The sequence below is a fragment of the Phaeobacter sp. CAU 1743 genome, assembly GCF_039839315.1.
GTDB classification, from domain to species: domain Bacteria; phylum Pseudomonadota; class Alphaproteobacteria; order Rhodobacterales; family Rhodobacteraceae; genus Phycobacter; species Phycobacter gallaeciensis_A.
Map to the genome: position 1 here is coordinate 1 of NZ_JBDOQR010000025.1, position 54394 is coordinate 54394.

Here is a 54394-nt window from a genome sequence, read left to right on the forward strand (position 1 = left end):
ATGCGATCCTGAAGTTCTTTCGGGAGACCCTGCCCAACCAGTGGGAAACCTTCCGAAACCAAGTGTCAGATAGCTTCAGGGTCGTCACTCACGAAAAATTTCGGGTTTTGGCGTAAGCACGGTATAAGGGAAACCGGACCGGAGAATCTGCGTAGGCGACCCATGGAACTGACGGATAAGAAAATCACCATTGTGGGCGCTGGTATTGGCGGTCTTGCGGCGGCGGTCGCCCTGCGCCGCAAGGGTGCGCGGGTCACGGTTCTGGAGCAGGCCGAGGCGATTTCCGAAGTGGGCGCCGGGTTGCAGATCACCCCGAACGGTCTGGCGGTGCTGCAGGCGCTGGACCTGGCCGAGGATCTGGCCTGGACTGCCCCGCGGGCCCGCGCTGTGGTGCTGCGCAGCCATGCCAAAGGGGCTGAGGTTCTGCGCCTCGATCTGGAGCAATACGCGGCGGATCTGCGATACTATTTTGTGCATCGGTCGGATCTGATCGGCCTTTTGGCGGATGCCGCCCGGCAAGAGGGCGTGAAGGTACGCCTATTGCAAAAGGTCGAACGGGTCGAGCCGGGTCCGGAGCCGATGGTGCATCTGGCCAATGGGGCGGGCTGTGGCGGTGATCTGGTGATCGGCGCAGACGGGCTACATTCGCGGGTGCGCGCGGCGCTCAACGCCCCGCGGCAGCCGTTCTTCACCGGACAGGTCGCCTGGCGCGCCATCGTGCCGAACCATATCGGCCTGACGGCTGAGGCGCAGGTCTTCATGGGGCCGGGCCGCCATCTGGTGGCCTATCCGCTGCGGGACGGCTCCATCGTCAACCTTGTCGCCGCGCAGGAGCGGCGCGGCTGGGCCGAGGAAGGCTGGAACCTCAAGGACGACCCGGACAATCTGCGCCGCGCCTTTACCGGATTTGGCGGCGATGCAAAGGATCTCCTGGACGCGGTCGAGGATGTGGCGCTCTGGGGGCTGTTCCGGCACCCGGTGGCAGAGCATTGGTATGGCGACTCCATGGCGCTGTTGGGCGATGCCGCCCATCCGACGCTGCCCTTTATGGCGCAGGGGGCCAATCTGGCGCTTGAGGATGCCTGGACGCTCTGCGCCGCGCTGGAAGAGGCCCCTGACATGCAAACCGGGTTGGCGCTTTATCAGAACCGTCGCCGCGCCCGCGCGGAGAAAGTGGTGGCCGCCGCCACCGGCAATGCCTGGAAATATCACCTGCGCCCGCCGTTTAACTGGCCTGCGCATCAGGTGCTGAAACTGGCTGGACGGCTGGCGCCGCAGATGATGGTGGGACAGTTCGACTGGATCTACCGCCACGATGTGACTGCGCCGCAGCCGGGCTGATCCGGCTGGGCTGAGGCGCCGCGCCGCGGCCTCAGATGTCGAGTTCGACCCAGACGGGCACGTGATCCGACGGCTTTTCCCGCCCGCGCACATCCTTGTCGATCTGGCAATCCGTCAGCAGATCCGCCGCCTGCGGGGTCAGCAGGAAATGGTCGATGCGGATCCCGTCGTTGCGGTTCCAGGCGCCTGCCTGGTAATCCCAGAAGGAATAATAGCCCGGCCCCTGTTGACGGGCGCGGAAGGCCTCGGTAAAGCCGAGGTTGACGATCCGCTGGAAGGCGGCGCGGCTTTCGGGGCGGTGCAGGGCATCCTCGGCCCAGGCCTCGGGGCGTTTGGCATCCTCGGGCTGGGGGATGATGTTGTAATCCCCGGCCATCAGTGCGGGCATCTCATCGGCCAGAAGATCCTTGGCGCGATTGCGCAGCCGCTCCATCCACGCGAGTTTATAGGCGTATTTGCCGCCGGGCACCGGGCTGCCATCGTCGGTCAGCTCCACCGGGTTGCCGTTGGGCAGGTAAAGCCCACAGATGCGGATCGCCTGTTTGCCGACCACGGTGGCCTCGATCCAGCGCGCCTGCTCGTCACTGTCATCGCCGGGCAATCCGCGGCTGACATCTTCGAGCGGCAGTTTTGACAGGATCGCCACTCCGTTGAAGCTTTTCTGACCATGGGTTTCGACGTTGTAACCGCGTTCTTCGAAAATCTCGCGCGGGAAGGCCTCGTCGACCGATTTGATTTCCTGCAGCAGAACAACATCCGGCTGTGCTTCATCGAGCCAGTCGGGCAGGGCATTGGCGCGGGCTTTGATGCCGTTGATGTTGAACGTGGCGATTTTCATGTCGGATCTCCAGGCGCGCCCGGCGACCGCAGGGGTGCGGGCGGGGCATTTGGGGTTGCCGATCTATCGCCCAAACAGGGGGCCAGAGCAAGGGCTGGCCACGGAGGGGCGAATCACTTATGCGGGCTGGCGCTGACGGGTGAAAGGCTCGTTTTGCGACTTTGCATGTATCCACCTAGGGTTGTTGTTTTTGGTCTTGCAGGACTGCCTTTGTGGATAAGGATTAGTATAAGGTGTGTATGGTTTTAAATACCTGTAATTAAACGGTAATTTGGATTTGAAAGTTAAAGTGTCTGCCGCGGAAAAAGCAACCTGAAATTGCAGATTCCGGTTTGGGAATTGCCAGCTCCGTGCCAGCGTTTTGGTGGCGATAATGCCCAACACTCGGAGGTTTCCATGACTGCTTTGCTCAAGAAAAATGACGTTCAATCTGCCGCTACTTCATCCGCTGAGGCTGCCGCTGCCAGCCTGTTTGGCGGCGAAGCTGTCGAGATGTTTTCGTCCGGATCGGCGCCCTCTGCGGACCTGATGACAGGCGGCGGTGCGGAGATGTTCAGCTCCGGTTCCGCGCCGTGTGCCGCGGATAGTTTTGGCGGTGAGGCGGTTTCGCTGTTCAGCTCGGGCTCTGCACCGGTTGCGGATGGCAGCCAGTCCAGCGGCGCGCTGACCGGTCTTTTTTCCTCGGGCTCGGCGCCGCAGGCCCGGGCGCGCACCGATCAGGGGGATGTCACCGGCCTGTTTTCCTCGGGCAGCTGAGGCAGGTGCCCCTATAAAAACCGCACCATAAACAGGGGCGATGATCATGACCTGATCATCTAAAAGCGGGGGCACCGCCGATCCGATCCGGGGGTGCCCGCAATACTGATCCTTCTACTGCCCACCACCCACTGCACAGCGCACAAAAGGAGCTCGCCTCCATGGCACAGGTTCTTGCCTTTCCGACAGATCGTATCCGGCCCCCGGGGGGCAATGTGGCTGTGCTAAGCGATACCTTTGCGCGGCAACGGCGCAGCCGGGAGAATGTGTTCTGGCTGAAGGAAAACGCCGAGTTGCTGAATATTCTCGAATGCACGGGGGCAGAGGTGCCGGTCGTGGCACTTGCACCTTTCGAGGCGTTTTACGACACAGCAGAGCGGCGGTTGAGTTTCTTCCGGCAATACTACCGCTTCATCCTGTCCATCTGTCTTGACCTGGAGGATCTGGGAGTGGATGGCGGCAAGGGTGAAGAGATGGCTGCCTGGGTTGAGGGCAGCGATCTGGTGGGCGCCGAATTGTCCGACCTGCAACGGGCCGAGGCACGGCGGCTGCTGGCGCGCCGGGGGATCATGCTGGACTTGCCGGGGCTGGATCAGCGTCTGCATGATTTCATCGAAAACTCGCAGACCTTTGCGCTGCCGAACAAAAAGGCGGGATATGAGCTCACCCATATCGTGTTCTACCTGTCCGAATACGGTCGCAGGGATCCGGGGCTGAGCCAGGCAGCGCTGCGCAGTCTGGAGTACGCCGGGGTGGTGTCATTTCTCGATCAGGATGCGGATCTGCTTGCCGAGATCTGCATCGCGCTGCGCTATGCCGGGGGAGAGGTGTCTATGATCTGGGAGGACTGGCTGACCGCGCAAACCGATGGTTTCGCCGCAATACCGCAGGGCTTTACCGGCGGGGGCGATGACTATCACTGCTATTTTGTCTGCAACTGGCTACGCGCCCTGACTGGCGGGAAGGCCTTTGACCACCGTCTGCCGCAGGGCGCGACGCACCTGAAGGCGCCTGAGGGCGCCGGGGTTCTGCGCAGCCTGTCCATGGCTCTGTATGAGGCAGACGTGGCGCGCGGCGGGGACTGGGCGTTGGCACGGGACAGGCTGGCGTCAGGGTTGGATCCGGCGCAGCGAAACGTACTGGCGCAAGCCGAAAACAGCTGCGCCTGCTTCGGGCAGTTCTTCGAAGGCTTCCTGCGCAGCGGCCATGCGGGGCGGGCGTGATGGGATTGCCCTTTGCCCTGACCGGCGCGATGTTCGCTGTCCTTTATACCGGGTTCATCGCCTCGGCCGATGGCATTACCAAGCTGTTGGCGGGCGGCTATGCCCCGGCGCAGCTTTATGCTCTGTCCGGGGCGGTTGTGGCGGGGCTTTGCGCCGCGACCACCTTCATCCGCGGCGGCGCCCGGTCGCTACCGGACGGGCTGCGCACGGACTGCCGCTGGGCCATGGCGCTGCGGTCCGCGGCCACGGTGGCGGCGGCCTTGTGTTTCTTCTATGCCTTCCGTCTGCTGCCCTTTGCCGAGGTGTTCATCTTTATCGGGCTGATGCCGCTTCTGGCCGGGCTGATGTCGGCGCCGGTCCTGCGCGAGCCGGTGCGCCCCGGTGCCTGGCTGGCACTGGCGGCGGGTTTCGGTGGGGTGATCTGCGTCTTTCCGGGCGGTCTTTCCAGCCTGACCGCAGGCCACGCGGTGGCGCTGGGGGCCTCAGCGCTGGGGACGCTGTCAATCACCCTGTCACGCTATATCGGGCGGCATGAGCAGAACGTGCTGGCGCAGGTATTCTATCCCAATCTGGTGCTCAGCCTTGTCATGCTGCCGGTGCTGCCCTTTGTCTGGCTGCCGATGCCAATGGCGGATGTGGTCTGGGCGCTGAGCTATGCCGGGCTGTTGTTCGGGGCGCGCTGGCTGCTGGTGGCGGCGTTGCGGCGGTTGCCATCCTATGCGGTGACGCCGCTGATGAACCTGCAATTCGTCTGGATGGTGCTGATTGGCGCCCTTGGGTTTGGCGAGCTACCGGGGCAGGGCACCTGGATGGGCGCCGCAGTGATTGCTGCCTCGGGCATCTATCTGGTCTGGGATCAACTGGCCCCGCGGCAGGCTGTCTGGGGCAGGGCGGTGATCACTGCGCGGCAGCGGGTCCGCCATAGTGCAGCTGCCGCGATGCGCTCCGATCCGTAATTCGGTCGTTGCCTGCCGGTATGTCCGTCGATTAAAACCGGTCTGTTGCTCTCCGGGCGCTGACGTACGCCATCTGGCGCCCGGATGAGAAGACTTACATCGAGAAGGAGGTGCCGCAGCCGCAGCTGGAGGTGGCATTCGGGTTCTCGATGGTGAAACGCGCGCCGATCAGCTCTTCGGTGAAATCGATGACCGCGTTTTCCAGAAACGGCAGCGAAACCGCATCCACCACAACCTTTTCACCGCCGCCTTCGAGCACCAGATCCTCGGGCGTCGGGGTGTCGAGGCCGATCTCATACTGGAAACCGGAACAACCGCCCCCTTCGACGGCGACCCGCAAAGCCTGACCCTGACCGGCGGCGCCGATCTCGGCGAGGCGCGCAAAGGCGCGTTCTGTGACTTTTGGGGGCAATTGCATATATTTTCTCCCAAATATGTGGTGCCGCGTGCTAACCCATATATAGAAAGTCCTGGGCGGGCGACAAGATTTGCGAAGGATAAAGATCAGAAATGAATGCGCCTTTTGCGACGATGCCAAATCGGAGCCGTGGCCGGTTGGTCGCCGAGGAAGAAAGCTACTTCCGCTCTCCCTTTCAACGGGACCGTGACCGCATCATCCACGCCAGCGCCTTTCGCAGGCTCAAGCACAAGACGCAGGTCTTTGTCGAACACGAAGGTGACAACTACCGCACCCGGCTGACCCATTCGATCGAGGTCGGGCAGGTGGCGCGGACGATTGCCGGGGCGCTGGGGCTCAATCAGGAACTGACTGAGGCGGTCGCGCTGGCGCATGATCTGGGGCACACGCCCTTTGGCCATACGGGCGAGGATGCGCTGCATGCGCTGATGGCGCCCTATGGCGGTTTTGATCATAATGCACAGGCAATCCGCATCGTTACCAGCCTTGAACGCCACTATGCCAATTTCGACGGGCTGAACCTGACCTGGGAAACGCTGGAGGCCATCGCAAAGCATAATGGCCCGGTCACTGGCCCGCTGCCCTGGGCGCTGGCCGAATTCAACGACACCATGGATCTGGAGCTCAGCACCCACGCCAGCGCCGAAGCGCAGGTGGCGGCACTGGCCGATGATATCGCCTATAACAATCACGATTTGCACGACGGGTTGCGGGCAGAGTTGTTTAGCGATGTGGAAATCGCCGATCTGCCCATCGTCGGGTCGGCCTATAGCGAGGTGGACCTGCGCTATCCTGGGCTTGAGCTGAACCGGCGCCGACACGAGGCGCTGCGGCGGGTCTTTGGCGTGATGGTCGAGGATGTAATCGCGACCTCTCGCGGCCTGTTGCAGGAGGCCGGGGTGCAAAGCGTCGAAGATGTGCGCGCGCTGGGCGCGCCGGTAGTGGCCTTTTCCGACGGGTTGTGGAGGGATCTGAAGGAGATCCGTGCGTTCCTGTTCCAGCGCATGTACCGGGCGCCGAAGGTCATGAAGAAACGCGCCGAGGTGGCGCAGGTGGTCGAAGCGTTGTTTCCCTACTTTCTGGCCAACCCCTATCAGATGCCGGAGCGCTGGCACGCCGAGATCCGCGCTGCGGACAGCCAGACCGTTCTTGCGCGTCTGGTGTCGGATTACATTGCGGGCATGACGGACCGATTTGCGCTGCAGGAACATGAGCGGCTGATCCTGGGGAAACCTGCGGCCTAGCGCAGTGGACTGGCGCGCATGAGGGCCATTCGGGCGTTGCGGACCAGTTTGCGCTGCCCATTGGGGCATGACAGGCCTTGTGGCGGTCTCTGATGGTTGACCCCTGACGCAGGCGTGGGTATCCGCTAGATCAAACCAATAGGACGCCCGATATGAACCTCTTCAACGATATCCGCTCGCTTGTGATCGACAGCCTGAACGCGTTGACCGCCGACGGCACGCTGCCCGAGGGGCTTTCTTTCGACAACGTGGCGGTGGAGCCGCCCCGCGATCCGGCGCATGGGGATATGGCGACCAATGCAGCCATGGTGCTGGCGAAACCGGCCAAGAAAAAGCCGCGCGATATTGCCGAGGCACTGGCGGCACATCTGGCGCAGGATGATCGGATCACCTCTGCCGAAGTGGCCGGTCCGGGCTTTTTGAACCTGCGTCTTGCACCGTCCGTCTGGCAGGGTGTTCTGGGTTCCGTTCTGGCGGATGGCACGGCCTATGGGAAATCCGAGCTGGGGCAGGGCAAACGGGTCAACGTGGAATATGTCTCCGCCAACCCGACCGGCCCGCTGCATGTGGGGCACACGCGCGGCGCGGTCTTCGGCGACGCGCTGGCCTCGCTGCTGGCCTACGCGGGTTATGACGTCACCCGCGAATATTATATCAACGATGGCGGCGGTCAGGTCGATGTGCTCGCCCGTTCCGTCTACCTGCGCTATCTTGAGGCGCACGGCCAGGAGGTCGCATTCGAGGATGGAACCTATCCCGGCGATTACCTGATCGAGGTCGGCCAGGCGCTGAAGGATAAGGTAGGCGATGCCTATGTCGGCAAAGGCGAAGACGTCTGGCTGCAGGAAGTGCGCAATTTCGCTACCGACGCGATGATGGATCTGATCCGCGAGGATCTGAAGCTGCTCGGCATCGAAATGGATGTCTTCTTCTCCGAAAAATCGCTTTATGGCACCGGCAAGATCGAATCCGCGCTGGAAAGTCTTGATGCCAAGGGACTCATCTACCAAGGCGTGCTGGAGCCGCCGAAAGGCAAGAAGCCGGAAGACTGGGAGCCGCGTGAGCAGACCCTGTTCAAATCCACCGAACACGGCGATGACGTGGATCGTCCGGTGAAGAAATCTGATGGCGCCTGGACCTATTTCGCCCCCGATATCGCCTATCACTATGACAAGGTGGAGCGTGGCTTTGACGAGCTGATCGACATCTTTGGTGCCGATCACGGCGGCTATGTGAAGCGCATGAAGGCCGCTGTGTCGGCCCTGTCCGATGGTAAGGTGCCGCTGGATATCAAGCTGTGCCAATTGGTGAAGCTGTTCAAGGACGGTCAGGAATTCAAGATGTCCAAACGGGCAGGGACATTTGTTACCCTGCGCGACGTGGTCGAGGCCGTGGGTCCGGATGTGACCCGTTTCATGCTGCTTACCCGCAAGAACGATCAGGGCTTTGACTTTGATCTCGACAAGGCGCTGGAGCAGTCCAAAGACAACCCGGTCTTTTACGTGCAATACGCCAATGCGCGGATCTGCTCGACCTTGCGCAAGGCGGAAGAGGCGGGAATCGCTTCTGATGATGCGGCCCTAGCCGATGCGGATCTGTCGCTGCTGGCCGCTCCGGCGCAGCTGTCGGTGGCCCGCAAGCTGGCGGAATGGCCGCGCCTGGTGGAAATTGCTGCCCGCAGCAACGAGCCGCACCGCGTAGCCTTCTACCTCTACGATCTGGCTTCGGATCTGCACGGCCTGTACCATCTCGGCAAAAGCGACAAAAGTTTACGATTTGTTAACGAGAGCAGCCAATCGGCAACACATGCCAATTTGGCACTTGCACGGGCCGTTTCCATTGTCATTTCCGCTGGTCTTGGTATTCTTGGCGTGACCCCGGCGGAAGAGATGCGATAAAAATACGCACAGACCGCCGGAACGAGGCAGTTCAAGAGACCCGAAAATGCGGCGCAGGTGATGTGGCGCATGAAACGGGCAGTGAGGCGGATAATGGCGTATTTTACGCAGGCGGGCACGCGCCCGGCCTATGACCAGAGCGGAGTCGCAGGTGGCGATTCTGCCGGTGGTGTTCAGTATCAGCGACAGCAGCAGTTCGGTGCCTATGACCCGTCGGTCCAGCCGCAGGCACAGCAGAGTTTTGTTCCACCCCAAGCCACTGCAGCCCCTGCCGCGTCCTATGCACCGCAGGGTTTTGGTGGCTTTGATCCGGCGCAGGCCGATGGGACCGGCTATGAGGCGGATGCCTATATGGCCGATGATTACGGCTACGCCGAGGATGCTGCGCCTGCCGGGCGGGCAGGATTTGGCCGGATGGCCGGAATGCTCGGTGCGGTCGCTTCGCTGGCGCTGGTCGTCGGGATCGGCGTCTGGGGCTACAAGCTGGTGATGCGCGATGTCAGCGGCGTGCCTGTGGTGCGCGCGGTCGAAGGGCCGATGCGCGTGCAGCCGGAAAACCCCGGCGGCCGTCCGGCAGACCATCAGGGGCTGGCAGTGAACGCCGTGGCCGCAACCGGCACTGCCGAGGATCCAGCAGAGCGTCTGGTGCTGGCGCCGCAACCCATTGAGCTGACCGAGGACGACCGGCCGATGTCGGAACTGGCGCAGCAGGCCGAACAGAACCGCGCCGACCGCGAGGCGCCCGCAGTTTCGGATCAGTCTCTGGCCGCCTATCAAAGCGGTGACATCAACGCCCTAGTGGCTGAACTTACCGATGGGGTAACGCCTCTTGGTGCAGAGACATCGGATGCAGCGCCGGAGCAGGTTTCCAATGCCTCTGTCGCGGCCCCCGAGATCGTACAGCCGCAGCCCCTGAAACCGGTTGAAATCGCCGCTGTTTCCTCCGCGCCGCAACCTTCTGCCGCGCTGCTAAAAGCGCCGGGCGTCAAGGTTTCGCTGCGCCCGAACCTGCGGCCTGCGCGGTTCACCCCCGCAGCTGCCCCGGCCGCAACTCCCAGCTCTGCTGTCGCGATCGAGGTTTCTGCCGACAGCCTGCCCGCTGGTACGCGCCTGGCGCAGCTTGGCGCTTATGAAAGTGCTGAGGTCGCCCGCTCCGAATGGGACCGGATCTATGCGCAGTTCGACGACTACCTTGCCGACAAGAAACGGGTGATCCAGCGCGCCGAAAGCGGTGGCCGCACCTTCTACCGTCTGCGGGCCATGGGCTTTGACGGGCTGTCCGATGCCCGCCGGTTCTGCTCTGCACTGGTGGCAGGCAATGCCGACTGCATCCCCGTGACCACCCGATGACAGGATTTGGCGCGACCATTCTGGATGCAGAGGGGCTGCGCCTCACCCAGAATGAAAAGGCCCTGTTCCGCGATGCGGATCCTTTTGGCTTTATCCTGTTTGCCCGCAATATCAGCTCTGCAGATCAGGTCCGTGCCCTCTGCGGAGAGCTTCGCGACTCCGTGGGCCGCGATTGCCTGATCACCATCGATCAGGAAGGTGGCCGGGTGCAGCGCCTGCGCCCGCCACTGGGGCGCGACTGGCTGCCGCCGATGGAACACGCGGTTCAGGCTGGTGACGGCGCCGAACGGGCCATGTATCTGCGCTATCGCCTGATTGCGCATGAGTTGCACGCGCTTGGCATCGACAGCAACTGCGCCCCGATTGCAGATATCGCCTCTGCCGACACTCACCCGTTTCTGCGCAATCGCTGCTATGGCGAGGCTTTGCCGGATGTGACCGCACTGGCTCGCGCGGTGGCCGAGGCGCATCTTGATGGCGGCGTGGTGCCGGTTCTGAAACATATTCCCGGCCATGGCCGTGCGGTGGCGGACAGCCACCTGGACCTGCCGCATGTGGCTGCATCAGCCGCCGATCTGGAAGCAACGGATTTCGCGGCTTTCCGGGCGCTGAATGACCTGCCCATGGCAATGACCGCACATATCGTCTTTGACGCGCTTGATCCGCGCCCGGCGACCCTGTCGCCCCCGGTGATGGAGCGGATCCGCAAGCACATCGGTTTTGACGGGCTGATCATGACCGACGATATCTCGATGAAGGCCCTGCAGGGCGCACCGGCAGATATCGCCCGACAATCCCGGGCGGCGGGCTGCGATATCGTTCTGCTGTGCAATGCCGATCTTGCCGTGCGTACGCAGGTGGCAGAGGCTGCCGGAACCCTGGATGAGGTGGGGCAAAACCGCGCCCTGCGGGCCATCGCGGCGCGCAAAACCCCCGCTGCGCTTGACATAGAGGCTGCCGAGGCCGAACTTGCTGCCCTGATGGGCGGAAAGGTTTATGTCTGAAGAGTCACTTTTTCCGGAAGAAGTTCAGCCCTCGGTCGAGGATCGGCTGGCGGCTGAGGAGCTGATTGTCGATGTCGACGGCTATGAGGGGCCGCTCGACCTGTTGTTGACGCTGTCGCGCACCCAGAAGGTGGATCTGCGGCGTATTTCGGTTCTGGAGCTTGCCCGGCAATATCTTAGTTTCGTGGAGCGTGCCAAGGAGCTGCGGATCGAACTGGCCGCTGATTATCTGGTGATGGCGGCCTGGCTGGCCTTCCTGAAATCGCGGCTGTTGCTCCCCCCCGACCCCGAAGAAGAAGGCCCCTCGGGGGAGGAACTGGCGGCGCATCTGGCGTTCCAGCTGGAGCGGCTTCAGGCCATGCGCGATGCGGCGGCGCGGCTGATGGGGCGGGACCAGCTGGGGCGGGATTTCTTTGCCCGTGGGCAAAGCGAAACGGTCGAACGTATCCGCACCGTGACCTATAGCGCCAACCTTCTCGACCTGATGCAGGGCTATGCCAGGATCCGCACCCGCGACGATTTTCGCCCCTTTGTGATGGACCGGGATTCGGTCTTCACCATGGAGGAGGCGTTGGAGCGGATGCGCGGTCTCATTGGTTTTACCGGCAGCTGGACCGATATGCTGAGCTACCTGCCGGATGGCTGGCACAGTGATCCCGTGAAACGGCGCTCTGCCACGGCGGCGACCTTTGCCGCCTCCCTGCAGCTGGTCAAGGAAGGCCAGCTGGAAATCCGCCAGAACGAGACCTTTGCGCCGATCCAGTTGCGCCACCTGAACGGGAACACCTGATGGAAGATTTCAGCAACCAGGAGCCGGAAAAGGCGCAGCAGGAGTCGGACAGCCTGTTCGATGCCCCGCCCATGGCCGAGCAGGAGCGCATGGTCGAGGCGGTGCTGTTCGCCAGTACCGAGCCTGTCACCCTCCGTGATCTGGAGGCCCGCATGCCGCATGGCTGCAACCCGGGCGAGGCGCTGGAATACCTGCGCAAACGCTACGAGGGGCGCGGTGTCAGGGTGGTGCGCGTCGGCGATGCCTGGGCAATCCGCACGGCGCCGGACCTTGGCTTCCTGATGCAGAAGGAAATCGTCGAGACCCGCAAGCTGAGCCGCGCTGCGATCGAAACCCTGGCTATCATCGCCTATCATCAGCCGGTGACGCGGGCCGAGATCGAAGAGATCCGCGGCGTATCGGTGTCCCGTGGCACCATTGATCAGCTTTTGGAAATGGAGTGGATCCGCCTTGGTCGCCGCCGCATGACGCCGGGCCGCCCGGTAACATTCGTGGTGACACCGGTGTTCCTGGATCACTTCGGTCTGGAAAGCGCCCGCGACCTGCCGGGGTTGAAGGAACTGCGCTCTGCTGGGCTGCTGGAAAGCCGCCCGCCGCCGGGCAGCTTCCCGACGGGGCAGGGCGGTGACGGCGGGGACGAGGATCCCGAGGAGCAGCCAGAGCTGTTCGAAAGCTGACGATTTCGTGTGCGGGGGCAGCCTGCCAATAAATCGTCCCATTCCGATGTCACAATGGCATGTGAACGGAACCGGAGCCTAATGATGAACGTCGAATCCATTCTCAACATGATCATGCGCCGCCTTGTCGGGCGGGCCGTCAACTCTGGCGTGGATGCGGGGCTCAACGCGCTGTCGGGGCGCAGTGGAAAACGCGGGCGGGGCGGGCAGGCGGAAAACCGACCCGAGACACCGGCAGAGGCGGAAGAACGCGCTGAACGCGAAAGGATCCGCGAGATGCGGCAGGAGCGGCGTGCGCGGCGCGCCCAGCGGGACAACCGCTGAGCTTTTCCGCCTGGGGGCGCTTCCGGCGTCAGCTAGATTGCGGCTGTTTGAAGTGCTTGGACAGTTTCAGTCCCTGTCCCTGATAGTTGGAGGCTATGCCCGCGCCATATAGCTGCTGCGGCACCTCAGCCATACGTTCATAGACCAATCGACCGACGACTTGCCCGTGTTCCAGCACGAAAGGCGCTTCGTGGCAGCGCACCTCAAGCACGCCACGCGATCCTGCTCCGCCGACTGAAGCGTGACCGAAGCCGGGATCGAAAAAGCCCGCGTAATGCACCCGGAATTCCCCGACCATGGCCAGATAGGGCGCCATTTCGGCGGCATAGGCGGGCGGGATATGCACGGCCTCGCGGCTGACAAGGATGTAAAAGGCGCCGGGATCCAGAATGATGCGGCCCTTGGTGGTGCGCACCTCTTCCCAGTAATCCTGCGGATCGTATTCGCCGATCCGGTCCAGATCGATCACCCCGGTATGCGGTTTGGCCCGGTAGCCCACTAGATCGGTACCTGGCAGTTGCAGGTCCACGGAAAAGCCCAAGCCATCCTCGATCACCGCCTCGCCATCCACCAGCGGGCTTTCTGCGTGCAGCGCGCTTAGTTCCTGATCGCTCAGCACCGCCTGACCGGTGCGGAAGCGGATCTGATTGAGCCGCATGCCGGGGCGCACCAGCACGGAGAAGGAACGCGGGCATATCTCGGCATACAGCGGCCCGGTGTAACCCGGCTTGATGCGGTCGAACTCCTCGCCGCCATCGGTGATGGTGCGCGTGAGCAGGTCCAGCCGCCCGGTTGAGCTTTTGGCATTGGCCACGGCGGAGACGTCATGCGGCAGGGCCAAACCTTCGAGGAGCGGCACCACGTAGACGCAGCCCTTTTCCAGAACAGCGCCGCCATCCAGATCAATGCGGTGCATTTCAAATTCAGAGAGGCGATCAGCGACCGTGTTGCCGTGTCCAGAGAGGAAGGAGGCGCGCACGCGGTAGGCCACGTGACCCAGCCGGAGGTCCAGACTTGCAGGCTGGATTTGCCCGTCGATCAAAGGCTCGGACAGGGTGATCTCGCCCTGCTGCAGCATGGTTTCCAGTGTCTGGCTGGGTAAAACGCCTGTCATTGTCTTTCTCCCGTCTGGCCGGGCATCCGCCCGGTCGGGCTGCTGTTCAAGACGACCCAGATGATGGTCCCGATCTGTAACCCCAGGCTACACATACACAAAACGCCTGGGTGCGCAAACACCCAGGCGTTTTGTATGGTCGGGCTAGCAGGACTCGAACCTGCGACCTTCCGTCCCCCAGACGGACGCGCTACCAGGCTGCGCCATAGCCCGTTGAAGCGCTTTCTACCGTTTTTCCCGGCGGGGGCAAGAGGCATTGCCAAGTTTTTCCGCTGCTTTGGAAAATTAATGTGCTTCCAGCCATTGGCGCAGCTCGGCGGCGCATTCGGCAACTTCGGCGCGCACTTCGGGCCGCAGTTCCGTTGTCTGCGACAACAGGGCCAGAACACCGGGACGCAGGCTGACCTGGGCGGCCAGATTTTCGTCGGGCACGGAAATGATTCGCGGCTTGGATTCCTCCATCGGGAGATCCCCGGTCGGGGGGAAACCTGCTTCGGGCGCATCGGTTGCAGCGTCCTGCTCCGCATTGTCCGGCAGGCCCGGAGGGGCAAATCCTTCCCGCGGTGCATCTGCATCCATGGCATCCTGCAGGGCTGCATCTGCGTCGGATTCGGCCAGTTCCTCGGCCAGTTCCTCGTCCAGTTGCTCTGAGAGTTCCTCAGGCAGGATGGCTTCGACAGGGGCTTGCTCGGATGCGGGGTCAGGCTCGTCTTGCTCCGTAGCCATAACCTCAGTCGGCGCTTCCTCGGCCATCGGGTCGGCGTGGGCGTCGCCCAGCTCGGCGGGCTCGCTCTCACCCAAGGGCGTGGGAGCGTCGAGGTGGCTGGTGAGCGGCACAGCAGGGTCAATCGGCGCGGTTGGCGGCACGGTCTCGTCCGGTGCGAAGCCGACCTCGAAGGCAGGCTCCGCCTGATCTTCGGTTGGCACAAGCGCTTCTGCATCCGGATTCGGCGCCGACTGGACCTCGCTGTCGGTGTCATCCGTGGTACTGTCCGCTTCTCCTGCGAAGGGGGCTGGTTCGGCTGTTGCCTCCGGCGCGGCGGTTTCCTCGATCACCGGGTCTGCCTCGCATTCCGGGGCAGGGGCGTCGTGGCCGCCAAGGTCCATCATGATCTGTGCAGGTTCCGGCTCTGTGGAGACGGGCTGCACCTCGTCGAAAGGCAGGCTTTCTTCGCCGCTCAGGTCGTCTTGTGGCGGGGGAAGTTCTTCCGACAGGTCAGAGGCAATAGGTTGATCCGCCGATGTGTCGGGCTCCGCATTGGTGGCCTCGGACAGGGTATCGTCGGCCTCCGCCTGCACCAGTGGCGACTCATCCTGATCCAGTTCCGAGATGGTCTCTGGAATGCTCTCAGCTTGCGATGCACTGGGCACGGCGCCCGCCTGGCTTTCGTCAGCGACCTCTGCAAAGGGATCAAATTGTTCCTGTTCGAAAAACGGCAGATGGCTGGCGGGGCGCGGCGAGTCTTCTTCCGCTCCTGCGCTTTCACCCGCGATCTCGGGGGCGCCCTCGACGCTGGCCCCAGGCGTTGCGCCAGCGCCGGGATGCGCTGCGGCAGAATCTGTGGCTGCATTGCTCTGGGCGAACCCACCGCCGGATCCGGTTCCGTCCGGTTCTCCGGGGGAGGCCGTATCAAGGCTATGGGACATCTCGGAGACATGGGTAATGCCAAGGTCGCGCAGAATTGCCTGAACTTCCTTTATGGACATGCCATCGTCATGCAGCAGCTTGCGAATGCCACCTAGGAGCAGCATGTCCGCAGGGCGATAGTATCTGCGCCCACCGGCTCGCTTGACCGGTTTTACCTGGGTGAATTTGCTTTCCCAGAAGCGCAGGACATGCGCTTGCACCCCCAGCCATTCCGCCACTTCGCTGATGGTGCGGAAGGCGTCTGGTGATTTGGACATGGGTATTGATTCCGTTGGTTCTGGACCGGTCGGGGCAGCCGTCTTCAGCTGCGGTTGCCGTCAGCGACTCTGTCTTTCATCAGATGGGAGGGCCGGAAGGTCAGCACACGGCGTGGCTGAATCGGAACCTCTTCACCGGTTTTGGGATTGCGCCCCACACGTGCCGTCTTGTCCCGGACGCTAAAGGTGCCGAAAGAAGAGATTTTCACCTGTTCCCCGCGGACAAGGGCGTCTGACATGTGCTGCAGCATGCTTTCAACCAGTTGCGCGCTTTCATTGCGGGAGAGGCCAACCTCGCGGAAAACGGCCTCGCTCAGATCCATTCGCGTCAGAGTTTTTTCGCTCATACCAGTCCCCGTTGTTTGCTCAAGCATAGGGGCTGGGGAATTTCACTGTCAATATCAATGAATTGCGCGCTGCGAGATTGCGCTGGCCCGTGCTACCAGCGCAGCACGACCGCGCCCCAGGCCAATCCGCCGCCGATCGCCTCGGTGACGATCAGGTCGCCGGGCTTGATCTGGCCGCGTTCCTTGCCGACCGACAGGGCCAGTGGAATCGACGCAGCAGAGGTGTTGCCGTGGTCCTGAACGGTCACCACAACGTTATCGAGGCTGAGGCCCATCTTCTTGGCGGTGCCCTGAATGATGCGGATATTGGCCTGATGCGGCACGATCCAGTCCACGTCTTCGGCGCCAAGGCCCGCGCGTTCCAGAGCTGTGGTTGCGGTCTTGGCCAGTTTCTCCACGGCATGGCGGAAAACCTGGTTGCCCTGCATGCGCAGATGGCCGGTCGATTGGGTGGAAACACCGCCGTCTACATAAAGCAGATCCTTGTAGCGCCCGTCAGAATTCAGATCGGTGGCCAGAATCCCGCGGTCATCGCTGGTGCCCGCGCCGGTCTGTGCCTCCAGAATCAGCGCGCCGGCGCCATCACCGAAGAGCACGCAGGTCGACCGGTCGGTCCAGTCCATGATGCGTGAGAAGGTTTCGGCGCCAATCACCATAACCCGGTCAGCCTGACCGGAGGCGATCAATGCGTTTGCGTTGCAGAGCGCATAGACGAAGCCGGCGCAGACCGCCTGCACGTCAAAGGCAAAGCCGCGGGTCATTTCCAGCTGTGCCTGCACCATGGTGGCCGCCGAAGGGAAGGTCAGGTCGGCGGTCGAGGTGGCCACGATGATCGCGTCGATATCGTCAGCCACAAGACCGGCATCGGAGAGCGCGGCCTTGGCCGCTGCGGTTGCCATCGAGGAGGTGGTTTCGCCCTCTTCGGCGAAATGGCGGCGTTCAATCCCGGAGCGGGAGCGAATCCATTCGTCCGTGGTGTCCAGGGTGGCTTCGAATTCCGCGTTTTCGACCACGCGTTTAGGGAGATAATGGCCGGTGCCTACAACTACTGCACGTCGCGTCATTCTGTGACTGCCTTCTTGGTCTTATTTTGTTGAGATCCGGTCGTCGTCGTCGGAGCCTGCGGCATCTTGGGTAAGCTCCACGGCGGATGCAACCCGCGCGGCCAGTTTTTCGGCAAAACCCTGCTCGGCCAGACGGAAGGCCAGTTTTACTGCGGCCGATACTCCGGTGGCATCGGCGCCGCCGTGGGATTTTACCACGGTGCCGTTTAGGCCCAGAAACACGCCGCCATTGGCGCGCCGCGGATCGATCCGTTTTGCCAGCCGCGACAGAGAGGTATAGGCCAGCAGCGCCGCGATCTTGGACAGGAAGGAATATTCAAAGGCCTCGCGCAAGGCCGAGCGGACCAGGCTGGCGGTGCCTTCACCGGTCTTGATCGCGACATTTCCGGTAAAGCCGTCGGTGACGATGACATCTGCCATATTGCCGGGGATATCGCTGCCTTCGACAAAGCCGACAAATTCATAATCGGCGATTCCGGCATTTTCAGCGATTAGCGCGTGGGCTTCTTTCAGCTCGGCGCGGCCTTTGTGTTCCTCGGTGCCGACGTTGAGCAGGCCAACGCGCGGGCGGGCGATATCCATGGAATTACGAGTATAGGAGGTGCCCATCAGCGCGTATTGCAGCAGATCCTGCGCGTCGGCGCGCACATCGGCGCCCACATCCAGCATCACGTTGAACCCCTGCGGGTTGCGTGATGGCCAGAGAATCGCAATCGCGGGGCGGTTGACGCCCGGCACCTTGCGCAGGCGCAGCATACTGAGCGCCATCAGCGCGCCGGTATTGCCGCAAGAGACGACCCCGGCGGCTTCGCCGTTCTTCACGGCGTCCAATGCGGACCACATCGAGGTGCCCTTGCCATTGCGCATGACCTGGCTGGGCTTGTCGTCCATGGTGACAACGCTGTCGACATGACGAATAACGACGCGATCCGCCAGGATGCGCCGTTTGGCAACCAAGGGTGCCAATTCGTCTTCGGGGCCATGTAGAATGAATCCGATATTCGGGTTCTTCTCGGCGGATTTCGCGATACCGGCCACCACTACGGCAGGGCCGGCATCTCCGCCCATGGCATCGACAGAAATCACAATTTTACCAGTCTGCGCTTTGGATTGATCGGGTTTGCCCGTCATAGGTAAAGCCTGCCTGGCGTTATGTGATCAAAGGAGGGCTTACGCCGCGTCCTCATCCATGTCGATTTCGTCGTTCGCTGCAACGATTTCTTTATCGTCGTAGTGGCCGCAGGACGGGCACACGTGGTGCGGACGCTTCAGTTCGCCGCAGCTGGAGCATTCGTTCGGGTTTGCAGCAACCAGGGCATCGTGCGCGCGACGGTTGTTGCGGCGCGATTTGGATACTTTGTTCTGTTGGACGGCCATGTCTCAACCTTTGTCTGCTTGGCGCCTTGGGGCCATCCCCGCCGCGCGATTTCATTGTTTTGTCGTGATCGGTGTGACGTGCGTGTAGGCCGCAGCCTCTCCGATGTCCAACCAAAAATTCCGATGAGCGCGCGAAAATACTGCGAATCCTCTGCGGCGCAAGCGGTTTTTTAGGGCAGGCGGGGCGTCAGTACCAGCAGGAAGTTCACCATACGGTATTTTTCCGCCTCATTTACCGTCAGTCGTCGCCTTTCAACTGTTCCTTGAGAGCCGAAAGGGCGGCAAAGGGGCGGGTGTCTTCGTCGCGCATGGGTTTAACACCCGGTTCAGCGAACACTGCTTCGCCCAGTTCCTGACCTTCTTTGCGCGGGTAAGCGGGAATCGCCAGGGTCAGTGCCTCAATCATTACTTCATAGGGATCGATGCTGCTGCCCAGCGGTTCGATGGTTTCATCCTCGGTCATTTCTGCTTCGGCGTCTTCCGGCTCCTCGTAGGATGCCATGTACTGTCGCCGCACTTTCTGGTCGATCCGGGTGGTGACCGGATCCAGCGTGACCACGCAGTCCTGCACCACCGTGGCGCCCAGGGTGGCGGTCAGCACCCAGTCCCGGCGCCCGCTGGCGCGGATCTCGCCTTCGAACCGCAGCTTGCGCAGGCTGTTGACCTCCAGATCCCGCGCCAAGTCAGCCAGGGCTTCGGCATCGGGGCGGATATCAAAGGGCGTCGGGGCGTTCTGCGGCAGATCCGCGACCCGGAAAGCAGTGCTGTCAGCCATTTTGCAAACTTTCGTTTCTTGAACCAGAAGGCTGCATTAGGTAATCGGGATGGGCGGCGTAATCAAGCCGGGGTCGCGGCAGTCTTTCGGGGGGCATCATGGGTGCACAGTCAATCAAGCTGAAATCAGCGGCAAAGCTGGCGGCGACACTGCTGCTGTGCGGATCCTTGACCGCCTGCGCGGCCAGCTATCGCAAGCACGGCTATGTGCCATCCGAGGAAGATCTGGCAGAAGTGGTCGTCGGCGTGGACAGCCGAGACTCGGTTGCGGAGAGCATCGGTATTCCGTCGTCTTCCGGCGTGCTGAACGAAAGCGGCTACTACTATGTGTCCACCCGGATGCGCCATTATGGCGCTGCAGAGCCCAAACCGGTGTCCCGCGAACTGGTTGCGGTCAACTTTGACACGCGCGGCGTCGTTAGCGGCATCCAGCGTTTCGGGCTTGAGGATGGCCGGGTGATCCCGCTGCAGCGCCGGGTCACATCCTCCAGCATCGAAGATAAGACCTTCCTGCGTCAGTTGATCGGCAACCTGGGCAACTTCTCCCCGGATGCAATCCTCGACCAGTAAGCAGGTATGGCCATGGGCTGCGGTATCTGTCGTGCGGTTGTGATCAGGGGATGCTAGTCTGACTGCGCCCTATGGAAACGCGGGTGGGGTGCCGGATGAGAGGTCTGGCGGCCACATGGGGGATCGGCAATGGCGCAGTCTGCAACGCTCCTGACGGAAACACTCCTCAGCAAAGGCCGTTATCTGGCCCGGTTCGCAGGGACAGATGCGGATCTTCACGCGGCGCAAGAGTTGCGCAGCCAATGCTTTGGTACTGTGAAGCCGGATCGTGATCCCTATGATTCCCGCTGCCGCCACATACTGATCGAAGAGCGGGACACCAGGGCACTGATTGGGTGTTTCCGGATGCTGACGCTGAAGAGCGGTCAGGACATTCCCCAAAGCTATGCCGCCCAATACTATGACCTGTCCCGGCTCAGTTCCTATGAGGGGCGCATGGCCGAGGTCGGGCGGTTCTGCATTCGGGAAGGCGCCGCGGATGCCGACATCCTGCGCATCGCCTGGGGGGCGATCACCGCCCTGGTGGATGCCGAAGATATCCGGATGCTGTTCGGGTGCAGTTCCTTCGCAGGTACGGAAGCTGCGCCCTATCTCGACACTTTTGCCCTCTTGAGGCAGCGCCATCTGGCGCCCGGCATGTGGCAGCCTGTGATCAAGGCGCCGCAGGTGGTGCGGTTTGACAGCCTCCCAGCGCGCGTGCCCGACCAGAAGGTGGCCCTGCGCCATATGCCGCCTTTGTTGCGGACCTATCTGTTGATGGGAGGCTGGGTCAGCGATCACGCGGTGGTGGATGAGGGCCTCAATACGCTGCATGTCTTTACCGGCGTCGATGTCGGTGCAATCCCGGAGACGCGCAAACGCCTGCTGCGCGCTGTAGCAGCCCCGGTGTAGCCGATTTCCACGGCTCCCAGCCGTGGTCGGCGTTGACGGCGCGCGCGGGCCGGTTTAGCTGGCTTTCATGGCACGAATTCCTCTTTTGCAGATGTCCGGCATATCGCTCACCTTTGGTGGCGATCCGGTGTTTTCCGATCTCGACCTCGTGGTGCAACCCGGTGACCGGGTTGCCCTTGTGGGCCGCAACGGCTCGGGTAAATCCACCCTGATGAAGGTGATGGCGGGTCTCGTCGAACCGGACCAGGGCAGCATCGTGGTGCCGCCAGGTAAATCGGTGGGCTATATGGAGCAGGACCCGCAGATGACCGGGTTTGCGACGCTTGGTGATTTCGCCGCCAGCGCCCTGGAGCCGGGCGAGATGTACCGGGTGGAGCGCGCGGGCGAGGGGTTGAAGTTTGATCCCGCACGCCCGGTCGAGACTGCCTCGGGCGGGGAACGGCGCCGCGCGGCCCTGGCCAAGCTGATGGCCGAAGCGCCCGATCTGATGCTACTGGACGAGCCGACCAACCATCTGGATATCGAGGCGATCACCTGGCTCGAAGGGGAGTTGAAATCCACCCGCGCGGCCTACGTGCTGATCTCTCACGACCGGGCCTTTTTGCGCGCGCTGACCCGCGCCACCCTGTGGGTCGACCGGGGGCAAGTGCGGCGTCAGGAAAAGGGATTTGACGCCTTCGAGGCCTGGCGCGACAAGATCTGGGAAGAAGAAGACCAGCAGCGGCACAAGCTGAACCGGTTGATCAAATCCGAAAGCCGCTGGGCCGTCGAAGGTATTTCGGCTCGGCGCAAACGCAACATGGGCCGGGTGCGGGCGCTGCAGGACCTAAAGGCCGAGCGCGCGTCGCAGATTAAACGCCAGGGCGCGGCCGAACTGGCGCTGGATGCCGGACCCAAATCAGGCCGCAAGGTGATAGAAGCCGAGGGCCTTTCCAAGGCCTTTGATGGTAAGACCATTGTCTCAAACTTCTCGCTGAAGGTGCAGCGCGGCGATCGCGTCGCCTTTGTGGGGCCTAACGGCGCGGGCAAGACGACGCTGCTGAAGATGCTGCTGGGGCTGGAAGAACCGGATGCGGGCAGCGTGACCCTTGGCACCAATCTGGAGATCGCCTTGTTCGATCAGACCCGCGATCAGCTCGATCCCGATGCCTCGCTCTGGGAAAACCTTACCACCGATCCGGCGTTGGGGATTTCCGGCAAGGCCGATCAGGTGATGGTGCGCGGCCAGCCCAAACACGTGGTGGGTTATCTCAAGGAATTCCTGTTCGATGAACGGCAGGCGCGGGCGCCGGTGCGCTCCCTGTCGGGCGGGGAAAAGGCGCGGTTGTTGCTGGCCCGGCTGATGGCGCGGCAAAGCAACCTTCTGGTGCTGGACGAACCGACCAACGATCTTGATGTGGAAACGCTGGACCTGTTGCAGGAGCTGCTCGACGCCTATGATGGCACTGTGCTGCTGGTCAGCCACGACCGGGATTTTCTGGACCGCGTTGCCACCACCACCATCGCCATGGAGGGTGATGGGCGCGCCACGGCCTATGCCGGCGGCTGGAGCGACTACCTGTCCCAGCGTGCGCCAGAAGAGGCCGAAGAAAAGGCCGAAAAGTCAAAACCGTCCAAGCCAAAGCCCAAGCAGGAAGCGGCGCCGAAGGAAGGCCTGAGCTTCAAGGAAAAACACCGGCTTGAGGCCCTGCCGGAAGAGATCGACCGGCTGGAGCAGGAGATCGCCAAGCTGGAACAGCTGATGGCAGATCCCGAGCTGTTCACCCGCGAGCCGGTGAAGTTCAAGAAAGCCACCGAAGCCCTTGTAGAGCGTCAGGAAAAACTGGCTGCAGCAGAGGAAGAGTGGCTGGAGCTGGAGGAAAAGGCGGGCGATGCCTGAGCGGATTTGTTTCGTGTGCGAAACATTGTCTAAAATCAGCATCTTATCGTTAACTATTCATTTAGATATGCGGTAATTAGGCTGCCACAAGAAAAGGGGCGCCTGATACGGCGCCCCTTTAATATTTTCGGTTAACGTATTGTTAATCCGCTATTTTCAACGCATGCGCAGGGCGCCATCGATGCGGATCACCTCGCCATTGAGGTAACCCATCTCGACGATGAAACCTGCAAGGCGGCCGTATTCCGCCGGATCGCCAAGGCGCGGCGGGTTCGGCACATCGGCGGCCAGTTGCTGTTGCACTTCTTCGGGCAGACCGGCCAGCATCGGGGTCATGAAGATGCCCGGTGCGATGGTCATCACCCGGATACCGGAAGAGGCCAGATCCCGCGCCATCGGCAGGCACATGCCGACCACGCCGCCCTTGGAAGCGGAATAGGCCACCTGGCCTTTTTGCCCGTCAAAGGCCGCGATGGATGCGGTGTTGATGATCACGCCGCGGGCGCCATCGGGCTCGGGCTCGTTCTTGGCGATCTCTACCGCCGCCAGCCGTGCCACGTTGAAGGTGCCGACGAGGTTGATGTCGATGGTGCGCTTGTAGGCATCCAGCGGATGCGCGCCGTCCTTGCCGACGGTCTTGATACCATAGGCGATGCCGGCACAGTTCACACAGGCGGAGATCCGGCCCATCTTCTCGGCAGCAAAGGCAATCGCCGCGGCAACCGAGTCTTCGTCGGTGACGTCGGTCTGAACGAAAAAGCCGCCAATCTCGGCCGCCACCTTCTCGCCACGCTCGGCGTCGCGGTCAAGGATGGTGACCTTGGCACCGCCTTCGGCAAAGTGGCGGGCAGTCGCCTCGCCAAGGCCGGATGCGCCGCCGGTGATTACCGCGCATGTCTGGTCAAGTTTCATGAGCAGGGGTCCTCCCAGTATCTGAACATGTGTTCAAATAAACATGGGGGATCAGATCTGTCCAGCGGTACCCGCCGTCATCATGCGCCGGTCCAGCCGCGCCAGTGGTGCCAGCAGGCGGCCCATCGGCGGCCAGTAAATCCAGGTGCCGCCAAGACGGTGCAGATCGGCGCCGGTGCCAAGTTTGAACCGGGCGAGGCCGGGCGCGTCTTCGGTGTTGATAACGCCAAGATCCAGCGTTTTGCAGCCCTGGGCCGAGAGCCAGCTCATCGCTTCCCACATCAACAGGTTATGGGCCGACAGCTGTTTGCCGCGGTCGCTGCTGTGGGACAGGTGGTAGGTCGCATGCTGCCCGTGGCGCAGCACCAGAATCGCTGCCACAGGCTCTTTGCCCTCGAAGGCCTGAAACAGTTTCGCCGTGCCTGGGTTGGCCTGCGCATAGGTCAGAGTCAGGCCGACGGGCCAGCTGCGATAGCCGCGTTCGGTTTGCTTTGCCTGATCGGCCGCAAACAGCCAGTGAGTCGGATCCACCGGCATGTTCTGCCGCGTCAGGCGCAGGGATTGAGATTCACCGTGTCTCAGCTGGTTGCGCCATTTCTGATGTAATGCGGCGCGGCGGGCATCGGGGCAGGGCGCCAGATTCAGTCGGGCGACACTGGCGGGGCCCATCAGAGGCACCGCGCCGTGGCGGGCCAGTTCGGGTGTGGGGGTTTCCGGTGACAGGATCACCGGCGTGCGGCGCAGGCCTTCTTCTTGCAGCATTTCCAGCAGGCGCAGGGGTTTGTGCACCGTGGCCCGGTTGACCATGGCGACGTCGATGCGGCCCCAGAACCGTTGCCGCAGGACGGTGGTATTGTTCATCCGCTCCAGGACCAAAGGATCCTGCCCGGTCGCCCGCAGCGCGCGCAGAAATTCTTCGGATTGGGGCAGGGTGTCGTGCCGTCCGGGCTGGATCGAGGTCTGGGCCGTTTCGGCAGGAATGAAATCAAACATGCCTATATGTTTACCGAGTGGAAACCTAATTCAGGGTTAATGGGGCGCATGAAAAAACAGTCCCAAGTTCTGGGCCGATGCGCCCCCAGCCCCCGGATCAGCAAGACCGCAGCCCTTCTTGTGGCGACGGGCCTGTCGGTTCCGGTCTTCATCCTGCTGACGCTGGCGGAGTTTCTGTTCTTCTAGCCCTGCCGCCGGGTGCGGTGTGCTCTGCGCTCAATAACGGGGCACTCCCACTCCCGTGGGAGGAGAAGGGCCGACACGGCAGGCAAAGCAGCGCAGGCAGCAACAAAAAAGAGGCAGGAAGCCCTGCCTCTTTAACGTTCTTCATCACATAGCCAGTGGCGCTTAGTCCGCCAACTGCACCAGCGCGTGGCGTTTCTTGCCCGCGCTCAGCTTGATCGGAGAGGCCAGTGCGCCCGCGTCGATCATCAGGCCTGCATCGCTCAGCGGGGCATCGTCGATGCGCGCGCCATTCTCGGAGATCAGCCGCTTGGCCTCCTTGCCGGATTTCGCCAGGCCCGATTTCACGATCAGCTGCACGATCGAAATTCCGTCGCCCAGATCGGCAGGGGTTAGGGTCAGGGTCGGCAGATCGTCCCCGACGCCGCCTTTCTCGAACACCTCGCGTGCGGTGGCCTCGGCAGCGGCGGCCGCGTCGGCGCCGTGCAGCAGGGTGGTCACCTCATTGGCGAGGATCACCTTGGCCTCGTTGATCTCGGACCCGGCCAGTGCGCCCAGACGCTCGCATTCGTCCAGCGGCATCTCGGTGTAGAGCTTCAGGAACCGGCCCACGTCGGCATCGGTGGTGTTGCGCCAGAACTGCCAGAACTCATACGGGGAGAGCATATCCGGGTTCAGCCAGACCGCGCCGTTCTGCGACTTGCCCATCTTCTTGCCGTCCGAAGTGGTCAGCAGCGGCGAGGTCAGACCGTAGATCTCATGGTCCAGCACCCGGCGGGTCAGGTCGATACCGTTGACGATGTTGCCCCACTGGTCCGAGCCGCCCATCTGCAGGATGCAGCCATAGCGGCGGTTCAGCTCCAGGAAGTCATAGGCCTGCAGGATCATGTAGTTGAATTCGAGGAAGCTGAGCGATTGTTCCCGGTCCAGCCGCGATTTCACGCTTTCAAAGGACAGCATCCGGTTGACCGAGAAATGCCGCCCGATGTCGCGCAGGAATTCAAGGTAGTTGAGATCGCTCAGCCATTCGTCGTTGTTGATCATCATGGCGCCATTGGGGCCATCGTTGTAATCGACATAGGCCGAAAACACCTTCTTGATGCCGGCGATATTGTCGTCGATCTGCGCAGGCGTCAGCAGCGGGCGTTCATCTGCACGGAACGACGGGTCGCCCACCTTGGTGGTGCCGCCGCCCATCAGGGTGATCGGCTTGTGGCCGGTCTTTTGCAGCCAGCGCAGCATCATGATCTGGATCAGGGATCCCACGTGCAGCGATTTCGCTGTGGCGTCAAAGCCGATATAGCCGGACTGGCCAGGGGTCATCAGCGCCTCGTCCAGACCTTGATAGTCCGTACAGTCGGCGAGAAACCCGCGCTCCATCATCACGGTGATGAAATCCGATTTGGGATGATAGGTCATGGCATGCCTCGGCTTGTCTATTGCAACGTGGTGTATAAAACGCAAAAGGGGCACATGGAACCTGCTTTTGCGCAGAAAATCCATGCGCGTTGGGCAGTCTGCAGGCAGGCGGGCCCGGTTGATCTGGCTGAAGGGCAGGGAAATGACACGAGCGATTGCAAAAACCGGTAGGGTGATCGCGCTTGGCGCCATGAGTGGCACCTCGCTGGATGGCGTTGATGCGGCGCTAGTCGAGACCGACGGAGAGCGGATCTTTGCTTTTGGTGACAGTGGTTACCGCCCCTATAGCGAGGCGGAGCGCGCGGTGCTGCGCGCGGGGCTTGGCCATTGGTCGGGGCCAGAGGTTGAGGCCGCAGGCGTTCTGACCGATCAGGTCCATGCCGAGCTTTTGTCCGGGTTTCCCGCCGCGCAGATTGTCGGATTTCACGGTCAGACCCTGGCCCATGCGCCGCGCAGACAGGGCACGCTGCAGGTGGGCGATGGCGCGGCCCTGGCCGAGGCGCTGGGACGGCCCGTGGTCTGGGATTTCCGCTCGGATGATGTGGCCTTGGGCGGTGAGGGCGCGCCGCTGGCGCCATTCTTCCACTTTGCCTGCGCCAAATACATCGGCGCGACGCGCCCGCTATGCTTTCTGAACCTCGGCGGGGTTGGCAATCTCACCTATGTGGATCCGCGGTTCGAGCGGCCCGAAGATCCCGGCGCGCTCTTGGCCTTTGACACCGGGCCAGCCAATGCACCGCTCAACGATCTGCTGCAGGCGCGGCTGGGGTTGCCGTTTGACAAGGATGGCGCGATTGCCCGCAAGGGGCAGGTCGAAGAGGGCGCACTGGAGTTGTTCCTGGCCGAGGGGTTCTTTGCAAAGATGCCGCCGAAGTCGCTGGATCGGAACGATTTCTCCGAAATGGTAGAGCTGGTCGGGGAGCTGAGCGATGCGGATGCCGCAGCGACGCTGACCGCCATGTGCGCCGCCGCCGTGGCGCAGGGGATGGAGCATTGCCCCGCGCCGCCCGAGATGGTGCTGGTCACTGGTGGCGGGCGGCAGAACCCGGTGCTGATGGAGATGCTGCGGGTCTCGCTCGATTGCCCGGTCAAACCGGTCGAGGACGTTGGCCTTGATGGCGACATGCTGGAGGCGCAGGCCTTTGCGCATCTGGCGGTGCGGGTGGCGCGGGGCATGCCGACCTCCTGTCCCGGCACCACTGGCGTGCGCGCCTGTGTCGGCGGTGGTGTGGTGAGCGTGCCGGGCGAGGGGTAGGTGGCCTTCATGTAGAACGAAGGGTCAGGCGCGACCCGGCCTTGCGGCCGTGTCAGAGGGGCGCGCCAAAGGGTTATGCGCGCGGAATATCAAATTCTGGCGCGGCCAGCTCGAACCCTTCGAACTGGAACCCAGGCGACACGGTGCAGCTGACCAGCGTATAGTCTCCGGTTGTGCGGGCAGCCTGCCAGTGGCCTGTGGGCACGATCAGCTGCGGCGCGCCCTTGGTCAGATCCGGGGTCAAAAGGTGATCCGTGGCGGGGCCTTCATCTGTTTCGGACAGCGACAGGACCAGCGGCGCGCCTGCGTGATACAGCCAGATCTCGGCCGCATCGACGCGGTGCCAATGACTGGCTTCCCCCGCTTTGAGCAGGAAATAGATACAGGTGCCTGTGGGGCGTCCTTCGTTCTCGGCAACCCAGGTCTGCCGGTACCAGCCGCCCTCAGGGTGGGGTTCCAGTTTCAGCTTTTCGATGATCTGATCCGCCGTCATCCGTGCCTCTTTCCTGCTGTCTTACGCCTGTTTGATCTGGCAACCCAGGTCTGCCGGTACCAGCCGCCCTCAGGGTGGGGTTCCAGTTTCAGCTTTTCGATGATCTGATCCGCCGTCATCCGTGCCTCTTTCCTGCTGTCTTACGCCTGTTTGATCTGGCAATCCGTGCCTTGCCGCGTATGTTTGGGCCATGACATTGCACATCCCCTTTGACAACACATACGCGCAGCTTGCGCCTCAGTTCTACAGCAAACAGGCGCCGGAACCGGTGTCCGCGCCCCGCCTGCTTGCCTTCAACAACGATCTGGCACAGCTCATGGGTATCACCCCGGGCGATCTGCCGGAGATGGCCGAGGTGTTCGGCGGCAACCGCATCCCCGAGGGGGCCGATCCGCTGGCGCAGCTTTATGCCGGGCATCAGTTCGGCAACTTCAATCCGCAGCTGGGGGATGGGCGCGCGATCCTTTTGGGCGAAACCATCGGCAGCGATGGCAAGCGCCGGGATATCCAGCTCAAAGGCTCAGGCCGTACGCCCTATTCGCGCCAAGGCGACGGGCGCGCCTGGCTGGGGCCGGTGTTGCGGGAATACGTGGTGTCCGAGGCGATGCATGCGCTTGGCATCCCCACCACCCGAGCGCTGGCTGCTGTGGAAACCGGCGATCCCGTCTGGCGTGAAGGCGCCAAGCCCGGCGCGGTCTTGACGCGGGTGGCGGCAAGCCATCTGCGGGTGGGAACCTTCCAGATCTTTGCTGCGCGCGGTGATGTCGCGGCGCTGCAGCGGCTGACGCAATACGCCATTGATCGCCATTATCCCGACGTGCAGGGGCCGATGGGCCTGTTGCGCGCGGTGCGCGATGCGCAGGCGCGGCTGGTGGCGCAATGGATGTCGGTCGGCTTTATCCACGGCGTGATGAATACAGACAATTGCGCCATTTCGGGCGAGACGATCGATTACGGGCCCTGCGCCTTCATGGATACGTACAACCCTTCGCAGGTCTTCAGTTCGATCGACCGGATGGGGCGATATGCTTATGACAACCAGCCGGGGATCATCGTCTGGAACCTCGCGCAGCTGGCCACGGCGCTGATCCAGCAGCTGGACGATCCGCAGGCGGGTGTGGAGGAAGCCACCGAGATCGTGCATGCCATGCCGGGGGTGATCGAGCAGGAATGGCTCAGTCGCTTTGCCGCCAAGATCGGCATCGCCACGCCGCAAGATGGCGATATGGCGCTGATCGAGGATCTGCTGGAGCGTATGGCGGCGGGGCAGGCGGATTTCACCAACGCCTTCCGGGCGCTAGCCGGTGAGAATGCCCGTGACCAGTTCCTTGACCCTGCGGCCTTTGACAGCTGGGCGATGGGCTGGCGCCAGCGGTTAGAGACAGAGGAAAACCCCGAGGCGCTGATGCGGCAGGTCAACCCGGCCTTCATCCCGCGCAATCACCGTATCGAAGAGATGATAGCTGCCGCGGTCGATGGCGACATGGCGCCGTTTGAACGGCTCAATCTGGTGCTGGCGCGCCCCTATGAGGATCAGCCAGAGCACGCCGAGCTGCAAAACCCGCCGCGCCCTGAAGAGGTGGTCGCAGCAACCTTCTGCGGCACCTAAGGCAGAGAAGCAGGGGCCGCGCTCTCGCGCGGGCTTGGCCTCCTTGTGGAGGCGCTCTCCCCCTTGGGCCAGGCGCCGTGCTGCGCACGGCGCGCGCGCCATGGCGCGCCAGACCCAACGGGAGCGGATGCATCCGTGATGCACCCGCGACGGGCGGGAGAGCTTGCTTATCCGATTGTGGTGCGTTTGTCGGGGCGGTTGATCAGGAAGACGCCTGCCGCCACCAGGGCCAGCGCCAGCCAGACCTCATATGACAGTCTCTCGCCAAGGATCAGCCAGCCCATCAGCACGGCAAGCACCGGCGACAGGAAGCTGAAGGAGGCGACAGACCCGGCCTTGTAGATGGTGAACAGCCAGAACCACAGCAGGTATCCGAGGCTGGCAATCGCAATGGCCTGAAACAGCACGCCTGCGATATGGATCGGCTCGGGTGCGCGCAGCAGCGGCCCGAAAAGCGGCGACAGCGCCAGCAGCAGCACGGCCGAGACGGCCAGTTGGTAGATCAGCTGCGTCACCGCGGGCACCCGCGACAAGGGCGTTGCCCGCACACAGAAGGCAAGCCCGGCCCAGCACAGGGTCGAGATCAGCGCCAGCACGTCGCCCAGAACCGAAGCGCCGCTGGCGTCCCGATCCTGCACCGCCAACACCACACCGCCCATGGCCAGCACCAGGCCAACAACGCGCAGCCCGCTCAAGCGTTCTCCCGGCAGCCATAGATGCGCGGCCAGCGCCAGCCACACCGGCATCGAGTTGAAGATGATCGTCACCCGGGACACGGATGAGACATCAAGCGCCCAGAACAGGCAGATGAACTCGCCCGTGAACAAGAGGCCGACCACGATGCCCCAGCCGTGGATGCCCGCTGGCATACCGCCCTCGGGGCGCAGCCGGGAGCGGCGCAACCAGACCCAGATGAGGATCACCGCCAGCGCGATGAGCGAGCGCAGGCCTGCCTGGAACACCGGGCCAAAGCCACCGTTGGCGATCTTGATAACCACCTGATTGAAGCCAAGAAGGGCGGCAAAGCCGGCCAGGGCGAGGGCGCCCGCGGCGTCCATGGATCTCTTTTCTGTCATGAGCGCATCAGCACCGGGACGTAAGGGACTGTCAAGCCAGAGGCTTTGCCAAAATCTGCTGCAATTCCGCGCGCCTTGACGCAGGCGGGGCGATCTTGGCTTGCACCGGCTGTGCGGGCGATGAAAACTGGCAGGGAAAGGAGCGCCCATGCCCGAGACCACCCTGCGTCTGGCCAGCTACAACATTCAGAAATGCGTTGGTCTGGACCTGCGGCGGCAGCCGCGGCGCACGCTGAATGTGATCGAAAGCCTTGGCGCGCGGATCGTGCTGTTGCAGGAGGCGGACAAGCGTCTGCCGCCCCGGCCCGCGGCGCTGCCGCATTTCGTTCTGAACGAGGCGGGTTGGCAGGATGTAGATCTGGGCGGGGCCGGATCGCTGGGCTGGCACGGCAATGCGGTGATCTGGAAAGGCCAGGGCATTTCCCTGCGCGACAAGGGGCACATCGATCTGCCGGGGCTGGAGCCGCGCGGCGCGGTCTGGGCGGCCTTTGACACCCCCATCGGCCCTTTGCGGGTGGTCGGCGCGCACCTGGGGCTCACCGGGCGGGCGCGGCGGGCGCAGGTGCGGCATCTTGCACAACACAGCGCGAAATGGACCGATATGCCGACGGTTTGGGGCGGTGATTTCAACGACTGGTCGCGCAGCTCGGTTCTGGACCGGCTGGCGCCGATGATGCGGTTCCTGCCGCCCGCGCCCAGTTTTCCGGCGCTTCGGCCCCTTGGCGCATTGGACCGGATTGCTCATAGCGGTGGACTGGAGGTGGTGCGGGCTGGCGTGCATCAGGCGCAGCCAGCGCATATCGCCTCGGACCACCTGCCGGTCTGGGCGGATCTGCGGCGCGCCGGTTAGGCATCCGCTGCACAAAGAAAACCGCCACGCAATGGCGCGGCGGCTTCCGATTTTTCTGATCTGTTAGCAGCTTTGGCTTAGCTGGAGCGACGGCGCTGGCCGCCTTGTCCGTTGCCCTGGCCGCTGCCACCTTGACCGCCGCTTTGACCCTGGCCACCGCGGCCTCCGCCGCCGCCACGACGCCGACGGTTGCCACCGGGGCGTCCGCCGCCGCCGGGTTTGCCGCCGCCACCCGGGCCGCCACGACGTCCCTTGGGCGCTGCCGGATCGGGCAGCACTTCCCACGGGCGGCCCGAGGCGACCGGAATGGTGATCTTCATGGTCTTCTGGATCGCTTTCAGCTCATCCATCTCGTCCGGTGCGCAGAATGCGACGGCCTGACCGTCCTTGCCCGCGCGTGCGGTGCGGCCGATGCGGTGCACATAGGCATCCGGCACATTCGGCAGTTCGTAGTTGTAGACGTATTTCACGTCCGGGATATCCAGGCCCCGCGCCGCCACATCGGTGGCCACCAGCACCTTGATCTCACCGGACTTGAAGGCGGCAAGGGCACGTTCGCGCTGGCCCTGGCTTTTGTTGCCGTGGATCGCCGCGGCGGCAAAACCCGCCTTGTCCAGCACCCGCATCAGCTTTTCCATGCCGTGTTTGGTGCGGCCAAAGACCAGCGTGCGCTCGTCCTTGTGCTCGGTCAGCAACTCTTTCAGCAGGCTCAGTTTTTCTGCCTTGGCGATGAAATGCACCGATTGGGTGACCTTGGCCGCGGGTTTGCCCGGAGGGGTCACTTCGATGCGCACCGGGCGCTGCAGGTAGGAGTTGGCGATCTCGTTCATCTGTTTCGGCATGGTGGCAGAGAACAGCATGGTCTGGCGCTCTTCCGGCAGCAGGGCCGAGATCTTGCGCAGGGCGTGGATAAAGCCGAGGTCCAGCATCTGGTCGGCCTCGTCCAGCACCAGGAAGTCGCAGGAGCCAAGATCCAGCGCGTTACGGTCCAGAATGTCCAGCAGGCGGCCGGGGGTGGCCACCAGAATATCGGTGCCGCGGGCAATACGCTGGATCTGCGGGTTGATCGAAACACCGCCGACCACCAGGCCGATCTTCATCGGGGAGCCTTCGGTCAGCCCCTTGAGGGTCGCGGCGATCTGGTTGGCCAGCTCGCGGGTCGGCGCCAGAACCAGACCGCGCACGGTCTTGGCCGCTGGTTTGCGGCCATAGTCCTGCATGCGGGTGATCAGCGGAATGCCAAAGGCGGCGGTCTTGCCGGTACCGGTCTGGGCCAAACCCAGTACGTCCTCGCCGTTCAGGGCATGGGGAATGGCGCGCGCCTGAATCGGGGTCGGATCCTTCAGACCCATGTCATCAAGGCGGGCGAGAAGCTGCTGCGGCAGCCCCATAGTCGAAAATTCAGTCACTTGTCGTCCTTTCGCGGCCTTCGCATCATGCAAAAGACCGGTGCCGCAGCTCCGGGACCGCGTCCCGGATTGCGGAGATGGGTGGGGCAGGGACCTCTGGCGGGGGCTGGCCGGATGCCAGGCCGCTGGCCTCTGCAAACGCCCCACGCGTGATTTTGGGAACACGGGCATATCACTAAGACGCCGGGAAATGCCTGCACCTCAGGTGCAACCGGGCTGTCTCTGCTCACGCGGCAGGGATGGATGCCTGACGCCCAAATGGAGGCCCCGGCCCGGAATGTCAATGGGCACGACAGGTGATTTGACGGTTTGCGCCCCGAGCTTGGTTCGTTACACAGGGAGCCCAGAAACGGAGAGGACTGCGATGGCAGAATCGATTATCGCCCGCTGCGAGGCCAAGGGCCTGCGTATGACCGGCCAGCGCCGTGTGATTGCGCGCGCCCTGCAGGACAGCGATGATCATCCGGATGTGGAGGAACTCTACGCCCGGGCCAGCGCGCTGGATGCCGGGATTTCGCTGGCCACGGTATATCGCACGGTAAAGCTGTTCGAAGAGGCCGGTATTCTGGACCGGCTGGAATTTGGCGACGGCCGCGCCCGTTACGAGGACGCGGACCGTGAACATCACGACCACCTGATCGACATCAACACTGGCGAAGTGATCGAATTCTGCGACCCCGAGATCGAGGCGCTGCAGGAAAAGATCGCGGCCAAGCTTGGATACCAGCTGAAGGGGCACAAGCTGGAACTCTACGGCGTGCCGACAAAAAAGAGCTGACAAGCTACATTCATCACGATGCGTGATGATTAACATCACAACATGTTGCGTCATCCTGTCGCGAAACCGCTTGCCGGTGGCGGCAATGCTGGGCATGCCCGGATTTGCAGGGCGCCTATCGCGGGGGCCGGGCACAGGAAGGGCGCGCGCATGAACAACATTAACGGTATTCTTCTGGTCATCGGAGCGATGGCAGCCTTCACCCTGGAGGATATGTTCATCAAGACCCTGTCCGAGAAGCTTCCGGTGGGGCAGATCCTGATCCTTCTGGGGCTCGGCAGCGGCAGCGTCTTTGCGGTTCTGGCGAAAGTGCAGGGGCACCGGATTTTTGCCCCGCGCGCCTGGCGCCGGAGGCCGGTGCTGCGCGCCCTGACCGAGGCGCTGGCGGCGGTCAGCTTTGCCACATCTCTGGCGCTGGTGGATATTTCCGTTGTGGCCGCCGTGTTTCAGGCGACGCCTTTGGTCATCACCATGGGCGCGGCGCTGTTTCTGGGGGAGCAGGTCGGATGGCGCCGCTGGAGCGCGATTCTGTTCGGGTTCGCCGGGGTCCTGATGATCATCCGGCCGGGGTTCAGCGGATTTGAACCCGCGGCCCTGCTGGTGCTGGTCTCGGTTGGGGCGGTTGCCGCGCGGGATCTGCTGACACGTGTGATGGACAGTGCCGTGCCCTCCACCGTGGTCAGTTTTCAGGCCTTTGCAGCCGTCATTCCGGCGGCGGCGCTGCTCTTGGTGCTGACGCCCGGAGAGGCGCGGGCGCTGGAGGGGGGCGAAACGCTGATGATGCTGGGCGGCGTTCTGTTCGGTGTGTTGGGTTACTACGGTATTGTTTCGGCGATGCGGGTCGGGGATGCCTCGGCTGTGACGCCCTTCCGCTATACGCGGCTTGTCTTTTCGCTGCTGGCGGGCGTCATCATGTTCAACGAACGCCCCGATGCCATGACCCTGGCCGGGGCCGGGTTGATCATCGCCTCTGGCCTTTACACCTTCCTGCGCGAACGCCGACTGGCCCGCGCCGTTCCGACGGCGACCTGATCGGGCACATCGCCGCAGCTGCAAAACTGTTGGCGCAAACAGCGAATTGTTAGCCCTAACCGGTGAAATAAAGGCGCGTTAGCGATAACGGAAGCGGTTTACAATCTGCCCTCGGCTGCTATGACGCTGGCAACCAATTGCCACAGTCAGGAACCGACCGATGAGCACCATTATCGACATTCACGCCCGCGAAATCCTTGACAGCCGGGGCAACCCGACCGTCGAGGTTGATGTGATCCTCGAAGACGGCACCATGGGCCGCGCCGCTGTCCCCTCGGGCGCGTCGACCGGCGCCCATGAAGCGGTGGAAAAGCGCGACGGCGACAACAGCCGTTACATGGGTAAAGGCGTTCTGGAGGCCGTGGCCGCCGTCAACGGTGAGATCGCCGAGGAGCTGGTCGGCTTTGACGCGACCGAGCAGGTTGCCATCGACAGCGCGATGATCGAGCTGGACGGTACCGCCAACAAGGGCCGTCTGGGCGCCAATGCCATTCTGGGCGTATCGCTGGCCGTGGCCAAGGCGGCTGCCGATTTCACCACCCAGCCGCTGTTCCGCTATGTGGGCGGCACCTCGGCGCGGGTTCTGCCGGTGCCGATGATGAATATCATCAACGGCGGCGAACATGCCGACAACCCGATCGACATTCAGGAATTCATGATCATGCCGGTGGCCGCGGAGAACATCCGCGACGCGGTGCGCATGGGCGCCGAAGTTTTCCACACGCTGAAGAAAGAGCTGACCGCAGCGGGCCTCAGCACGGGGATCGGCGACGAGGGCGGCTTTGCTCCCAATATCGCATCGACCCGCGAAGCGCTGGATTTCGTTCTGAAGTCCATCGAGAAGGCAGGCTACCGCCCGGGTGAGGACATCTATCTGGCGCTCGATTGTGCCGCGACCGAATACTACAAGGACGGCAAATACGTCCTGTCTGGCGAAGGCGAGACCCTGTCCAGCGATGAAAACGTCGCTTACCTGTCGGCGCTGGTGAACGATTACCCGATCATCTCGATCGAAGACGGCATGGGCGAAGACGACTGGGACGGCTGGAAAGCCCTGACCGACGCCATCGGCGACAAGGTGCAGCTGGTGGGCGACGATCTGTTCGTGACCAACCCGGCGCGTCTGGCCGAAGGCATCCAGCGCGGCTCGGCCAACTCGATGCTGGTGAAGGTGAACCAGATCGGCTCGCTCACCGAAACCCTGCGGGCCGTCGACATGGCGCATCGCGCGGGCTTTACCAACGTGATGTCGCACCGTTCGGGCGAGACTGAGGATGCCACCATTGCCGATCTCGCGGTTGCCACCAACTGCGGCCAGATCAAGACCGGCTCGCTGGCGCGTTCCGACCGGCTCGCGAAATACAACCAGCTGATCCGCATCGAGGAAGTGCTGGGCGAAGTGGCCGAATACGCAGGCCGTTCGATCCTGAAATAAGTCTCGGTTGACAGACTGCGAAAGGCCCCGTCATGTCTGGCGGGGCTTTTTCTTTTCCAAGGGGCCGGGATCGTTTTGAAAGTCGCGCTTCTCTATCTTCTGTGCTGGCCGGTGTTGCGGGACTCTGTCTCGCGTCTTTCTTTCCTGGTTCAGCCTCACGGAGAGCTGGCGTTCGTCGATCTGCGCTATGCCGAACATCCCTGGAGCACCGCAGTCCATCTCGTTCCGGGGATCTTGTTCTTCCTTGTCGGCCCTCTTCAATTCTCGCCAGGTCTGCGGCGGAGGTGGCCGGGCCTACACAGGAGCTTAGGAAAACTGTTCATCGCAAGTGGCTTCGTCTCAAGCCTTGGGGTGATGCATATGGTGATCGTCTTTCCCGCATTGGGCGGACTTCTGACCCAAGGCGTCACCTACGCCATTTGCCTGTCGATGGTGGCAGCAATGATCCTCGCCTATCGCGCAATTCGGCGCAGGGAGGTGATGCTACATATGCGCTGGATGCGGCTTGCCTTTGCCTTGGGGCTGACCGTCTCTACCGCGCGGATCTACATCACCCTGGCTGACACGGTGCTTTCGGTGCCATTCGAGCAGAGCTTTACCATCGCATCTGCCTTGGGGTTGGCGACAAATCTGGCTGTTGTCGGCTTTCAGGAGCGCAGACGGAAGATCGCCAGAAGTTAGTTCAGAAGTTCGCACAGCTCTCCTGCGCATGTTCCCGCGCTACATCTTCTCTGCCGACACAGGCTGCGCCATCATGGTTGGGGCACTTGTTCTATTGAAAACGCCCCGTAGCCAGTCGCACGGGGCGTTATTTCAAATCGCTTGTGATGGCCTTACGGGCAGGGCGCTTCGTAATAGGTGCCGTCGCCGCGGGCATAGGCGCAGGTGTTTGTGGCCTGGTTCTGGGCCACCACGGTGCCAGCTGCCGCACCGGCAAGGGCAGCGATGATGCGCCAGTTCTTGTTGGCATCCAGCGCCTCGGCGGCGATCAGACCGGCCGCGGCGCCGCCGGTGACACCAACGACGGTGCGTTGTTCGGTGGTCAGGTTCTCGCAGCCGGTCAGGGCTAGAACGGCAGCAGCGGCGAGTGCGGTGAGTTTTGCTTTCATCGGGCATCTCCTGTCAGTGGTCTGAGGGGGAGTATTGCGCCGATTTCAGCGCCCCGATCTGTTCTGGATCAACTTTTGGGAAAAATCCGAAGGACACGCCCAAAGTGGCGAAAACCTGCCTGATGCGCTGTTTAGGGCCTCAGGGGATGAGTCTCTTGCTCATCAGTATCTCGCCTTCGCGTGGCTGAAAACGGGCGCGGGCGTAAAGGCGCTGTGCCTGCTCATTGGCCTGATCGACGGTGAGGTGCAGCGCCGTGATCCCGGCTTCGGCCAGGGTTTTGGGCAATTCTGTCAGCACTTCGGTGGCAATGCCGCGGCCGCGCACGGCGGGGCGGATGTAGATCTCATCCACCATGCCGTCCATGCCGCCAAAGGCGACTGACCAACTGAAGGTGACCACGATATAGCCGATCGGTGCACGGGTGGGGCCGATGATATAGACTGCGCCATAAGGCATGCCCTCCAGCAGCGGCGCGATGCCCGCCTCGCGCTGCTCGGCGTTACTGTCGCGGCCGATCTCCTCGTGGCAGGCAGCAACCAGCGGCAGCAGCTTGCCCAGATGCTCGGGCTTGGCAAGATGCAGGGCGGCGCTCATAGCCGGGCCAGACGGTCGGTGATCAGGGCGAAAAAGCCGTCCGCGTCCACATCCCCCATGAACATGGCATTGGGCGCGTGGTCGGTGACGCCCCACCAGTCGGCGACGGTCATGCCAAGGGTCAGCTCCGATCCGGTTTCGACCTGAACGTTCACGTGACGACCTGAAAAGAGATCAGGTTGCAGCAGATGTGCGATGACGCAGGGATCGTGCAGCGGCCCGCCTTCGGAGCCGTATTTGGCCACATCAAACCGTTCAAAGAAATCCAGCATATCGGCGGTGAAATGACCGGCGCGAGTATCCAAAGCGCGAATCGCAGCGACCCGGGGCCGGGTTGCCAGCGCCTTGTGGGTGACATCCAGCGGCATCACAACCAGCGGCACGCCGGAGGTAAAGACGGTCTCGGCTGCCTCGGGGTCGACGTAGATGTTGAATTCGGCGGCGGGGGTGACATTGCCGACTTCGAAATAGGCGCCGCCCATCAGCACGATTTCCTGCACCCGGTCGATGATGTCGGGTGCCTTTTTGAAGGCCGTGGCGATATTGGTCAGCGGACCCAGCGGGCAAAGGGTGACCGAGCCGGGGGCATGGCGACGCAGGTTGTGGATGATAAAATCCACCGCATGCCCGTCGGTCAGCGGCAGTTGGGGCTCCCACAGCTCGGGGCCATCAAGACCGGTCTTGCCGTGCACATGTTCCGCCGTCACCAGCGGCCGGGCCAGCGGCGCGTCGCAGCCTGCCAGTACCGGCACATCGCTGCGCCCGGCGACTTCGCAGATCATGCGGGCGTTCTTCTGCGTGAGCGACAGCGGCACGTTGCCAGCGACGCAGGTGATGCCAAGCACCTCCAGCTCGTCGGGGCTGGCCAGCGCCAGCAGCAGGGCAACGGCATCGTCCTGGCCGGGATCCGTGTCGATGATGATCTTGCGTGCGGTCATGAAAGGTCTTTCTGTATCTCTTTTGGTCACGGTCAGGTGGCTTTGGCGCGCTGGGCTTCCTTTTCGGCATCCCACAGGGCGTCCATCTCTTCAAGCGTGCTGTCCTCGGGGCGTTTGCCCAGATCGGCAAGGCGCGCTTCGACGCCTTCGAACCGGCGGATGAATTTTGCGTTGGCGCGGCGCAGGGCGGCCTCGGGCTCCACCCCCAGATGGCGGCCCAGATTGGCCATCACGAACATCAGATCGCCGAATTCCTCTTCCACCGCGTCCTGTGTCAGCTCGTCTCGCGCCTCCACCAGTTCGGCGGCCTCTTCCTGGATCTTGTCGATCACGTGGCTGGCATCGGGCCAGTCGAACCCCACCCGGGCGGCGCGTTTTTGCAGCTTATGCGCCCGCAGCAGTGCGGGTAGACCGACGGCGACGCCATCCAGCGTGCCCTGTTGCGCCTTGCCCGCGCGTTCTGCGGCCTTGATCGCCTCCCAGTCGCGGGTCTGCTGCTCGGGGGATTTATCACGCGATTCGTCACCAAAGACATGCGGATGGCGGCTGACCATCTTGTTCGACATGGTGGTGACCACGTCCTGAAAGGTGAAATGCCCGGCTTCCTCGGCCATCTGCGCGTGAAAGACGGATTGGAACAGCAGATCGCCCAGCTCTCCCTTCAGCTCATCCCAGGCTTCGCGCTCGATCGCATCGGCGACCTCATAGGCCTCTTCGATGGTATAGGGCGCGATGGTGGCGAAATCCTGCGCCACATCCCAGGGGCAGCCCGTTTTGGGATTCCGCAGGGCGCGCATGATTTCCAAAAGTCGTTCGATTCCGGCGGTTTCGTCGTGGATGAGCTCTGTATCGGCCATTGCAGCTGCCTATTGATCGGTGTCAGATGCATCATCCCGAGTCTGACCAAGGAGTCCACCCCATGCCGGTCGTCAACCGCATCGCCGATTTTGCCACTGATATGACCGCATGGCGGCGCCATCTGCACCAGATCCCGGAGCTGGCGCTGGATCTGCCCAAGACCGCCGCATTCGTGGCCGAGCGCCTGCGCGAATTCGGTGTGGATGAGCTGCACGAGGGCATCGCTCAGACCGGCATGGTGGCGATCATCAACGGTCAGGGGCATGACGCGCCGGATGCGCCGACGATTGGCCTGCGCGCCGATATGGATGCACTGCCCATCCCCGAGGAAACCGGCGTCGAATACGTCTCGGGCCACGCGGGCAACATGCACGCCTGCGGCCATGACGGACACACCACCATGCTGCTGGGCGCAGCGAAATACCTCGCCGAGACGCGTAATTTCAGTGGCCGCGTCGCGCTGATCTTCCAACCCGCCGAAGAGGCCATCGGCGGTGCCCGTATCATGGTAGAAGAAGGCGTGATGGAGCAATTCAACATCGGCGAGGTCTACGCGCTGCACAATCTGCCGGGGCTGGCCGAGGGCAGTTTCCTGACCACGCCGGGGCCGATCATGGCGGCGGTGGATACCTTCCATGTGCGTATTCAGGGGGTTGGCGGGCACGGCGCCATGCCGCACGAGACCCGCGATCCGGTGATGGCGGCCTGCGGCATTGCCCAGGCGATACAGACCATCGTCAGCCGTAATCACTATGCGCTTCAGGATCTGGTGGTCTCGGTCACCCAGATCCATACCGGCACCGTCGACAACGTCATTCCCGACACGGCCTATATCAACGGCACCGTCCGCACCTTTGATCCGGAAGTGCAGGACATGGTGATGCGCCGCATGGAGGAGATCGTGGCGGGGCAGGCGGTCTCTTACGGCGTCGAAGCGACGCTGGATTACGAGGTCGGCTATCCCGCGACCATCAACGATGCGGACAAGGCGGATTTTGCTGTCGGCGTCGCGCGCGAAATCGTCGGCGAGGACCGGGTTGTCCCCGATGCCACCCGCGACATGGGGGCCGAGGATTTCTCTTACATGCTGAACGCGCGCCCCGGCGCCTATCTGTATATCGGCCAGGGCGATACCGCCGGGCTGCACCACCCCAAGTATGACTTTAATGATGCCATCGCGCCGGTCGGGGCGTCCTTTTTCGCCCGTCTGGTGGAGCGCGCACAACCCGCAGCGTGACCGGCTTGCAAGGGCGGGTATTCATACCACCCTCAGCAGGTGACAACATAGTTTCAGTCGGGTATTCCCGGCTGAAACGGGGTTAACAACTTGTAACGGGGCAGGCCGATGGCATTGGAAGACGCAAAGACCCAGGTGGATCAGGCTTTCACCCGCGAAGACCTGAAGGGGCTCAGCTATGAGAACACCTTTGGCGGGGCACCGTCCTTTGCGCGCCGCCGCTACACCAAGGATCTGAGCGGCGCCGATATCGCGGTTACCGGCGTGCCCTTTGATCAGGCGGTGACCAACCGCCCCGGCACCCGGCTGGGCCCGCGCGCGATCCGCGAGGCGAGCCTCTTGCAAAGTCCCGATGCCCCCTATGGCTGGGGCTTTGATCCCCTCAGCGAACTGGCGATTGCGGATTACGGCGATCTGGCCTTTGACTATGCCAACGTCCCGGCCTTTCCCGGCACCCTGCAGGCCCATATCAAGGGCATTCTCGACAGCGACACCGCTTCGGTCACGCTGGGCGGCGATCACTACATCAGCTTTCCCATCCTGAAAGCCTATGCCGAGAAATACGGCCCGATCTCGCTGTTGCAGTTTGATGCCCATACCGACACTTGGGCTGATGATGATTTCTCGCGCGTGGATCACGGCACCATGTTCTATAAGGCGGTGAAGTCGGGGATCGTGGACCCTGCGACCTCGGTTCAGGTGGGCATCCGCACCACCAACGAGGACACGCTGGGCGTCAATATCATCGATGCCCCCACCGTGCATGAGATCGGCCCGGCAGAGACTGCCCGCCGCATCAAGGACATCCTCGGCGACCGGCCCACCTATCTGACCTTTGACATCGACGGGCTGGACCCGGCTTATGCGCCCGGTACCGGCACTCCGGTCTGGGGCGGGCTGACCTCGGCGCAGGTGGCGCGGATCCTGCGTGATATCGCCGGGATCAACATCAAGGGCGGCGATGTGGTGGAGGTTTCGCCTCCGTTCGATACCACCGGCGCGACGGCGATTGCGGGGGCTCATGTGGCGATGGAAATCATCTGCCTTCTGGGCTGGAATATGACAAAGAAGAATGGCTGAGCAGAGAATGGCAGAGTTCAATCAACCCATCAGTGGCAACGATCTGGCGCGGTTCTCCGGGCCCAATACCTTTATGCGGCTGCCGCAAGCGACCTCGCTGACAGGGCTGGACGTGGCGGTGCTGGGCATTCCGATGGACATCGGCACCTCCTGGCGCTCGGGCACCCGGTTTGGCCCGAAACAAATCCGCTCCGAAAGCGCGATGCTGCGGCCCTATAACATGGCCACCGGCGCGGCGCCCTTTGACAGCCTGAACATCGCCGATATCGGCGATCTGGCGATCAATACCTTTTCGCTGAAGGATTCGCTGCGCATCATCCAGGACAGCTATGCGGCGATCCTGTCGGGCTCGGCCATTCCGGTGGCCATGGGCGGTGATCATTCCATCACCCTGCCGATCCTGCGCGCCATCGCCGCGAAATATGGCCCCGTGGCGCTGGTTCATGTGGATGCCCACGCCGACGTCAACGACGAGATGTTCGGCGAAAAGGAAACCCATGGCACCGTCTTCCGCCGCGCCTATGAAGAAGGGCTGGTCGTTCCCGACAAGACCTATCAGATCGGCATTCGCGGCACTGGCTATTCGGCACAGGATTTTGCCGAGGCGCAGTCCTGGGGCTTCCAGCATTTCCCGGCGCAGGAGCTGTGGGGGCGGCAGCTGCACAATATGGGTGCGGAAATTCGTCGCGATATCGGCAATAGGCCGGTCTACGTGACCTATGATATCGATAGTCTTGACCCGGCTTATGCGCCGGGCACCGGCACGCCTGAAATCGGCGGGCTGACGACACCGCAGGCGCTGGAGCTGATCCGATCCCTGAAGGGGCTCAATATCGTGGGCTGCGATCTGGTCGAGGTGTCGCCGCCCTATGATGCATCGGGCAACACGGCGCTGACAGCGGCGAACCTGCTGTACGAATTGATGTGCGTGCTGCCGGGTGTGAAGACGAAATAGGCAACCTCAGCCGCGGCGCAGGGCACCGCGGTCTGCGGTGACAGCAGACGGGGCGGGGGGAGACCAGATGGGACGTGTTATGCTGCTTGGGTGGATCGTTCTTGCTGCTGTCGTTGTGGTTCTTGGCTTCATCCGGCTGGCGCCCTCTGATCCCTTGGACTGGAACACCCAGCCGGAACTGTCCGAGGACAAGGAATTTCGCGGTGGTATCTTCCGGGTGGTGAACACAGGCCCGGACGGGCTGCGCCGGTTCGACCGTATCGCCGGGCAGGCGCCGCGCACGCAATTGCTCGCTGGCTCGGTCGAGGACCAGATGGTGACCTATGTGACCCGGACCAAGCTGTTCGGATTTCCCGATTACACCACGGCCCGGCAGGATGGGGAGCTCCTGAAGGTCTACGCTCGGCTGCGCTTTGGCCGCTCCGATCTGGGCAGCAACAAGGCCCGCATCGACAATTGGTTGTCGCAGATGGAGATGGCGGGCGACACTGCTGCGGTGGACTAAGAAACTCGCCGCTTTTTCAACCGGCAGCGATGCTCAACAAGTAGGGGGAGGCGCTCCCGCCCGTCGCAGGCGCATTGTAGAATGCGTGGCTCCCGTTGGGCCGGGCGCCGCACCAAGGTGCGGCGTGCGCGCGGTTTGGCTGGTCTTGCGCCTAAAGCCTTGGCAGCGGGTGCGCTGTTTCGGTTTGCGGCAACTGCGCGCCGTTCAGCGCGGCCGAAGGGCAGGCCGACTGGACCTCGCGCCACATGGGTACGTTCAGGGACATCTGGCATTGCGCCATGAAGCTGCGCCCATCGACCGAGAGACAGCGAAACTCGCCTAGCTCGACTCGGCTGCCGGATTTGTCGGTGCAATAGCAATCGAGCACCTTGCCGCCCGGACCGGTGACATCCGCATGCAGGGGCAGGGCGGTGCCGATCAGCGCGGTTGCGATAAGGAGACTGGTATAATGCATGCCCCTAGCATATCACAGGGCGCGGCCCGCGCCAAAGCGCCCCGGCGGCCCATGGCCCGTATGACAAGAACAAAATAGGCGTTCCCGATGGTACCCGAAGATCGGCTGGAGCAGATCCTGCAACGGTTTCAATACCTTGAAGCGGCGATGGCAGATGGTGCCAGCGGCGGCGATATTGCGACCCTGGCCAAGGAATATTCCGATCTGAAGCCGGTGGTTGAGCAGGTGCAGGCCTATCGCAAACTGGTGGCGGATCTGGCCGAGGCCGAAGCCATGCTGGCCGATCCCGATATGAAGGAACTGGCCGAAGAGGAAATCCCGGCGCTGAAGGCGGCGCTGCCCGAAGCGGAACATCAGCTGCAGCTGTCGCTGCTGCCCAAGGACAAGGCTGACGCGCGGCCCGCGATCCTGGAAATCCGTCCCGGCACCGGCGGCGACGAGGCGGCGCTATTTGCGGGGGATCTTCTCCGCATGTATCAGCGCTATGCCGAGGCGCGCGGCTGGAAGTTCGAGATCCTGGAAGAACAGGCCACCGAACTGGGGGGCATCAAGGAAGTCGTGGCCCATATTAAGGGCGAGAATGTCTTTGCCCGGCTGAAGTATGAATCCGGCGTGCACCGAGTACAGCGGGTTCCCGTCACCGAATCCGGAGGTCGTATTCATACTTCGGCGGCCACCGTCGCGGTCCTGCCCGAAGCCGAGGACGTCGACATCAAAATTGATGCGAACGATCTGCGTATCGACACCATGCGGTCCTCTGGCGCGGGGGGGCAGCACGTCAACACCACGGATTCTGCGGTGCGGATCACCCACTTGCCGACCGGCACGGTTGTCACCAGCTCGGAAAAATCCCAGCACCGCAACCGCGAGATTGCCATGCAGGTGCTGCGCACGCGGCTTTATGATCTGGAGCGCCAGCGCATCGACAGCGAGCGTTCGGAAAGCCGCGCCAGCCAGGTCGGCTCGGGCGATCGCTCGGAGCGGATACGGACCTATAATTTCCCCCAGGGGCGGATGTCGGATCACCGGATCAACCTGACGCTCTATAAGCTGGATCAGATCATGCAGGGCGATCTGGATGAGATCATCGACGCGCTGACGGCGGATGATCAGGCGCGTCTTCTGGCCGAACTGGGGCAGTGACGTGACGCATTCGGGAAATACCGCAGCGCAGGCCATGGCTGCCGCAGCATCGCGGCTGCGGGCGGCCGGGGTGCCTGATCCTGCACGCGATGCACGGGTTCTTTTGGCGCATGCCGCGCGAATCGAAGCGAGTCGTGTTACACTGATCGCACCGGAAGAGCTGTCTTCTGAGATCGCCGACCGGTATGAGCAACTTGTGGCCCTGCGCGCCGTGCGCGTTCCTGTGTCGCATCTAATCGGCGAGCGGGAGTTCTACGGTCGCCGTTTCAAGGTCTCGGGCGAGGTTTTGGACCCGCGCCCGGAAACCGAAACCCTGATCGAAGCCGCGCTGTCGCGTCCGTTCAAGCGGGTGCTGGATCTGGGCACCGGGTCGGGCTGCATTCTGGTGACGCTGCTCGCCGAACAGCCGGATGCCTCTGGGCTTGGCGTCGATCTCAGCGAGGCGGCCTGCCTGCAGGCCAGCGCCAACGCGGTGCTGCACCGGGTGGCGGAGCGCGCCGATATCCGCCAGTCGGATTGGTTGCAAAACGTGAGCGGGACATTCGATCTGATCGTTTCCAACCCGCCCTATATCGCCCGGTCTGAAATGGAGGCGTTGGACCCCGAGGTTCTTGACCATGAACCGCAGATGGCCCTGACCGATGGCGGCGATGGTTTGGGCGCCTATCGCAGTATTCTGGCCGGTGTCATGCAGCATCTTGTGCCGGGGGGGCGGCTGCTCGTCGAAATCGGCCCAAGTCAGGGCGCGGATGTCGCGGATCTGTTCCGCGCGGCAGGGCTGGAGGAGGTTCAGGTTCTTCCCGATCTTGATGGACGGGACCGGGTTGTTTGCGGGAATGCGCCTGCCTAGGCCGGATCGAATGGGAAAATTCGCACTTTAGAAAGAAAAAAGGTCGAAAAAGAAGCTGTGCCTCTTGTATGGGGGCGCTTAAAGTGGTTACTCAAACTGTCGCACAAAGGTGAGGGCGTTTTTCCTCCCGGCGACATCAAGCCCAAAAATGTCGATGACCCGGCGCTGAGGCGCGCTCGATTGGGTCTACGACGCTTACAATCAAGGCTGACGTTAGGCATATGAGATCGTCAAAATCACGTTCGCGTTCCAAGTCGAACCGAAATCGCCCTGCAAATGGCGCCAATGTTGTCAATCGTGTCTTTGACAGCTCTGGACCCGAGGGCAAGGTGCGCGGAACTCCGCAGCAGATCATAGACAAGTACAACCAGCTGGCTCGCGATGCGCAGCTGAGCAATGACCGCGTTGCGGCTGAAAACTTTCAGCAGCATGCCGAGCATTACCTGCGCCTTCTGAACGAAGCGCAGCGGGAAATCGACGCGCGCCGTGAAGAGCAGGAGCGGCAGAACCGTGAACGCCAGGCCGAACGTGATCGCGAACGCGCCGAGCGGATGGAGCGTCAGGAACGCGAAGCGGCTCAGGCAAAACCCGCAGCCGATCCCGCCGATGCGCCGCAGCCCGAAGTGATCGACCCGCGCGAAGCTGGCGGTCAGGATCAGGACAGCGGTCTGGTTGAGACACCGGAAAGCGCGAGTTCCGAGGCTGCGCCGAAGAAATCTGCGCCGCGCAAACCCCGCGCGCCGCGCAAGCCCGCCGCCAAGAAGGCGCCCGAAGGGGCACAAGGCGAGGTCGCAGAACCGGCCGCAGCGGAAGGCAAAGAGGATGAGGCCAAGAAACCGGCCAAGAAGCCCACGCGCAGCCGCTCAAAGCCCAAACCGTCAGAAGACACTCCGGAAGCAGCTGAGTAAGGGCTGCAATGGGATTGGGGCAGATATGTCCCGTTCCTGCGTCCACCCTGTGGTTCAGGTCTTTCGCGAACGAAATAGAGAACCCCAGTCGCCGATGGCGGGCCGGGGTTTTCTTTTGCTCCGGGCAACAGGTCTGGAGCACCGTCAAATGAGCGCGTTGCCGCAGGGGCGGCGTCTTACGCGACTGGCTTCAGGCTGCGGGCCAGCGCGCAGAAGGCTTCCAGGCTGACCTGCTCGGCGCGTTCGGTTGGAGGGATGCCCGCTGCCTCCAGGTGTGCTTCGATATCCGGGGACACCCCTTTAAGGCTTGCACGCAGCATTTTTCGGCGCTGGTTGAAGGCCGCAGCCACAACACGCGACAGGGTCGCCGCATCCGCCGGGTAGCGCGGTTCGGGTAGCGCCTCCAGATGTACCACGGCGCTGCTCACCTTCGGCGGCGGGGTAAAGGCGCCTGGCGGCAGCGACAGTACGATCTGCGCCTTGGCGCGCCACTGCGCCAGAATGGCAAGCCGCCCATAGGCCTTGGAGCCGGGCTGCGCCACGATGCGTTCGGCCACCTCGCGCTGGAACATCAGCGTCAGGCTTTGCCAGAACGGCGGCCAGTCTTTTGGCGTCAGCCAGCGCACCAGCAATTCGGTACCGACGTTGTAGGGCAGGTTGGCTACCACCCGCACCGGCGGCGTCAGGTATTGCAGCGGGTCAATCTCAAGCGCGTCGCCATTGATCACCTGCAAACGGTCCGGATAGGCGTCTGCGATCTCCTCCAGCACCGGCAGGCAGCGGCTGTCCTTTTCCACCGCCAGCACCCGGCGCGCGCCCTCGGCCAGAAGGCCACGGGTCAGGCCACCGGGACCGGGCCCGATCTCAAGCACATCACAACCAGTAAGGTCGCCGGCCTGGCGGGCGATCTTTGCTGTCAGGTTGAGATCCAGCAGAAAGTTCTGGCCCAGCGATTTGCGGGCGGACAGCTGATGCGTCGCGATGACCTCGCGCAGGGGGGGGAGGGTGTCGATCTGGCTCATCCCCTTCCTATGCGGCGAAATACCGGGCCAAGGCAAGGGGCTGCAGGCGTAAAAGGGTGGCGAGGGGTAGGATCAGTCAGAGGTCGCCAAGGCCATGCGCTGCGCCATTTTCAGCGCTTCGATCATGCTCGACGGGTTCGCCTGACCGGTCCCCGCGATATCAAAGGCGGTGCCATGATCCGGAGAGGTGCGGATGAAGGGCAAGCCAAGGGTGACGTTGACGCCGCGGTCGAAATCCAGCGTCTTGATCGGGATCAGCGCCTGATCGTGATACATGCAGACCGCCGCATCATAGCGGGCGCGGGCGGCAGCATGAAACATCGTATCCGCCGGAAGCGGCCCGGTCAGAGACATGTCCGGCGATTGCAGCTCGGCGATCAGCGGAGCGATCCACTCCAGCTCCTCGCGGCCCATGGCGCCGCCTTCACCTGCATGCGGGTTGAGCCCGGCAACAGCGATGCGCGGCTTGGAAATGCCGAACTGACGCCGCAGGCCCTCGGCGGTGATGGCGATGGTTTCGCGCAGCAGATCCGGCGTCAGGGCGCGGGGCACCTTAGAAAGGGCAATATGGATGGTTGTCGGCACCACCCTCAGCTGGTCGCTCGCCAGCATCATCACCACCCTGTCGCGCCCTGCCAAATGGGCCAGGAATTCGGTGTGGCCGGGATAGGCAAAGCTCGCGCCGTCGATCAGCGCCTTCTTGTGAATGGGGGCGGTGCAGACGGCCGAGGCCTCGCCTGCGCGCACCAGCGATACGGCGGTTTCTATTGCGGCGATCACACCGGATGCATTGCGTGGGTCCGGTGTTCCGGTATTGGCGTCCCCGGCAAAGGGCACCTTCAGCACCGGCAGCGCCTGCGGGCAGATCGCTGCGGCATCCTGCGGCTGCGCAACCTCCTGATAAGGCGTGCCTGCAGGAAGGTGGCGCGGATCGCCGAGCCACAGCATGGGACAGCTGGTCCGCAGCTCAGCCCAAGCCTTGGCCGCGATTTCAGGGCCGATACCGGCCGGTTCGCCGCAGCTGATCGCGACGGGGCGCGTATGGGTCATTTTTCTTTGATCTGGGCGTCGGCGCGCAGCTGTTCCAGATAACTTTCGGACAGGGAATCAACCCGCTGCGCGGTCAGGGCATTGGCGACGGTTTCGCGGCTTTCACCTTCGCCGAGTTCGGCGGTGCGTCCGCACAAGCGCAGCAGAACCAAGGTGTTGCCGTTGTTGCGCGTCACTGCGGTCGAGGTTTCGCCGGGATCGAGTTTCGCAAGCTCGATCGCAATGTCGCGGTCAATCTCTGCCGGGGGCAGGCTGACACGATCCAGAACCGAAGGATCCTGACCCTTTGCCACCCCATAAAGATCGTCGCAGGTATCTGTCTGGGAGATGATGCTTTGCGCCTTAGCCAATGTCTCGGCACTGCGCCCTCCGGGCAGGTAATAGGCGGCGTAATCGATCGCGGCATAGCGTTGCGCACGTCCTGTGACCTCGCGCAGATCGCGCATCTGGAACAGGGCAACCGCGCCTTGCAGCGGCAGCGGGTCGGTCACCTCGCCGGGGCTGAGGGCCAGTACGACCTCTTGCAGCTGGGGCGGCAGTTTGGTGATCGGCATCCAGTTCAGCTGGCCACCACGTTCGCGGCTTTGGGCAGCGGAATACTGGCTGGCGGCGGCGGAAAAGGAATCATAGCTGCGCAATTGCGAGACCTGACGCGCCAGATCCTCGACCTGTGCGGCGTTTTGTTCGTTGATCGGCAGGATCAGCTCGGACAGAAGAACCTGAACGCTGCCGGAGCCAGCCTGACCCATGGCGCGGTCGATCTCTGCCTCGGTCGGGCGGGCGCGTGACAGGAAGCGGGCACCGACCAGATCACGCCAGCCCAGCCCGACGCGGGAGAAATCGCGCACGGTTTCCGGGTCGACGCCGCTTTCCTGCAGCGCCGACAGGAATTCGTTCAGCGACAGGTTGGCGCGCCCAGCCAGTTCAGTCATGCCTGCGGTGATCTCTTCTTCGCTGGGCTCAATACCAGCCTCAGCCATGGCCGCCAGTTTCAGGCGGTCATTGATCAGCTCCTTGCGGGCCGCCTTCATCAGGTCGCCCGGAACCCGCAGCACCCCCATGAAACGGGCGCGCTGTTCGAGTTCGTAATATGTAATGACTGAGTCATCGACCGTGATGGCAGGCGAGAACAACCCCTGCGCGGCGCCAGGCACCGGCGTCAGAAGAACGGCGCAGAGCGTCAGGGCCGTGGCCGACTTGGCCGCAAACCGCAGGCCGCGATGGATCAGGGAGGCCGGAGTCCGGAGGGTCAGGTATTGCTGCATGATCGCCTGTACTTTTTGTTGCCGCTGTTCACGGAGAACCCGTTCAACGCGATGGTAAACCCAAAATCGGTCGAAGGCTCAACACTTGTTGTAGATGTATAACGCCGGTTGAGCGAAACGTCGACGGTGACGCATTCATTGCTGTAGGCAAGGCCGATACCTGCCCGCGTGGCCTGTGCATCAGAGATGTCATAGCGCAGGTTGGCGCTGGCGCGCCAGGCCGGTGAAATCTCGTAGGAGCCGTCGAACCACATTTCCGAGGTCTCTTCGCTGCGCCCTTCGGCCGGGTCGGTGCCAAGCCACAGGTAGGTGCCCGACAACGACCCCTTTTCGTGGCGCCAATCGCCGCGGAATTCCGCCTTGGAAAAGTTCAGCGACCCGTTCAGTAGGCCGCGCGTGGTTAGCGACAGATCCTGGCTCAGCTTCAGCTGCCCTGCCATCAGGATATCTGAGGTGGTGCCGCCGAGGCCCGAGCTTTTGGTGAAGCGGGTGTCGGCATCCTGCCGGAAGATTTGTCCGACGGTGGCAAAGGCCTGCCATCCATTGACCGCGTAATGCGCCCAGTTGACCCCGTAGACCAGGGTCAGCCCGTCTTCGCGGGCATCGACAGCGGGGAAGCGAGACAGGGCCAGAAGATTGCCCTGATCGAATTCGACAAAGCCGCTTTCGTCGCCGGGCACCGCATCGCCGGTGACATCGCTCCAGCCCAGCTGGACGATGGGCTCCAGATAGCTGCGGTTGCCGGTGGCGCTGACCTTGCTCATCGGCAGGCGCAGGGTCAGGGCGCTGCGCGGCGTCAGCCGGGTTGCGGTGTTGTCAAACTTGGCGTCGTTGTAGATCGAAAACGCATCTGTCGCAGCGCCGGCCTGCCACTCGGCCACCAGGCCACTCGCGAAATGCCATTGACGGCGCCAGTCGATATCGGCGGTCACACGGGCAATGTCCCGGCCCAGCGGCAAGGCGCCGGTGCTGGTCTGATCCGACTGTCGGCGATGACCATGGGCTTCCAGCGTCAGACGCATTTCGCCACCGATGGCCTGCGGAAAATAGCGGCGCTGGAAGCTTACATCGGCGATGGCCGAGGGGATGAAATCCTGCTGTTCGCTGTCGCGCAGGGTCTTGTAGTGAAAAAGACCGGTCCGGAACATCATGTCACGCTGTGCCTTGGTCAGGGTCAGTTCCGAGCGCAGACGGTCCAGATCGTCGAGGCCGTAATCGGCAAGATAGGCGTCATCCGAGACGGTTTTTATGTCAAAGCCAAGGCGGACGTCGTGGGGTAGATCGAAACTGCCGGTCCCGAAGAAGTAACCGCGACTGTCGCCGGGTTGCAGATCATCCCGAGTATGGGCGCCCTCAAAGGTGATCGTACCGGTGCGGAAGGCCTGGCGGTAACGCGCCTCCAATGTGCGCGTCTTGCGCGAGACATAGGGCGATAGCGTCAGGTCCTTGTGGTCGCCGAGACGGAAAAAATAGGGGACCTTGAGGCCGGAGCCGAGGTTCGAGGTGGTCCGTACCGACGGGATCAGGAAACCGGTTGCCCGCTTCAGCGTCGGGTCGGGCAGGCGTATGCCAGGGAAATAGAACACCGGCACATCCAGAACCCGCAGCTGGGCGTTCTCGAAGTAGAGCTGCCGTTCGAGCTGGTCATGGGTCACGCGTTCAGCCCGGATCTGCCAGAGCGGCGGGCTTCCGTCCTCGCAGACGTGACAAGAAGTGACGGCTGTCTTGTAAAGCTGCGTATAGCGTCCGCTGACCCGGGTCATCTGCAGGGACGCCAGCTGCAATTGTTGCTGGAACACCATGCGCGCACTGCTCAGCAGGCCATTGCGCAGGTCCCGGTCCATTTCTGCGGCATTGGCAAGAATGACGATCTCGCCGCCCTGATCAATCCGGATCGGGCCTTCGATTTCCAGCGTGCCGGTGCTTTGGTCATAGGTGATCTTTTGTGCCTTGAGGCGGAGGTCACCCTGAAAGGCCTCGACATGGCCGCTGGCAACCAGCGTCCGGTCTGGCGCGATGAATACCCGGTCTGCAACCAGCATTGCAGGCTGTCGCGGCGCGGCAGCGGCATTGGTGTCCTGCGCTTGCACGGGGACGGTCAGGCCCAGCCACGGCAGCAGCACGGAAAGCAAAAGGGTGCGGCGCATATTAACCGTCCTCGGCATGCAAAAGCAGGCCCATAGTCAGCAGAATCGCGGCGACCGGTGGAGCCCAAGCGGCCAAGGCCACCGGAATCTGGCCGTTCTCGCCAAGAACCTGCGCAAAGTTTCGTATGAAATGAAGGCCAAAGCCCAGCACGACGGCCGTGAGGACCGCCAGACCTGTGCCGCCAAAGCGGGCATGGCGCATGGTGAAGGCCGCCCCGACAAGCACCATGGCCACCAAAAACAGCGGTCGGGCCAGTTCGACCTGATACCATACCTCGTAGCGTTTGGTGGAAAATCCGGCCTCGGCCAGATCGCGGATGGTGGCGGGCAGGTCATAAACGGAAATCCCGTCAGCGGTGCCCAGCGTGTCGCGGATGCGGTCGGTGGTCAGGGTGGTCGGTACCAGCAGCACCTCATGCTCGGCCGAGCTGGTTTCGGGGTTCAGGCCGACGGCCAGAGGCCAGACCTTGGCCTTGGTCAGCAGCCAGTCGCCGCCCTGCAGCCGGGCGCTTTCGGCGACGATCTGACGGATTGGTGTGCCGCCGGGGGCGTAGTCGAGAATGGTGATGTCGAACAGTTTGATACTGTCGGCATCGCCGTTTTCCAGGCTGGAGTCTTGCTGCTCGCCCGCGTAGCCCGACGCGTGAATCACCGATTGCCCCTGCGGGCTACCCTGACGTAGCCACAGCCCCTCGCCGGACAGCGACAGCGCCGAGGGGCCGCCGTTGCGATAGGTTTCCGAAAGGGTTTTGAAACGGTTGGTCGTCGCCGCAACGATGGGGTTCAGGGTGCTGAGGGCCAGAATGCCGATCAGCGCGGCTACCAGAACCGGCGCGGCCAGCGCCCGAATGCCAGAGCGACCGATGGCTCTGGTCACCACCAGCTCACTGCTGCGCGCGAGCCCAACGAACAGCACGATGGTGCTGAGGATCATGATCAGCGGTAGAAACTCATCAAAGGCCGCGGGCGCATTCAACAGGGTTAGCCCGATCAGCTTTCCCGCGTTGAGGTTCAGACTGTCAAAACGGCGGAACTGCTCGCTGAGGTCTATCAGCACCACCAGCGTCATCAGAACGCCGGCGATGACTAGGAACCACTGCGCAAACCTGCGGGCATAATAGAGGTCAAGTTTCACGCCAGCTGATCCCCCGTTTCTGTCCGTCGCCGTCTGCGTAGCAGGCCGGGATGGCTGGCCAGATGCAGAAACAGCAGAGCAATCGCAAGGCCGCTCAGCGCGGGGAGATAAATCAGCGGCCAAAGATCGGGGTTCTTCAGAACGGGTTCCGAGACGATACCACGCAGGCCCTCGACCCCGATCAGCAACACGAAGGCCATCAACGCCTGCCGCCAGACCCCAAAGCGCGAAAATGTGCCCAGCATCAGCGCGGAAAACCCGATCAGGGCGACGGTGACGCAGATCAGAGCCCGGGCAAACCGCAGATGCAGCTCTTCGGTCAGGGCGCCACGCGAATAACCGTCACTGGCCTTGATCGCCTCCTGCGCGGTCATGAGTTCCAGGCTGGGAATGGCCCGGATGTTGCGCGTCGCTTGTCCCGCCTTTTGCGTCAGTGAGCTGATATCGTAGGAAAAGTCAGAAAAGACGGTGGTCGACATCGTCTGGGTCTTGTGATCCAGCCGCTGCGCCATGCCATCCACCATGATGAGATGGGCCTTGTCGCCATCGCGCACCAGAAAGGCGCGGGCGCCTGTGTAGGTGACCGATTGCTCTGGATCGCGCCGGTCCGAAAGGAACACGTCGTTGAGAGTGCCGTCAGGGTCGATTTGCCGGATGTAGAAGGTGACCCCCTTGGCTGGGTGCAGGAATTTGCCTTCGGTCAGCAGGCGGGCTGTGACATTGCGCGACACCTCCCGTTCGCGCAGCGCAAGCTGGTTGATCGAGGACGGCAACAGGAAATGCGTCAGCACTGACATCATCAGCGCGGTAATGATGCCAAAAGCCAGCGCCGGGCGGGCCATTTGCCAAGGGCTGGTTCCCGTCGCGCGCAGCACCGTCAGCTCGCTTTCATTGTGCAGCCGGTTGGTCACCCAGACCGAGGCGGCAAAGGCGGCGACTGGCAGCACCATGCGGATCAG

At 62.8% G+C, this 54394-nt stretch carries 55 protein-coding genes, 1 tRNA gene and 1 pseudogene (1 of these 57 cut by a window edge); 29 read left to right on the plus strand and 28 right to left on the minus strand.

What is annotated here, in order from left to right; all coding sequences use genetic code 11:
• Positions 1 to 162 precede the first annotated feature (162 nt).
• Positions 163 to 1341, plus strand: a complete 1179-nt coding sequence (locus tag AAFO90_RS11395) for an FAD-dependent monooxygenase (RefSeq protein ID WP_347509495.1) — start codon at positions 163 to 165, stop codon at positions 1339 to 1341.
• A gap of 31 nt (positions 1342 to 1372) precedes the next feature.
• On the opposite strand, the gene xth is transcribed toward AAFO90_RS11395, so the two are convergent.
• Positions 1373 to 2179: an exodeoxyribonuclease III gene (gene xth, locus AAFO90_RS11400; RefSeq protein ID WP_347509497.1), complete on the minus strand. Its 807-nt coding sequence runs from the start codon at positions 2177 to 2179 to the stop codon at positions 1373 to 1375.
• Between the two features lie 396 nt (positions 2180 to 2575).
• On the opposite strand from xth, the gene AAFO90_RS11405 reads away from it, so the two are divergent.
• The 3 genes from AAFO90_RS11405 (at position 2576) to AAFO90_RS11415 (ending at position 5114) form a co-directional block, all read left to right on the plus strand.
• Positions 2576 to 2935: a DUF6749 family protein gene (locus AAFO90_RS11405; protein WP_065273231.1), complete on the plus strand. Its 360-nt coding sequence runs from the start codon at positions 2576 to 2578 to the stop codon at positions 2933 to 2935.
• 161 nt (positions 2936 to 3096) lie between these two features.
• Entirely contained in the window at positions 3097 to 4158 is a 1062-nt protein-coding gene (locus tag AAFO90_RS11410; protein ID WP_347509498.1) for a hypothetical protein, read from the plus strand.
• Positions 4158 to 5114: a DMT family transporter gene (locus tag AAFO90_RS11415; protein WP_347509499.1), complete on the plus strand. Its 957-nt coding sequence runs from the start codon at positions 4158 to 4160 to the stop codon at positions 5112 to 5114. Before AAFO90_RS11410 ends, AAFO90_RS11415 begins: the two co-directional genes overlap by 1 nt.
• A 94-nt stretch (positions 5115 to 5208) precedes the next feature.
• Here the strand turns inward: AAFO90_RS11415 and AAFO90_RS11420 are convergent, their stop codons facing one another.
• Positions 5209 to 5532: an iron-sulfur cluster assembly accessory protein gene (locus AAFO90_RS11420; RefSeq protein ID WP_065273234.1), complete on the minus strand. Its 324-nt coding sequence runs from the start codon at positions 5530 to 5532 to the stop codon at positions 5209 to 5211.
• A 92-nt stretch (positions 5533 to 5624) separates the two neighbouring features.
• Here AAFO90_RS11420 and AAFO90_RS11425 point away from each other — a divergent pair, with 92 nt between their 5' ends.
• The 7 genes from AAFO90_RS11425 (at position 5625) to AAFO90_RS11455 (ending at position 12819) form a co-directional block, all read left to right on the plus strand.
• Positions 5625 to 6776, plus strand: a complete 1152-nt coding sequence (locus AAFO90_RS11425; protein WP_347509500.1) for a deoxyguanosinetriphosphate triphosphohydrolase — start codon at positions 5625 to 5627, stop codon at positions 6774 to 6776.
• A 152-nt stretch (positions 6777 to 6928) separates the two neighbouring features.
• Positions 6929 to 8674, plus strand: coding sequence for an arginine--tRNA ligase (gene argS, locus AAFO90_RS11430; RefSeq protein ID WP_347509501.1), 1746 nt, complete (start codon positions 6929 to 6931; stop codon positions 8672 to 8674).
• A gap of 93 nt (positions 8675 to 8767) precedes the next feature.
• On the plus strand, positions 8768 to 10024 hold the full coding sequence (locus tag AAFO90_RS11435) for an SPOR domain-containing protein (protein WP_347509502.1): 1257 nt from the start codon (positions 8768 to 8770) through the stop codon (positions 10022 to 10024).
• Entirely contained in the window at positions 10021 to 11028 is a 1008-nt protein-coding gene (nagZ, locus tag AAFO90_RS11440; protein WP_347509503.1) for a beta-N-acetylhexosaminidase, read from the plus strand. The genes AAFO90_RS11435 and nagZ overlap by 4 nt, the downstream gene beginning before the upstream one ends.
• Positions 11021 to 11818 carry a ScpA family protein gene (locus AAFO90_RS11445; RefSeq protein WP_347509504.1) on the plus strand — a complete coding sequence of 266 codons (798 nt, stop codon included), beginning with the start codon at positions 11021 to 11023 and terminating at the stop codon, positions 11816 to 11818. Before nagZ ends, AAFO90_RS11445 begins: the two co-directional genes overlap by 8 nt.
• Positions 11818 to 12495, plus strand: coding sequence for an SMC-Scp complex subunit ScpB (gene scpB, locus AAFO90_RS11450; protein ID WP_347509505.1), 678 nt, complete (start codon positions 11818 to 11820; stop codon positions 12493 to 12495). Before AAFO90_RS11445 ends, scpB begins: the two co-directional genes overlap by 1 nt.
• 84 nt (positions 12496 to 12579) lie before the next feature.
• Positions 12580 to 12819 carry a hypothetical protein gene (locus AAFO90_RS11455; protein ID WP_065273241.1) on the plus strand — a complete coding sequence of 80 codons (240 nt, stop codon included), beginning with the start codon at positions 12580 to 12582 and terminating at the stop codon, positions 12817 to 12819.
• 28 nt (positions 12820 to 12847) lie between these two features.
• Here the strand turns inward: AAFO90_RS11455 and AAFO90_RS11460 are convergent, their stop codons facing one another.
• The 8 genes from AAFO90_RS11460 to AAFO90_RS11495 form a co-directional block, all read right to left on the minus strand.
• Entirely contained in the window at positions 12848 to 13933 is a 1086-nt protein-coding gene (locus AAFO90_RS11460) for a 2'-deoxycytidine 5'-triphosphate deaminase (RefSeq protein ID WP_065273242.1), read from the minus strand.
• A 136-nt stretch (positions 13934 to 14069) separates the two neighbouring features.
• Positions 14070 to 14146: transfer RNA gene (locus AAFO90_RS11465), tRNA-Pro, on the minus strand.
• Between the two features lie 72 nt (positions 14147 to 14218).
• Entirely contained in the window at positions 14219 to 15838 is a 1620-nt protein-coding gene (locus AAFO90_RS11470; protein WP_347509506.1) for a MerR family transcriptional regulator, read from the minus strand.
• A 44-nt stretch (positions 15839 to 15882) separates the two neighbouring features.
• Positions 15883 to 16185, minus strand: coding sequence for an integration host factor subunit alpha (gene ihfA, locus AAFO90_RS11475; protein ID WP_065273243.1), 303 nt, complete (start codon positions 16183 to 16185; stop codon positions 15883 to 15885).
• A 92-nt stretch (positions 16186 to 16277) separates the two neighbouring features.
• Positions 16278 to 17249 carry a beta-ketoacyl-ACP synthase III gene (locus AAFO90_RS11480; protein WP_065273244.1) on the minus strand — a complete coding sequence of 324 codons (972 nt, stop codon included), beginning with the start codon at positions 17247 to 17249 and terminating at the stop codon, positions 16278 to 16280.
• A gap of 21 nt (positions 17250 to 17270) precedes the next feature.
• Positions 17271 to 18380, minus strand: a complete 1110-nt coding sequence (gene plsX / locus AAFO90_RS11485) for a phosphate acyltransferase PlsX (protein WP_347509507.1) — start codon at positions 18378 to 18380, stop codon at positions 17271 to 17273.
• 39 nt (positions 18381 to 18419) lie between these two features.
• The gene (gene rpmF / locus AAFO90_RS11490; protein ID WP_065273246.1) at positions 18420 to 18626 is read right to left on the minus strand and encodes a 50S ribosomal protein L32; all 207 of its coding nucleotides are present in this window, start codon (positions 18624 to 18626) and stop codon (positions 18420 to 18422) included.
• Positions 18627 to 18864: 238 nt separating this feature from the next.
• A complete protein-coding gene (locus tag AAFO90_RS11495; RefSeq protein ID WP_347509508.1) occupies positions 18865 to 19401 on the minus strand; it encodes a DUF177 domain-containing protein in 537 nt (178 codons plus the stop codon).
• A 98-nt stretch (positions 19402 to 19499) separates the two neighbouring features.
• On the opposite strand from AAFO90_RS11495, the gene AAFO90_RS11500 reads away from it, so the two are divergent.
• The 3 genes from AAFO90_RS11500 to AAFO90_RS11510 all read left to right on the plus strand — a co-directional run bounded on the left by AAFO90_RS11500 (position 19500) and on the right by AAFO90_RS11510 (position 22740).
• Positions 19500 to 19970 carry an outer membrane protein assembly factor BamE gene (locus AAFO90_RS11500; RefSeq protein WP_065273248.1) on the plus strand — a complete coding sequence of 157 codons (471 nt, stop codon included), beginning with the start codon at positions 19500 to 19502 and terminating at the stop codon, positions 19968 to 19970.
• Between the two features lie 129 nt (positions 19971 to 20099).
• Positions 20100 to 20861, plus strand: coding sequence for a GNAT family N-acyltransferase (locus tag AAFO90_RS11505; protein WP_347509509.1), 762 nt, complete (start codon positions 20100 to 20102; stop codon positions 20859 to 20861).
• A 91-nt stretch (positions 20862 to 20952) separates the two neighbouring features.
• The gene (locus AAFO90_RS11510; protein ID WP_347509531.1) at positions 20953 to 22740 is read left to right on the plus strand and encodes an ATP-binding cassette domain-containing protein; all 1788 of its coding nucleotides are present in this window, start codon (positions 20953 to 20955) and stop codon (positions 22738 to 22740) included.
• A gap of 156 nt (positions 22741 to 22896) precedes the next feature.
• On the opposite strand, the gene AAFO90_RS11515 is transcribed toward AAFO90_RS11510, so the two are convergent.
• Positions 22897 to 23652: a 3-hydroxyacyl-CoA dehydrogenase gene (locus AAFO90_RS11515; RefSeq protein ID WP_347509510.1), complete on the minus strand. Its 756-nt coding sequence runs from the start codon at positions 23650 to 23652 to the stop codon at positions 22897 to 22899.
• A gap of 51 nt (positions 23653 to 23703) precedes the next feature.
• Complete coding sequence (locus AAFO90_RS11520; protein ID WP_347509511.1) at positions 23704 to 24645, minus strand: GNAT family N-acetyltransferase; 942 nt, start codon at positions 24643 to 24645, stop codon at positions 23704 to 23706.
• A gap of 48 nt (positions 24646 to 24693) precedes the next feature.
• On the opposite strand from AAFO90_RS11520, the gene AAFO90_RS11525 reads away from it, so the two are divergent.
• A complete protein-coding gene (locus tag AAFO90_RS11525; RefSeq protein ID WP_347509512.1) occupies positions 24694 to 24831 on the plus strand; it encodes a hypothetical protein in 138 nt (45 codons plus the stop codon).
• Between the two features lie 162 nt (positions 24832 to 24993).
• Here the strand turns inward: AAFO90_RS11525 and tyrS are convergent, their stop codons facing one another.
• Positions 24994 to 26247 (minus strand): tyrosine--tRNA ligase, encoded by a 1254-nt coding sequence (tyrS, locus tag AAFO90_RS11530; protein WP_347509513.1) that lies wholly within the window; start codon positions 26245 to 26247, stop codon positions 24994 to 24996.
• A 142-nt stretch (positions 26248 to 26389) separates the two neighbouring features.
• Here tyrS and AAFO90_RS11535 point away from each other — a divergent pair, with 142 nt between their 5' ends.
• Entirely contained in the window at positions 26390 to 27502 is a 1113-nt protein-coding gene (locus tag AAFO90_RS11535) for an anhydro-N-acetylmuramic acid kinase (RefSeq protein ID WP_347509514.1), read from the plus strand.
• 73 nt (positions 27503 to 27575) lie between these two features.
• Here AAFO90_RS11535 and AAFO90_RS11540 read toward each other — a convergent pair whose 3' ends face one another.
• Positions 27576 to 27995 carry a cupin domain-containing protein gene (locus tag AAFO90_RS11540; protein WP_347509515.1) on the minus strand — a complete coding sequence of 140 codons (420 nt, stop codon included), beginning with the start codon at positions 27993 to 27995 and terminating at the stop codon, positions 27576 to 27578.
• A gap of 32 nt (positions 27996 to 28027) precedes the next feature.
• Positions 28028 to 28114 (minus strand): annotated as a pseudogene (locus tag AAFO90_RS11545) (cupin domain-containing protein); the annotation flags it as partial.
• Positions 28115 to 28185: 71 nt separating this feature from the next.
• On the opposite strand from AAFO90_RS11545, the gene AAFO90_RS11550 reads away from it, so the two are divergent.
• Positions 28186 to 29604 carry a protein adenylyltransferase SelO gene (locus AAFO90_RS11550; protein ID WP_347509516.1) on the plus strand — a complete coding sequence of 473 codons (1419 nt, stop codon included), beginning with the start codon at positions 28186 to 28188 and terminating at the stop codon, positions 29602 to 29604.
• Between the two features lie 167 nt (positions 29605 to 29771).
• On the opposite strand, the gene AAFO90_RS11555 is transcribed toward AAFO90_RS11550, so the two are convergent.
• Positions 29772 to 30680, minus strand: coding sequence for a DMT family transporter (locus AAFO90_RS11555; protein ID WP_347509517.1), 909 nt, complete (start codon positions 30678 to 30680; stop codon positions 29772 to 29774).
• A 148-nt stretch (positions 30681 to 30828) separates the two neighbouring features.
• Between AAFO90_RS11555 and AAFO90_RS11560 the strand changes: the two genes are divergently transcribed.
• Positions 30829 to 31530: an endonuclease/exonuclease/phosphatase family protein gene (locus AAFO90_RS11560; protein ID WP_347509518.1), complete on the plus strand. Its 702-nt coding sequence runs from the start codon at positions 30829 to 30831 to the stop codon at positions 31528 to 31530.
• Positions 31531 to 31607: 77 nt separating this feature from the next.
• Here AAFO90_RS11560 and AAFO90_RS11565 read toward each other — a convergent pair whose 3' ends face one another.
• A complete protein-coding gene (locus AAFO90_RS11565) occupies positions 31608 to 32939 on the minus strand; it encodes a DEAD/DEAH box helicase (protein ID WP_065273258.1) in 1332 nt (443 codons plus the stop codon).
• Positions 32940 to 33303: 364 nt separating this feature from the next.
• Between AAFO90_RS11565 and AAFO90_RS11570 the strand changes: the two genes are divergently transcribed.
• The 4 genes from AAFO90_RS11570 to AAFO90_RS11585 all read left to right on the plus strand — a co-directional run bounded on the left by AAFO90_RS11570 (position 33304) and on the right by AAFO90_RS11585 (position 36865).
• Positions 33304 to 33717 (plus strand): Fur family transcriptional regulator, encoded by a 414-nt coding sequence (locus tag AAFO90_RS11570; RefSeq protein WP_065273259.1) that lies wholly within the window; start codon positions 33304 to 33306, stop codon positions 33715 to 33717.
• Between the two features lie 150 nt (positions 33718 to 33867).
• A complete protein-coding gene (locus AAFO90_RS11575) occupies positions 33868 to 34749 on the plus strand; it encodes a DMT family transporter (RefSeq protein WP_347509519.1) in 882 nt (293 codons plus the stop codon).
• A 160-nt stretch (positions 34750 to 34909) separates the two neighbouring features.
• A complete protein-coding gene (eno, locus tag AAFO90_RS11580; RefSeq protein ID WP_347509520.1) occupies positions 34910 to 36184 on the plus strand; it encodes a phosphopyruvate hydratase in 1275 nt (424 codons plus the stop codon).
• Between the two features lie 111 nt (positions 36185 to 36295).
• On the plus strand, positions 36296 to 36865 hold the full coding sequence (locus AAFO90_RS11585) for a DUF2306 domain-containing protein (protein WP_347509532.1): 570 nt from the start codon (positions 36296 to 36298) through the stop codon (positions 36863 to 36865).
• Positions 36866 to 37017: 152 nt separating this feature from the next.
• On the opposite strand, the gene AAFO90_RS11590 is transcribed toward AAFO90_RS11585, so the two are convergent.
• The 4 genes from AAFO90_RS11590 to mazG form a co-directional block, all read right to left on the minus strand.
• Positions 37018 to 37293 carry a glycine zipper 2TM domain-containing protein gene (locus tag AAFO90_RS11590; protein WP_274828502.1) on the minus strand — a complete coding sequence of 92 codons (276 nt, stop codon included), beginning with the start codon at positions 37291 to 37293 and terminating at the stop codon, positions 37018 to 37020.
• 139 nt (positions 37294 to 37432) lie between these two features.
• On the minus strand, positions 37433 to 37888 hold the full coding sequence (locus tag AAFO90_RS11595) for a GNAT family N-acetyltransferase (RefSeq protein ID WP_347509521.1): 456 nt from the start codon (positions 37886 to 37888) through the stop codon (positions 37433 to 37435).
• Positions 37885 to 38826, minus strand: coding sequence for a nucleoside hydrolase (locus AAFO90_RS11600; protein ID WP_065273265.1), 942 nt, complete (start codon positions 38824 to 38826; stop codon positions 37885 to 37887). Before AAFO90_RS11600 ends, AAFO90_RS11595 begins: the two co-directional genes overlap by 4 nt.
• Before the next feature lie 32 nt (positions 38827 to 38858).
• Positions 38859 to 39683 (minus strand): nucleoside triphosphate pyrophosphohydrolase, encoded by an 825-nt coding sequence (gene mazG / locus AAFO90_RS11605; protein ID WP_065273266.1) that lies wholly within the window; start codon positions 39681 to 39683, stop codon positions 38859 to 38861.
• 62 nt (positions 39684 to 39745) lie between these two features.
• Between mazG and AAFO90_RS11610 the strand changes: the two genes are divergently transcribed.
• The 4 genes from AAFO90_RS11610 to AAFO90_RS11625 all read left to right on the plus strand — a co-directional run bounded on the left by AAFO90_RS11610 (position 39746) and on the right by AAFO90_RS11625 (position 43461).
• Positions 39746 to 40921, plus strand: a complete 1176-nt coding sequence (locus tag AAFO90_RS11610; protein ID WP_065273267.1) for a M20 aminoacylase family protein — start codon at positions 39746 to 39748, stop codon at positions 40919 to 40921.
• Between the two features lie 108 nt (positions 40922 to 41029).
• The gene (gene speB / locus AAFO90_RS11615; RefSeq protein ID WP_347509522.1) at positions 41030 to 42001 is read left to right on the plus strand and encodes an agmatinase; all 972 of its coding nucleotides are present in this window, start codon (positions 41030 to 41032) and stop codon (positions 41999 to 42001) included.
• Between the two features lie 7 nt (positions 42002 to 42008).
• A complete protein-coding gene (speB, locus tag AAFO90_RS11620; RefSeq protein WP_274828932.1) occupies positions 42009 to 42956 on the plus strand; it encodes an agmatinase in 948 nt (315 codons plus the stop codon).
• A 67-nt stretch (positions 42957 to 43023) separates the two neighbouring features.
• Positions 43024 to 43461, plus strand: coding sequence for a DUF1499 domain-containing protein (locus AAFO90_RS11625; protein ID WP_065273270.1), 438 nt, complete (start codon positions 43024 to 43026; stop codon positions 43459 to 43461).
• Between the two features lie 151 nt (positions 43462 to 43612).
• Here the strand turns inward: AAFO90_RS11625 and AAFO90_RS11630 are convergent, their stop codons facing one another.
• Positions 43613 to 43915, minus strand: coding sequence for a hypothetical protein (locus AAFO90_RS11630; protein ID WP_347509523.1), 303 nt, complete (start codon positions 43913 to 43915; stop codon positions 43613 to 43615).
• 87 nt (positions 43916 to 44002) lie between these two features.
• Here AAFO90_RS11630 and prfA point away from each other — a divergent pair, with 87 nt between their 5' ends.
• From prfA to AAFO90_RS11645, 3 genes are all read left to right on the plus strand, one after another.
• The gene (gene prfA, locus AAFO90_RS11635; protein ID WP_065273272.1) at positions 44003 to 45058 is read left to right on the plus strand and encodes a peptide chain release factor 1; all 1056 of its coding nucleotides are present in this window, start codon (positions 44003 to 44005) and stop codon (positions 45056 to 45058) included.
• A 34-nt stretch (positions 45059 to 45092) separates the two neighbouring features.
• On the plus strand, positions 45093 to 45908 hold the full coding sequence (gene prmC / locus AAFO90_RS11640) for a peptide chain release factor N(5)-glutamine methyltransferase (protein WP_347509533.1): 816 nt from the start codon (positions 45093 to 45095) through the stop codon (positions 45906 to 45908).
• Between the two features lie 221 nt (positions 45909 to 46129).
• Complete coding sequence (locus AAFO90_RS11645) at positions 46130 to 46816, plus strand: DUF4167 domain-containing protein (protein WP_274828494.1); 687 nt, start codon at positions 46130 to 46132, stop codon at positions 46814 to 46816.
• Between the two features lie 176 nt (positions 46817 to 46992).
• Here AAFO90_RS11645 and rsmA read toward each other — a convergent pair whose 3' ends face one another.
• From rsmA to lptF, 6 genes are all read right to left on the minus strand, one after another.
• The gene (rsmA, locus tag AAFO90_RS11650; protein WP_274833728.1) at positions 46993 to 47838 is read right to left on the minus strand and encodes a 16S rRNA (adenine(1518)-N(6)/adenine(1519)-N(6))-dimethyltransferase RsmA; all 846 of its coding nucleotides are present in this window, start codon (positions 47836 to 47838) and stop codon (positions 46993 to 46995) included.
• 72 nt (positions 47839 to 47910) lie between these two features.
• Positions 47911 to 48888, minus strand: coding sequence for a 4-hydroxythreonine-4-phosphate dehydrogenase PdxA (gene pdxA, locus AAFO90_RS11655; protein WP_347509524.1), 978 nt, complete (start codon positions 48886 to 48888; stop codon positions 47911 to 47913).
• Positions 48885 to 50153 carry a peptidylprolyl isomerase gene (locus AAFO90_RS11660; protein ID WP_065273277.1) on the minus strand — a complete coding sequence of 423 codons (1269 nt, stop codon included), beginning with the start codon at positions 50151 to 50153 and terminating at the stop codon, positions 48885 to 48887. The genes pdxA and AAFO90_RS11660 overlap by 4 nt, the downstream gene beginning before the upstream one ends.
• The gene (lptD, locus tag AAFO90_RS11665; protein ID WP_347509525.1) at positions 50138 to 52300 is read right to left on the minus strand and encodes an LPS assembly protein LptD; all 2163 of its coding nucleotides are present in this window, start codon (positions 52298 to 52300) and stop codon (positions 50138 to 50140) included. Before lptD ends, AAFO90_RS11660 begins: the two co-directional genes overlap by 16 nt.
• Before the next feature lies 1 nt (position 52301).
• Positions 52302 to 53435: an LPS export ABC transporter permease LptG gene (gene lptG / locus AAFO90_RS11670; protein WP_347509526.1), complete on the minus strand. Its 1134-nt coding sequence runs from the start codon at positions 53433 to 53435 to the stop codon at positions 52302 to 52304.
• Positions 53432 to 54394 carry the 3' portion of an LPS export ABC transporter permease LptF gene (lptF, locus tag AAFO90_RS11675; RefSeq protein WP_347509534.1) on the minus strand. It continues 177 nt past the right edge of the window, so only the last 963 of its 1140 coding nucleotides appear in the window; its start codon lies beyond the right edge, outside the window; it ends in the stop codon at positions 53432 to 53434. The genes lptG and lptF overlap by 4 nt, the downstream gene beginning before the upstream one ends.

Bases quoted from the DNA above. Each gene is read 5' to 3' on its own strand.
- AAFO90_RS11395 (WP_347509495.1), top strand. From the start codon at position 163: ATGGAACTGACGGATAAGAAAATCACCATTGTGGGCGCTGGTATTGGC.
- xth (WP_347509497.1), bottom strand. From the start codon at position 2,179: ATGAAAATCGCCACGTTCAACATCAACGGCATCAAAGCCCGCGCCAAT.
- AAFO90_RS11405 (WP_065273231.1), top strand. From the start codon at position 2,576: ATGACTGCTTTGCTCAAGAAAAATGACGTTCAATCTGCCGCTACTTCA.
- AAFO90_RS11410 (WP_347509498.1), top strand. From the start codon at position 3,097: ATGGCACAGGTTCTTGCCTTTCCGACAGATCGTATCCGGCCCCCGGGG.
- AAFO90_RS11415 (WP_347509499.1), top strand. From the start codon at position 4,158: ATGGGATTGCCCTTTGCCCTGACCGGCGCGATGTTCGCTGTCCTTTAT.
- AAFO90_RS11420 (WP_065273234.1), bottom strand. From the start codon at position 5,532: ATGCAATTGCCCCCAAAAGTCACAGAACGCGCCTTTGCGCGCCTCGCC.
- AAFO90_RS11425 (WP_347509500.1), top strand. From the start codon at position 5,625: ATGAATGCGCCTTTTGCGACGATGCCAAATCGGAGCCGTGGCCGGTTG.
- argS (WP_347509501.1), top strand. From the start codon at position 6,929: ATGAACCTCTTCAACGATATCCGCTCGCTTGTGATCGACAGCCTGAAC.
- AAFO90_RS11435 (WP_347509502.1), top strand. From the start codon at position 8,768: ATGGCGTATTTTACGCAGGCGGGCACGCGCCCGGCCTATGACCAGAGC.
- nagZ (WP_347509503.1), top strand. From the start codon at position 10,021: ATGACAGGATTTGGCGCGACCATTCTGGATGCAGAGGGGCTGCGCCTC.
- AAFO90_RS11445 (WP_347509504.1), top strand. From the start codon at position 11,021: ATGTCTGAAGAGTCACTTTTTCCGGAAGAAGTTCAGCCCTCGGTCGAG.
- scpB (WP_347509505.1), top strand. From the start codon at position 11,818: ATGGAAGATTTCAGCAACCAGGAGCCGGAAAAGGCGCAGCAGGAGTCG.
- AAFO90_RS11455 (WP_065273241.1), top strand. From the start codon at position 12,580: ATGAACGTCGAATCCATTCTCAACATGATCATGCGCCGCCTTGTCGGG.
- AAFO90_RS11460 (WP_065273242.1), bottom strand. From the start codon at position 13,933: ATGACAGGCGTTTTACCCAGCCAGACACTGGAAACCATGCTGCAGCAG.
- AAFO90_RS11470 (WP_347509506.1), bottom strand. From the start codon at position 15,838: ATGTCCAAATCACCAGACGCCTTCCGCACCATCAGCGAAGTGGCGGAA.
- ihfA (WP_065273243.1), bottom strand. From the start codon at position 16,185: ATGAGCGAAAAAACTCTGACGCGAATGGATCTGAGCGAGGCCGTTTTC.
- AAFO90_RS11480 (WP_065273244.1), bottom strand. From the start codon at position 17,249: ATGACGCGACGTGCAGTAGTTGTAGGCACCGGCCATTATCTCCCTAAA.
- plsX (WP_347509507.1), bottom strand. From the start codon at position 18,380: ATGACGGGCAAACCCGATCAATCCAAAGCGCAGACTGGTAAAATTGTG.
- rpmF (WP_065273246.1), bottom strand. From the start codon at position 18,626: ATGGCCGTCCAACAGAACAAAGTATCCAAATCGCGCCGCAACAACCGT.
- AAFO90_RS11495 (WP_347509508.1), bottom strand. From the start codon at position 19,401: ATGGCTGACAGCACTGCTTTCCGGGTCGCGGATCTGCCGCAGAACGCC.
- AAFO90_RS11500 (WP_065273248.1), top strand. From the start codon at position 19,500: ATGGGTGCACAGTCAATCAAGCTGAAATCAGCGGCAAAGCTGGCGGCG.
- AAFO90_RS11505 (WP_347509509.1), top strand. From the start codon at position 20,100: ATGGCGCAGTCTGCAACGCTCCTGACGGAAACACTCCTCAGCAAAGGC.
- AAFO90_RS11510 (WP_347509531.1), top strand. From the start codon at position 20,953: ATGTCCGGCATATCGCTCACCTTTGGTGGCGATCCGGTGTTTTCCGAT.
- AAFO90_RS11515 (WP_347509510.1), bottom strand. From the start codon at position 23,652: ATGAAACTTGACCAGACATGCGCGGTAATCACCGGCGGCGCATCCGGC.
- AAFO90_RS11520 (WP_347509511.1), bottom strand. From the start codon at position 24,645: ATGTTTGATTTCATTCCTGCCGAAACGGCCCAGACCTCGATCCAGCCC.
- AAFO90_RS11525 (WP_347509512.1), top strand. From the start codon at position 24,694: ATGAAAAAACAGTCCCAAGTTCTGGGCCGATGCGCCCCCAGCCCCCGG.
- tyrS (WP_347509513.1), bottom strand. From the start codon at position 26,247: ATGACCTATCATCCCAAATCGGATTTCATCACCGTGATGATGGAGCGC.
- AAFO90_RS11535 (WP_347509514.1), top strand. From the start codon at position 26,390: ATGACACGAGCGATTGCAAAAACCGGTAGGGTGATCGCGCTTGGCGCC.
- AAFO90_RS11540 (WP_347509515.1), bottom strand. From the start codon at position 27,995: ATGACGGCGGATCAGATCATCGAAAAGCTGAAACTGGAACCCCACCCT.
- AAFO90_RS11550 (WP_347509516.1), top strand. From the start codon at position 28,186: ATGACATTGCACATCCCCTTTGACAACACATACGCGCAGCTTGCGCCT.
- AAFO90_RS11555 (WP_347509517.1), bottom strand. From the start codon at position 30,680: ATGACAGAAAAGAGATCCATGGACGCCGCGGGCGCCCTCGCCCTGGCC.
- AAFO90_RS11560 (WP_347509518.1), top strand. From the start codon at position 30,829: ATGCCCGAGACCACCCTGCGTCTGGCCAGCTACAACATTCAGAAATGC.
- AAFO90_RS11570 (WP_065273259.1), top strand. From the start codon at position 33,304: ATGGCAGAATCGATTATCGCCCGCTGCGAGGCCAAGGGCCTGCGTATG.
- AAFO90_RS11575 (WP_347509519.1), top strand. From the start codon at position 33,868: ATGAACAACATTAACGGTATTCTTCTGGTCATCGGAGCGATGGCAGCC.
- eno (WP_347509520.1), top strand. From the start codon at position 34,910: ATGAGCACCATTATCGACATTCACGCCCGCGAAATCCTTGACAGCCGG.
- AAFO90_RS11590 (WP_274828502.1), bottom strand. From the start codon at position 37,293: ATGAAAGCAAAACTCACCGCACTCGCCGCTGCTGCCGTTCTAGCCCTG.
- AAFO90_RS11595 (WP_347509521.1), bottom strand. From the start codon at position 37,888: ATGAGCGCCGCCCTGCATCTTGCCAAGCCCGAGCATCTGGGCAAGCTG.
- AAFO90_RS11600 (WP_065273265.1), bottom strand. From the start codon at position 38,826: ATGACCGCACGCAAGATCATCATCGACACGGATCCCGGCCAGGACGAT.
- mazG (WP_065273266.1), bottom strand. From the start codon at position 39,683: ATGGCCGATACAGAGCTCATCCACGACGAAACCGCCGGAATCGAACGA.
- AAFO90_RS11610 (WP_065273267.1), top strand. From the start codon at position 39,746: ATGCCGGTCGTCAACCGCATCGCCGATTTTGCCACTGATATGACCGCA.
- speB (WP_347509522.1), top strand. From the start codon at position 41,030: ATGGCATTGGAAGACGCAAAGACCCAGGTGGATCAGGCTTTCACCCGC.
- speB (WP_274828932.1), top strand. From the start codon at position 42,009: ATGGCAGAGTTCAATCAACCCATCAGTGGCAACGATCTGGCGCGGTTC.
- AAFO90_RS11625 (WP_065273270.1), top strand. From the start codon at position 43,024: ATGGGACGTGTTATGCTGCTTGGGTGGATCGTTCTTGCTGCTGTCGTT.
- AAFO90_RS11630 (WP_347509523.1), bottom strand. From the start codon at position 43,915: ATGCATTATACCAGTCTCCTTATCGCAACCGCGCTGATCGGCACCGCC.
- prfA (WP_065273272.1), top strand. From the start codon at position 44,003: ATGGTACCCGAAGATCGGCTGGAGCAGATCCTGCAACGGTTTCAATAC.
- prmC (WP_347509533.1), top strand. From the start codon at position 45,093: ATGGCTGCCGCAGCATCGCGGCTGCGGGCGGCCGGGGTGCCTGATCCT.
- AAFO90_RS11645 (WP_274828494.1), top strand. From the start codon at position 46,130: ATGAGATCGTCAAAATCACGTTCGCGTTCCAAGTCGAACCGAAATCGC.
- rsmA (WP_274833728.1), bottom strand. From the start codon at position 47,838: ATGAGCCAGATCGACACCCTCCCCCCCCTGCGCGAGGTCATCGCGACG.
- pdxA (WP_347509524.1), bottom strand. From the start codon at position 48,888: ATGACCCATACGCGCCCCGTCGCGATCAGCTGCGGCGAACCGGCCGGT.
- AAFO90_RS11660 (WP_065273277.1), bottom strand. From the start codon at position 50,153: ATGCAGCAATACCTGACCCTCCGGACTCCGGCCTCCCTGATCCATCGC.
- lptD (WP_347509525.1), bottom strand. From the start codon at position 52,300: ATGCGCCGCACCCTTTTGCTTTCCGTGCTGCTGCCGTGGCTGGGCCTG.